The sequence below is a fragment of the Sinosporangium siamense genome (assembly GCF_016863435.1).
In the GTDB taxonomy this organism is placed as follows: Bacteria; Actinomycetota; Actinomycetes; order Streptosporangiales; family Streptosporangiaceae; genus Sinosporangium; species Sinosporangium siamense.
This window is the reverse complement of record NZ_BOOW01000015.1, coordinates 56,609-114,279: the sequence shown is the minus strand read 5'-3', so window position 1 is coordinate 114,279 and position 57,671 is coordinate 56,609. Positions and strand designations below refer to the sequence as shown.

At 70.0% G+C, this 57,671-nt stretch carries 51 protein-coding genes and 1 pseudogene (1 of these 52 cut by a window edge); 27 read left to right on the top strand and 25 right to left on the bottom strand.

Annotated elements, in window-relative coordinates; all coding sequences use genetic code 11:
• Positions 1–194: the 5' end (the start) of a TetR/AcrR family transcriptional regulator gene (locus tag Ssi02_RS12700; protein WP_204025139.1), read on the bottom strand. 394 nt of this gene lie to the left of the window's left edge; only the first 194 of its 588 coding nucleotides appear in the window; its start codon is at positions 192–194; its stop codon lies off the left edge, out of view.
• Between the two features lie 124 nt (positions 195–318).
• On the opposite strand from Ssi02_RS12700, the gene Ssi02_RS12695 reads away from it, so the two are divergent.
• On the top strand, positions 319–882 hold the full coding sequence (locus Ssi02_RS12695) for a TetR/AcrR family transcriptional regulator (protein ID WP_204025137.1): 564 nt from the start codon (positions 319–321) through the stop codon (positions 880–882).
• 50 nt (positions 883–932) lie between these two features.
• Positions 933–2,489, top strand: coding sequence for an MFS transporter (locus tag Ssi02_RS12690; protein ID WP_239128854.1), 1,557 nt, complete (start codon positions 933–935; stop codon positions 2,487–2,489).
• Between the two features lie 386 nt (positions 2,490–2,875).
• Here the strand turns inward: Ssi02_RS12690 and Ssi02_RS12685 are convergent, their stop codons facing one another.
• The 5 genes from Ssi02_RS12685 to Ssi02_RS12665 form a co-directional block, all read right to left on the bottom strand.
• Entirely contained in the window at positions 2,876–4,486 is a 1,611-nt protein-coding gene (locus tag Ssi02_RS12685) for a monocarboxylic acid transporter (protein ID WP_204025135.1), read from the bottom strand.
• Positions 4,483–4,716 (bottom strand): DUF485 domain-containing protein, encoded by a 234-nt coding sequence (locus Ssi02_RS12680; RefSeq protein ID WP_373870129.1) that lies wholly within the window; start codon positions 4,714–4,716, stop codon positions 4,483–4,485. The genes Ssi02_RS12685 and Ssi02_RS12680 overlap by 4 nt, the downstream gene beginning before the upstream one ends.
• 539 nt (positions 4,717–5,255) lie before the next feature.
• Complete coding sequence (locus tag Ssi02_RS12675; RefSeq protein WP_373870128.1) at positions 5,256–6,764, bottom strand: sodium/solute symporter; 1,509 nt, start codon at positions 6,762–6,764, stop codon at positions 5,256–5,258.
• Positions 6,761–7,135, bottom strand: a complete 375-nt coding sequence (locus Ssi02_RS12670) for a hypothetical protein (RefSeq protein ID WP_204025131.1) — start codon at positions 7,133–7,135, stop codon at positions 6,761–6,763. Before Ssi02_RS12670 ends, Ssi02_RS12675 begins: the two co-directional genes overlap by 4 nt.
• Positions 7,132–7,884 (bottom strand): LytR/AlgR family response regulator transcription factor, encoded by a 753-nt coding sequence (locus Ssi02_RS12665; RefSeq protein ID WP_204025129.1) that lies wholly within the window; start codon positions 7,882–7,884, stop codon positions 7,132–7,134. The genes Ssi02_RS12670 and Ssi02_RS12665 overlap by 4 nt, the downstream gene beginning before the upstream one ends.
• Before the next feature lie 232 nt (positions 7,885–8,116).
• On the opposite strand from Ssi02_RS12665, the gene Ssi02_RS12660 reads away from it, so the two are divergent.
• The 7 genes from Ssi02_RS12660 (at position 8,117) to Ssi02_RS12630 (ending at position 15,082) form a co-directional block, all read left to right on the top strand.
• Complete coding sequence (locus Ssi02_RS12660) at positions 8,117–8,788, top strand: RNA polymerase sigma factor (RefSeq protein ID WP_204025127.1); 672 nt, start codon at positions 8,117–8,119, stop codon at positions 8,786–8,788.
• A gap of 44 nt (positions 8,789–8,832) precedes the next feature.
• Positions 8,833–9,144 carry an anti-sigma factor family protein gene (locus tag Ssi02_RS12655; RefSeq protein WP_204025125.1) on the top strand — a complete coding sequence of 104 codons (312 nt, stop codon included), beginning with the start codon at positions 8,833–8,835 and terminating at the stop codon, positions 9,142–9,144.
• Between the two features lie 154 nt (positions 9,145–9,298).
• Entirely contained in the window at positions 9,299–10,582 is a 1,284-nt protein-coding gene (egtA, locus tag Ssi02_RS12650) for an ergothioneine biosynthesis glutamate--cysteine ligase EgtA (protein WP_204025123.1), read from the top strand.
• On the top strand, positions 10,579–11,895 hold the full coding sequence (gene egtB, locus Ssi02_RS12645) for an ergothioneine biosynthesis protein EgtB (RefSeq protein WP_204025122.1): 1,317 nt from the start codon (positions 10,579–10,581) through the stop codon (positions 11,893–11,895). Before egtA ends, egtB begins: the two co-directional genes overlap by 4 nt.
• Positions 11,896–12,603 (top strand): ergothioneine biosynthesis protein EgtC, encoded by a 708-nt coding sequence (gene egtC / locus Ssi02_RS12640; protein ID WP_204025121.1) that lies wholly within the window; start codon positions 11,896–11,898, stop codon positions 12,601–12,603.
• Between the two features lie 101 nt (positions 12,604–12,704).
• Positions 12,705–13,625, top strand: coding sequence for an L-histidine N(alpha)-methyltransferase (gene egtD, locus Ssi02_RS12635; RefSeq protein WP_204025181.1), 921 nt, complete (start codon positions 12,705–12,707; stop codon positions 13,623–13,625).
• Entirely contained in the window at positions 13,622–15,082 is a 1,461-nt protein-coding gene (locus Ssi02_RS12630; protein ID WP_239128853.1) for an aminotransferase class V-fold PLP-dependent enzyme, read from the top strand. The genes egtD and Ssi02_RS12630 overlap by 4 nt, the downstream gene beginning before the upstream one ends.
• Positions 15,083–15,229: 147 nt before the next feature.
• Here Ssi02_RS12630 and Ssi02_RS12625 read toward each other — a convergent pair whose 3' ends face one another.
• From Ssi02_RS12625 to Ssi02_RS12575, 11 genes are all read right to left on the bottom strand, one after another.
• Complete coding sequence (locus Ssi02_RS12625; RefSeq protein WP_204025120.1) at positions 15,230–16,018, bottom strand: SDR family NAD(P)-dependent oxidoreductase; 789 nt, start codon at positions 16,016–16,018, stop codon at positions 15,230–15,232.
• Positions 16,019–16,037: 19 nt separating this feature from the next.
• Positions 16,038–16,976, bottom strand: coding sequence for a carbohydrate ABC transporter permease (locus Ssi02_RS12620; protein ID WP_204025119.1), 939 nt, complete (start codon positions 16,974–16,976; stop codon positions 16,038–16,040).
• Complete coding sequence (locus tag Ssi02_RS12615) at positions 16,960–17,838, bottom strand: carbohydrate ABC transporter permease (RefSeq protein WP_204025118.1); 879 nt, start codon at positions 17,836–17,838, stop codon at positions 16,960–16,962. The genes Ssi02_RS12620 and Ssi02_RS12615 overlap by 17 nt, the downstream gene beginning before the upstream one ends.
• Before the next feature lie 71 nt (positions 17,839–17,909).
• On the bottom strand, positions 17,910–19,268 hold the full coding sequence (locus Ssi02_RS12610; protein WP_204025117.1) for an ABC transporter substrate-binding protein: 1,359 nt from the start codon (positions 19,266–19,268) through the stop codon (positions 17,910–17,912).
• Positions 19,269–19,341: 73 nt separating this feature from the next.
• The gene (locus tag Ssi02_RS12605; RefSeq protein WP_204025115.1) at positions 19,342–20,328 is read right to left on the bottom strand and encodes a dihydrodipicolinate synthase family protein; all 987 of its coding nucleotides are present in this window, start codon (positions 20,326–20,328) and stop codon (positions 19,342–19,344) included.
• 102 nt (positions 20,329–20,430) lie between these two features.
• Positions 20,431–21,174, bottom strand: a complete 744-nt coding sequence (locus tag Ssi02_RS12600; protein ID WP_204025114.1) for an amidohydrolase family protein — start codon at positions 21,172–21,174, stop codon at positions 20,431–20,433.
• Entirely contained in the window at positions 21,164–22,051 is an 888-nt protein-coding gene (locus Ssi02_RS12595; protein WP_204025113.1) for an amidohydrolase family protein, read from the bottom strand. The genes Ssi02_RS12600 and Ssi02_RS12595 overlap by 11 nt, the downstream gene beginning before the upstream one ends.
• Positions 22,048–23,154, bottom strand: a complete 1,107-nt coding sequence (locus tag Ssi02_RS12590) for a mandelate racemase/muconate lactonizing enzyme family protein (RefSeq protein ID WP_204025112.1) — start codon at positions 23,152–23,154, stop codon at positions 22,048–22,050. The genes Ssi02_RS12595 and Ssi02_RS12590 overlap by 4 nt, the downstream gene beginning before the upstream one ends.
• A complete protein-coding gene (locus tag Ssi02_RS12585) occupies positions 23,151–23,912 on the bottom strand; it encodes an amidohydrolase family protein (protein WP_204025111.1) in 762 nt (253 codons plus the stop codon). The genes Ssi02_RS12590 and Ssi02_RS12585 overlap by 4 nt, the downstream gene beginning before the upstream one ends.
• A complete protein-coding gene (locus Ssi02_RS12580; protein WP_204025110.1) occupies positions 23,909–24,643 on the bottom strand; it encodes a creatininase family protein in 735 nt (244 codons plus the stop codon). Before Ssi02_RS12580 ends, Ssi02_RS12585 begins: the two co-directional genes overlap by 4 nt.
• A 46-nt stretch (positions 24,644–24,689) precedes the next feature.
• A complete protein-coding gene (locus Ssi02_RS12575; RefSeq protein ID WP_204025109.1) occupies positions 24,690–25,511 on the bottom strand; it encodes an IclR family transcriptional regulator in 822 nt (273 codons plus the stop codon).
• A gap of 127 nt (positions 25,512–25,638) precedes the next feature.
• On the opposite strand from Ssi02_RS12575, the gene Ssi02_RS12570 reads away from it, so the two are divergent.
• The 3 genes from Ssi02_RS12570 (at position 25,639) to Ssi02_RS12560 (ending at position 30,019) form a co-directional block, all read left to right on the top strand.
• Positions 25,639–26,412: a bifunctional 4-hydroxy-2-oxoglutarate aldolase/2-dehydro-3-deoxy-phosphogluconate aldolase gene (locus Ssi02_RS12570; protein ID WP_204025108.1), complete on the top strand. Its 774-nt coding sequence runs from the start codon at positions 25,639–25,641 to the stop codon at positions 26,410–26,412.
• On the top strand, positions 26,405–27,352 hold the full coding sequence (locus tag Ssi02_RS12565; protein WP_204025106.1) for a sugar kinase: 948 nt from the start codon (positions 26,405–26,407) through the stop codon (positions 27,350–27,352). The genes Ssi02_RS12570 and Ssi02_RS12565 overlap by 8 nt, the downstream gene beginning before the upstream one ends.
• A 237-nt stretch (positions 27,353–27,589) precedes the next feature.
• Positions 27,590–30,019 (top strand): hypothetical protein, encoded by a 2,430-nt coding sequence (locus tag Ssi02_RS12560; RefSeq protein ID WP_204025104.1) that lies wholly within the window; start codon positions 27,590–27,592, stop codon positions 30,017–30,019.
• Here the strand turns inward: Ssi02_RS12560 and Ssi02_RS12555 are convergent.
• Positions 29,973–31,246 (bottom strand): annotated as a pseudogene (locus Ssi02_RS12555) (RNA-guided endonuclease InsQ/TnpB family protein). The gene Ssi02_RS12560 and the pseudogene Ssi02_RS12555 sit on opposite strands and share 47 nt — an antisense overlap.
• Positions 31,247–31,395: 149 nt before the next feature.
• On the opposite strand from Ssi02_RS12555, the gene Ssi02_RS12550 reads away from it, so the two are divergent.
• Positions 31,396–33,231, top strand: a complete 1,836-nt coding sequence (locus Ssi02_RS12550) for an FG-GAP repeat domain-containing protein (RefSeq protein ID WP_204025100.1) — start codon at positions 31,396–31,398, stop codon at positions 33,229–33,231.
• Positions 33,232–33,342: 111 nt separating this feature from the next.
• A complete protein-coding gene (locus tag Ssi02_RS12545; RefSeq protein WP_204025098.1) occupies positions 33,343–33,747 on the top strand; it encodes a RidA family protein in 405 nt (134 codons plus the stop codon).
• A 151-nt stretch (positions 33,748–33,898) separates the two neighbouring features.
• Here Ssi02_RS12545 and Ssi02_RS12540 read toward each other — a convergent pair whose 3' ends face one another.
• The gene (locus Ssi02_RS12540; protein ID WP_204025097.1) at positions 33,899–35,338 is read right to left on the bottom strand and encodes a hypothetical protein; all 1,440 of its coding nucleotides are present in this window, start codon (positions 35,336–35,338) and stop codon (positions 33,899–33,901) included.
• Between the two features lie 309 nt (positions 35,339–35,647).
• Here Ssi02_RS12540 and Ssi02_RS12535 point away from each other — a divergent pair, with 309 nt between their 5' ends.
• The 8 genes from Ssi02_RS12535 (at position 35,648) to Ssi02_RS12500 (ending at position 43,374) form a co-directional block, all read left to right on the top strand.
• Positions 35,648–37,222, top strand: a complete 1,575-nt coding sequence (locus Ssi02_RS12535; protein ID WP_204025095.1) for a gamma-glutamyltransferase — start codon at positions 35,648–35,650, stop codon at positions 37,220–37,222.
• Positions 37,215–37,706 carry a Rid family hydrolase gene (locus Ssi02_RS12530; protein WP_204025093.1) on the top strand — a complete coding sequence of 164 codons (492 nt, stop codon included), beginning with the start codon at positions 37,215–37,217 and terminating at the stop codon, positions 37,704–37,706. Before Ssi02_RS12535 ends, Ssi02_RS12530 begins: the two co-directional genes overlap by 8 nt.
• Positions 37,703–39,160: an aldehyde dehydrogenase family protein gene (locus tag Ssi02_RS12525; protein WP_204025092.1), complete on the top strand. Its 1,458-nt coding sequence runs from the start codon at positions 37,703–37,705 to the stop codon at positions 39,158–39,160. The genes Ssi02_RS12530 and Ssi02_RS12525 overlap by 4 nt, the downstream gene beginning before the upstream one ends.
• 120 nt (positions 39,161–39,280) lie before the next feature.
• Positions 39,281–40,000 (top strand): iron-containing redox enzyme family protein, encoded by a 720-nt coding sequence (locus tag Ssi02_RS12520; protein WP_204025091.1) that lies wholly within the window; start codon positions 39,281–39,283, stop codon positions 39,998–40,000.
• Between the two features lie 97 nt (positions 40,001–40,097).
• Positions 40,098–40,418 (top strand): Rieske (2Fe-2S) protein, encoded by a 321-nt coding sequence (locus tag Ssi02_RS12515; RefSeq protein ID WP_204025090.1) that lies wholly within the window; start codon positions 40,098–40,100, stop codon positions 40,416–40,418.
• Positions 40,418–41,638 carry an NAD(P)/FAD-dependent oxidoreductase gene (locus tag Ssi02_RS12510; RefSeq protein WP_204025085.1) on the top strand — a complete coding sequence of 407 codons (1,221 nt, stop codon included), beginning with the start codon at positions 40,418–40,420 and terminating at the stop codon, positions 41,636–41,638. The genes Ssi02_RS12515 and Ssi02_RS12510 overlap by 1 nt, the downstream gene beginning before the upstream one ends.
• A gap of 9 nt (positions 41,639–41,647) precedes the next feature.
• Positions 41,648–42,013 carry a Rieske (2Fe-2S) protein gene (locus Ssi02_RS12505; RefSeq protein ID WP_204025082.1) on the top strand — a complete coding sequence of 122 codons (366 nt, stop codon included), beginning with the start codon at positions 41,648–41,650 and terminating at the stop codon, positions 42,011–42,013.
• A 38-nt stretch (positions 42,014–42,051) separates the two neighbouring features.
• Positions 42,052–43,374 (top strand): MFS transporter, encoded by a 1,323-nt coding sequence (locus Ssi02_RS12500; RefSeq protein ID WP_204025072.1) that lies wholly within the window; start codon positions 42,052–42,054, stop codon positions 43,372–43,374.
• Positions 43,375–43,384: 10 nt separating this feature from the next.
• On the opposite strand, the gene Ssi02_RS12495 is transcribed toward Ssi02_RS12500, so the two are convergent.
• A complete protein-coding gene (locus tag Ssi02_RS12495) occupies positions 43,385–44,983 on the bottom strand; it encodes a PucR family transcriptional regulator (protein WP_204025070.1) in 1,599 nt (532 codons plus the stop codon).
• A gap of 454 nt (positions 44,984–45,437) precedes the next feature.
• On the opposite strand from Ssi02_RS12495, the gene Ssi02_RS12490 reads away from it, so the two are divergent.
• The 3 genes from Ssi02_RS12490 (at position 45,438) to Ssi02_RS12480 (ending at position 47,607) form a co-directional block, all read left to right on the top strand.
• Entirely contained in the window at positions 45,438–45,887 is a 450-nt protein-coding gene (locus Ssi02_RS12490; protein ID WP_204025068.1) for a GlcG/HbpS family heme-binding protein, read from the top strand.
• 81 nt (positions 45,888–45,968) lie between these two features.
• Positions 45,969–46,709 (top strand): YoaK family protein, encoded by a 741-nt coding sequence (locus Ssi02_RS12485; RefSeq protein WP_204025067.1) that lies wholly within the window; start codon positions 45,969–45,971, stop codon positions 46,707–46,709.
• A 19-nt stretch (positions 46,710–46,728) separates the two neighbouring features.
• Positions 46,729–47,607, top strand: coding sequence for an alpha/beta fold hydrolase (locus Ssi02_RS12480; RefSeq protein WP_204025066.1), 879 nt, complete (start codon positions 46,729–46,731; stop codon positions 47,605–47,607).
• Positions 47,608–47,704: 97 nt separating this feature from the next.
• Here Ssi02_RS12480 and Ssi02_RS12475 read toward each other — a convergent pair whose 3' ends face one another.
• From Ssi02_RS12475 to Ssi02_RS12455, 5 genes are all read right to left on the bottom strand, one after another.
• The gene (locus Ssi02_RS12475) at positions 47,705–48,109 is read right to left on the bottom strand and encodes a VOC family protein (protein WP_204025065.1); all 405 of its coding nucleotides are present in this window, start codon (positions 48,107–48,109) and stop codon (positions 47,705–47,707) included.
• Between the two features lie 74 nt (positions 48,110–48,183).
• Positions 48,184–48,591: an ester cyclase gene (locus tag Ssi02_RS12470; RefSeq protein ID WP_204025057.1), complete on the bottom strand. Its 408-nt coding sequence runs from the start codon at positions 48,589–48,591 to the stop codon at positions 48,184–48,186.
• 164 nt (positions 48,592–48,755) lie between these two features.
• Complete coding sequence (locus tag Ssi02_RS12465; RefSeq protein ID WP_239128852.1) at positions 48,756–49,952, bottom strand: histidine kinase; 1,197 nt, start codon at positions 49,950–49,952, stop codon at positions 48,756–48,758.
• A gap of 151 nt (positions 49,953–50,103) precedes the next feature.
• Positions 50,104–51,045, bottom strand: coding sequence for a diacylglycerol/lipid kinase family protein (locus Ssi02_RS12460; RefSeq protein WP_239128851.1), 942 nt, complete (start codon positions 51,043–51,045; stop codon positions 50,104–50,106).
• A 138-nt stretch (positions 51,046–51,183) separates the two neighbouring features.
• Positions 51,184–53,967 (bottom strand): immune inhibitor A domain-containing protein, encoded by a 2,784-nt coding sequence (locus Ssi02_RS12455; RefSeq protein WP_239128850.1) that lies wholly within the window; start codon positions 53,965–53,967, stop codon positions 51,184–51,186.
• 296 nt (positions 53,968–54,263) lie between these two features.
• Between Ssi02_RS12455 and Ssi02_RS12450 the strand changes: the two genes are divergently transcribed.
• Together Ssi02_RS12450 and Ssi02_RS12445 are read left to right on the top strand one after the other, a co-directional pair.
• Positions 54,264–55,631, top strand: a complete 1,368-nt coding sequence (locus Ssi02_RS12450) for an FAD-binding oxidoreductase (RefSeq protein WP_239128849.1) — start codon at positions 54,264–54,266, stop codon at positions 55,629–55,631.
• 63 nt (positions 55,632–55,694) lie between these two features.
• A complete protein-coding gene (locus tag Ssi02_RS12445) occupies positions 55,695–57,440 on the top strand; it encodes a serine/threonine-protein kinase (protein WP_239128848.1) in 1,746 nt (581 codons plus the stop codon).
• Positions 57,441–57,671: the final 231 nt, after the last annotated feature.

The window sequence follows — 57,671 nt, the reverse complement described above, 5'->3', positions numbered from 1 at the left end:
TCGATCTTCTTTGGAAAGTAATGGAAGAGCAGTCCCTTCGGCACTCCCGCGACCTTGGCGATCTCCGCAGTGGGAGTCGCGTCGTATCCCCCGCCGGCGAACAGTTCCTCGGCCGCGTCGAGAATGCGCGTCCGCGCCCCCGACGGTGCCGCTTCCCCGTTGCCGGCCCAACGAACGCTTCCGCGATCCTTCACGACCATGACCATAACGGTTCGGACACGGTCGATCCATGGCGCTGAGGGAGCAACTTTCAACCCGCGAATAGCATGTACCGTCTAGTTTGCGACAAAGTTGTTTCATACGAGATAAGGATGAATCGTGGCGATCAGTCGGGAGCAGATCATCAGCAGGGCGATCTGCCAGTTGAACGCCGCCCCCGCCTCGTCGATGAGCGAGCTCGCCACGGCCATCGGGATCAGCAGAGCAACCCTGCACCGCCACTTCGCCACACGCGAGGAGCTCATCCTCACCCTCGGCCACCGTTCCCTCGCCAACTGGGCGCGCGCCCTGCAGACCGCGGGCATCGCCGAGGCGGCGGAGGGCGGCGACCCCGAGCGCATCGGGGCCGCTCTGCACCACCTGATCGAAGAGCTCGTGGCCGACGCCGAGGACTACGGCTTCGCCCTGACCGACCACCAGATGGAGCGCATACCCGAGCTCGTCGAGCGCGTCGAGGCCCTCTCCGGGATCGAGGAGGGCTTCTACGCGGCCGCGCAGCGGGCCGGGGTGCTCCGCGCCGACATGCCCGTCCGGTGGATCGGCTGCGCCATGTTCGGCCTGCTGATAGCGGTCCGGGACACGCTGCGCCGCGGCGACATCGCGCGCAACGACGCCGTGCGGCTCGTCAGGGAGAGCTTCCTCGCCGGTCACGCCCAGCGCTGACGTCACTTGTCGCTTAAGTCACACCTGCACTGAACCACGGGGGAAAATCCTTGGCCGTCCATTCCACCCGAAGACCGGAACGCTCCACGCCCGCCCCCCACCCCAAACGCTGGGCGGCGCTCGCGGTCCTGTCGTCGAGTCTCCTGCTCATCGTGATGGACATCACGATCCTCAACGTCGCCCTGCCCGCCCTCAGCGCCGACCTGCGCCCCACCTCCGTCGAACTGCTCTGGATCCTGGACGCCTACTCCCTGGTCCTGTCCGGCCTGCTGGTGACCGCCAGCGCGCTCGGCGACCGGTGGGGCCGCAAGAAGGCGCTGCTCTTGGGCTTCGCCGTATTCGGCCTGGTGTCGGCCGGAGTGCTCCTCGCCACCACGTCGGCGCACGTCGTCCTGCTGCGGGCCCTGCTCGGCATCGGCGGCGCGCTGATCATGCCGTCGACGTTGTCGATGATCCGCGTCCTGTTCACCGACCCGCGCGAACGGGCCACCGCGCTCGGCGTGTGGGCCACCATGGCCTCCCTCGGCGGCGCGCTCGGGCCGGTGCTCGGTGGCCTGCTGCTTGAGTACTTCTCCTGGCAGTCGGCCTTCCTCATCAATGTGCCGATCATGCTGATCGCCATCGCCGCCGGTCTGATTTTGCTCCCCGAGTCCAGGAACCCCTCCCCCGGCCGCTGGGATGCCCTTGGCACGGTCCTGTCCATCGTCGGCATGACCGCGCTCGTCTACGCGATCAAGCAGTTCGGCAAGCACGGCGTCACCGACCCCGTCGCGCTCGTCTGCCTCGCCGCCGCCGCGGGCACGCTCGGGTGGTTTGTCGTGCGCAGTCTCAGGCGGCCCGACCCGCTGCTGGAGTTCCGCCTCTTCAAGGGCAAGGCGTTCTCCGCGGGAACCCTCACCGCGCTCACCACCAGCATCTCGATGGCCGCGATCATGTTGCTGCTCGCGCAGTGGATGCAGCTCGTGGGCGGCTACGGGCCTCTGGAGACGGGCATCCGGCTGCTGCCCATCGCCATCAGCTCCGGCATCGTCTCCCCGCTCGCGCCGCGCCTGGCCGAGATCTTCGGGGCGCGCACGGTGCTCGCCGGTGGGCTGGCGACCACGGGGCTCGGATACTTCATGTTCTACGCCTGGCCGTCGCCCGTCGGCTACGCCACCGTCGCCGTCGCCCTGCTGCTGATCGGGGCCGGGATGGGGTCGCTGGCCGTCGCCTCCGCCGTCATCATGGCGGGCGCCCCGCCGGAGAAGGCCGGCAGCGCCGCGGCGATCGAGGAGACGAGCTACGAGCTCGGCGCCACCTTCGGTATCGCCGTACTCGGCAGCGTCGCGGCCGTGATGTATCGCGCGGAACTCCCCCGGGCCGACCTCATCGCCCAGGGCCTGCCAGGCCCCGCCGCCGACGCGGCCCGCGAATCCCTCGCCGGGGCCCTGGAGGCCGTCAAGTCCCTCGGCGCCTCCGCCGCCCCGATCGTCCGCGAGGTCCAGGCCGCCTTCACCTCGTCCCTGGCCCTCTTCGGCGCCGTCGGCGGCGCCTTGATGCTCGCCGCCACCGTCGCCGTCTGGCTCCTCACCCCCCGCGACCTCGACCTGTCCGACAGCCACCACTAACCCCTCGTACGGCAAAGCCGGAAAACATGACGGTGGCCCGGCCGCGCTGAGAGCACCGTACGGCGCGGCCGGCCACGTCGTTCTCCAAAGCCGGTCATTCCCGATTGCCGAGGTGGGTCAGCGATCGGTCCGCGGCTCGATGGCCGTACAGCCGGGCGGCGGCGTTGCGGAGCCGGTCGAGGGCGTAGGGGTCGATCGGGTCCAGCGTGACGAGCCCCCCAAAGCATGCCCCGAAGCACGACAGTGGCCCGGCTGCGGCGAGAGCACCGTTCAGCGCAGCCGGGCCTTCCAGGTCCGCCCCGACGGTCCCTGGGGCAGAAAGTTTTGTCAGGAACCGCGCGGCCGGACGGCCGCGCGGCTGGTCTGGTGGGTGGAGTGGGCCGGTCTTAGTGGGTGCTGGCCTTTTCGGCGCCGACACCCGTGAGGGAGCGGACTTCCATCTCGGCGTATTTGCTCTCGTCGCTCTCGCGGCTGAGGACGGTGCCCAGCCAGCCTGCGAGGAAGCCGAGCGGGATCGACACGATGCCGGGGTTCTGCAGGGGGAACCAGGCGAAGTCGGCGTTGGGGAAGAGGGCGGTGGGGGTGCCGGAGACCACCGGGGAGAAGATCACGAGGATCACGGCGGACAGCAGACCACCGTAGATCGCCGAGACGGCCCCGGAGGTGTTGAACCGCTTCCAGAACAGGCTGTAGAGGATGGCCGGCAGGTTGCCCGACGCGGCCACGGCGAAGGCCAGCGCGACGAGGAACGCCACGTTGAGCTTCTGAGCGAATATGCCGAGCACGATCGCGACGGCGCCGATGACGAAGGCCGAGATGCGGGCGACCGTGATCTCCTGCTTCTCGGTGGCCTTGCCACGCTTGATCACGTGTGCGTAGAGGTCGTGCGCGAAGCTGGAGGACGAGGCCAGCGTGAGGCCCGCGACCACGGCCAGGATCGTGGCGAAGGCCACGGCGGCGATGATCGCGAGGAGGAGCGTGCCGCCGAAGTCGCCGAAGAGCTCTTGGCCGACGACCTTGGCGAGCTGGGGTGCCGCGGTGTTGCCGGCGGCGTTCTGTTCGGCGATGGCCTTGCTGCCCACGAGTGCGGCGGCGCCGAAGCCGAGCACGAGGGTCAGCAGGTAGAAGGTGCCGATGATGCCGATGCCCCACATAACCGACTTGCGGGCGTCCTTGGCCGTGGGAACGGTGTAGAAGCGGATCAAAATGTGGGGAAGCCCGGCGGTGCCGAGCACGAGGGCCAGGCCGAGGCTGATCAGGTCGATCTTGCCCGCGAGGCCCTGCGCCTCGGTGCCGTATTTGAGGCCCGCGTTGAGGAACACGTCGCCCTTGCCGCTCTGGGAGGCGGCCTGGCCGAGAAGGGCGGAGAGGTTGAACCCGAACTTGCCGAGGACCAGCAGGGTCACGAGGGTCGCGCCGCCCATGAGCAGGACGGCCTTGACGATCTGCACCCAGGTGGTGCCCTTCATGCCCCCGACGACCACGTAAATGATCATCAGTAGGCCGACCCCGACGATGGTGAGCGCCTTACCCCCCTCGGAGGTGACGCCGAGCAGGAGACCCACCAAAGCGCCCGCCCCCACCATCTGGGCGAGCAGATAAAAAATGCTGACCGTGATCGTCGAGACCCCGGCGGCCGTGCGGACCGGCCGAGGGCTCATCCGGAAGGCGAGAACGTCGGCCATTGTGTATTTCCCGGAGTTGCGCATCAGCTCGGCGACGAGCAGCAGCGCGACCAGCCAGGCCACGAGGAAGCCGATCGAGTAAAGAAAGCCGTCATATCCCGACAGCGCGATGATGCCGGCGATGCCGAGGAACGACGCCGCGGACATATAGTCGCCGCCGATGGCCATGCCGTTTTGCACACCCGTGAACGACCGCCCGCCGGCGTAGTAGTCGGCGGCGTCCTTGGTGTTGCGGCTGGCCCAGAACGTGATGGCGAGGGTGCCCACCACGAAAAGCAGGAAGAGAATCGTGGACAGCAGTTCCTGGCTCATCGCGCCTCCTTCTCCTCCACCTCGTGCCGGAGCTTGTCGGCCAGCGGGTCGAGCTTGCGCTCCGCGTGGCGCGAGTAGGCCCAGGCGATCAGGAAGGTGGAGACGAACTGCAGCACGCCGAAGACCAGTGCCACGTTGATGTTGCCGAGGAGCTTGACGCCCATGAAGTCACGGGCGAAACCAGACAGCACGACATAGAGGAGATACCACCCGAGGAAGGCTGCGGTCATCGGGAAAGCCCACGATCGGAACCGTCGCTTCAGCTCTTGGAACTCTCCACTCCGCTGCACCTGTTCATAGACCGATATGTCGTGCTGCCTGGTGGTCACTGAATGACCCTCCCCTTGCGAGTGTGATGCCGATCACGCTCAACGTAAGAGGCGACCGTAGCGGTTTTGGAGAGGGGCGCGCGGGTGCATCGGCGAGTCGGCACGAGGCGGCGACCAGTTGGCCCCACCTTGCGGTGAAAGGTTCCCTAGCAGCGGTGAACGGTCACCCTGCCTCGCTCCCACTTACCGCCCCGCATCCGGAAAAATCATCAAAAACACCAGCTCATCACGTTTCAAACCCGCCCCCGTCAAGCCTCCGCCGGAAGACCGGCCTGTACGGCGGAACCCCACGCAGACGCGAGCCGGGGGCGGCCTCGCCACGCGAGACGATCACAGACACGGGCCGGGCGCGAGACGATCCCACGGTAGGGCGGAGCCCCCCTGATGGCGGCGACCAGGACATCGGGTAGGGCCGGGCCGAGGCGGCGAGGATCGGGACGTCACGTGCGGCGGGGCCGCCAGTCGCCGCGGTCCACGTCGAGGTTCTCGGGTGTGTGCAGCCGCACCATGATCCGCGCCACGCCGGACGGCACCCGATGCGGGGTCAGCAGCGAGACGACGATCATCACCACGAACGCGATCGGCACGCTCCACGCGGCCGGCTGGGCGAGGAGTGCGCCGAGCAGGCCGTCGTGCGGGCCGCCCACGATCGTGGCGATCACCGCGAGGCTCGCCAGGCCGCCGCCGCTCACCAGGCCCGCCATGGCGCCGGCGTCGGTGAGCCGCCGCCACCAGATGCCGAGCACCAGCAGGGGGCAGAACGACGAGGCCGCCACGGCGAAGGCCAGGCCGACCACGTCGGCCACCGGCAGCGCCCGGGCGGCGAGCGCGAGGCCGAGCGGCATGAGCACCGCGAGGACGGCGGCCACCCGGAACGACCGCACGCCCCCTTGGAGGAGGTCCTGGCCGATCACCCCGGCGACCGACACGGTCAGCCCCGAGCAGGTGGACAGGAACGCGGCGAAGGCCCCGGCGGTCACGAGCGCGGTGAGCAGTTCGCCGAGGGTGCCGCCGAGCAGGCGGCCCGGCAGGGTCAGCACGACCGCGTCGCTGCGCCCCTCGGCCAGCAGGTCGGTCGCGTATATACGGCCGAGGGCGCCGTAGATCGCGGGGAGCAGGTAGAACGACCCCAGCAGGGCCAGCACGACGAGAGTGGTGCGGCGGGCGGCGCGCCCGTCGGGGTTGGTGTAGAAGCGGACCAGCACGTGCGGCAGGCCCATGGTGCCGAGGAAGGTCGCGAGGATCAGCGAGTAGGTCGAGTAGATGTCGTAGTCGCGGTCGCCCGCCAGCGGCATCGCCCAGGTGGAGAGGTCCTGCGCGGTCAGCCCCGGCGCGCCGTCGCGGCGCCAGGCGATGAGCAGGAAGATCACGGGCGCGGCCAGCGCGGTCAGCTTCAGCCAGTATTGGAACGCCTGGACGAAGGTGATCGACCGCATGCCGCCCGACAGCACGTTGACGACCACGACGAAGGCCACGAGCAGCGACCCGGCCCACACAGGCGCCCCGGTGACGGTGCGCAGCACGAGCCCGGCGCTCTGAAACTGCGGCATCAGGTAGAGCCAGCCGATCAGCACCACCAGCACCCCGGCGGCGCGCCGGACGACCATCGACTCCAGGCGGGCCTCGGCGAAGTCGGGCAGGGTGTAGGCCCCGGAGCGGCGCAGCGGCGCCGAGATCAGCACCAGGAGCACCAGATAGCCGCCGGTCCAGCCGACCGGCAACCACAACATGTCGGCGCCGTAGGCGAGGATCAGCCCGGCGATGCCGAGGAACGACGCGGCCGACAGGTATTCGCCGCCGATGGCCGAGGCGTTCCAGAGGGGCGAGACCGTGCGGGAGGCCACGTAGAAGTCGGACGTGGTGCGCGACACGCGCAACCCGAAGACCCCGATGAGGAGCGTGGCCGACACCACCGCGACCACGGCGCCCATCTGGAGGGCGGCGTTCACTCGCGCTCCAGCAGCTCGGCGAACCGCGCCTCGTTGCGCTCGGCCTGCCGTACATAGAGTACGGCGCCGCCCACGAACGCGGGATAGATCAGCCCGGCGAGCACCACCCAGGGCAGCGGCACGCCGAGCACGGCGACCTGCGAGAAGCCGGGCAGGAGCACGAAGATCAGCGGCAGCCCGAGGACCACGCAGCCAAGCACGGTGCACACGAACAACGCCAGGCGGAGCTGCGCGCGCACCAGCGACCGCATGTAGACCTCACCGAGGCCGGTCTGCTCGTCGATCTCGCGGGTGGCGGGATAGCGGGGCGGACGGGCGGCCGAGGTCCTGGGGCTGGTGACGACCACCCGGCGCGGCCGGTCCGCCTTCAATCGGCCCTTCCCTTGCGGGCCCGGCGCACAAGCAGGTCGCGCAGCTCACGCGTGTGGCGGCGGCTGACCGGGATCTCGGCGCCGCGGACGCGCACGGTGCAGCGGCCGGAGTCGAGGTGGAGCTCCTCGATGTGCTTGACGGCGACGAGGTGGCTGCGGTGCACCCGCACGAACCCGGCCGCCGCCCACCGCTCCTCCAGCGTGTTGAGCGAGATGCGGACGAGGTGGCTGGCGCCGTGGGTGTGCAGGCGGGCGTAGTCGCCCTGGGCCTCGACGTAGACCACGTCGGAGCTGGAGACGAATCTCGTCACGCCGCCGAGTTCGACGGGGATGGTGTCGGGTTCGGCGCGGACGGGTTCGGGGGCGTCGGCCGCCACGCAGACCCGGCGGACCGCCTCGGCCAGGCGTTCGGCCCGGACGGGCTTGAGGAGGTAGTCCTCGGCCTTGATCTCGAAGGCGTCGACGGCGTGTTCCTCGTAGGCGGTGACGAAGACGACCTTGGGCGGGCTCGCGAACTGGGAGAGCAGTCTGCCGAGCACGACGCCGTCGAGCCCCCGCATCCGGATGTCGAGGAAAACCGCGTCCACCGGCCGGCCCTGGGCGATGGCGCGGTCCAGCAGGCGCAGCGCCGCCGCGCCGTCGCGGGCGGTGGCCACCTCGGCGATCCGGGGGTCGGCCCGCAGCAGGTAGGCCAGATCTTCCAGCGCGGGGAGTTCGTCGTCCACGGCCAGGACTCGCAGGCCGGTCACGGTCCACCTCTCAACACTTACAGATTTTCCTAGAGCGTGATGAAACCGACACCAGAAGTCAACGGCTGAATATGCTCCGTGAGCAGCCCGTCATCTTCCTGATACCGAGGGAACCAGCAGTGTTCCACGGTGTTTACCCCGGTCTATGCATAATTACGAGATCTAGCGGACCGAAACCGACAAAGCATGACGATGTGGACATGTGTCGGGGCTGGCGGGGAAGCTATCTACCGTGGGGATTATCGCGGCTGGTGGGCTGCCTCCGGACGACGTCGTGGTCGCGGGACTCCGCTCCGGCGACGAGGAGTTGTTCGCGAGGCTGCTCGACGAGTGGTCGCCCGGCATGCTGCGCGTCGCCGGGTCCTACCTGTCCACCCGCGCCTCCGCCGAGGAGGTCGTCCAGGAGACCTGGCTCGCGGTGATCGCGGGCATCGACGGGTTCGAAGGGCGGTCCTCGGTGAAGACCTGGATCTACCGGATCCTCGCCAACACCGCCAAGAAACGGCAGGCGCGCGAAAGCCGTACCATCCCCTGGAGCAGCGCCTTCGACGGAGCCCCCGAGCACGACGGGGCGCCGGCGGCCGACCGGCCCGACAGGCGTTTCCACGGGGCGGGCGGGCCGAGCCCCGGCGCCTGGCGCGAGCCCCCGGCCCGCTGGCCGACGCCCGAGGGTGAGGCGCTGGCCGCCGAGACGCGCGACCGGCTCGCGGCGGCATTGGCCGAGCTGCCGCCCCGGCAGCGCACCGTGATCACCCTTCGCGATGTCGAGGGGTGCACATCGGAGGAGGTGTGCGAGATCCTGGCCATCTCGGCCGCCAATCAGCGGGTCCTCCTTCACCGGGCCCGCGCGTCGGTGCGGGGCCGGCTTTCCGACTACTTTCAGGTGGCCGCCCGGCCGAGCTAGCGCACATACGATTCGATCCGCGAGAGGGTGAGGCGATCACAACTGTGAAGCGGTTCAGGTGCGAAGAGGTGGTGGAACTCGCCACCGCCTATATGGACGATGCGCTGGAAGAATCCGCGCGCGGCGACCTCACGGCCCATCTGGCCGGCTGTGGGGGCTGCGAGCGTTATGTCGGCCAGCTTCGCGCCACGGCGGGCCTGCTCGGCCGCCTGCGCAACCCCCAGCGGCACGCGGCAAACGGCTCCGCCGAGGCCCCACCCGAAGCATTGCCTGAGGAGCTGCCCGCCGAGGCGCGTGAGCGGCTGCTGGCGGCCTTCCGCGAGCGGCGCACCGCCGATCCGCGAAGTCCCCTGTAACGCCGGGCCGCCCGGCCGGTCTGTATAGAGCAGACACCATCCGCTCCGGCAGCCGCCGGCGAAGCGGGGCGCGGCCGATCCTCGAAGTCGCCTGTAACGCGTGGCCGTCTCACGGGTCTGTAGACCCGAGGACACCCGCGCGAAAGGGGATCGAATGGTCGGGCTGGCGGCCGAGGACACGCCGATCATGGACGTCTCGGCGGTGGATGACTTCGCGCGTTCATGCTTCCCCGTCCTGACCTCAGGCGGCGACCGCGTCGGAGCCGAACTGGAGTTCCTGGTCTTCGACCGTACGGCTCCCGCCCGCCCGGTGCCGGTCGCCAGGGTCGCCGAGGCGCTGCCCGCCCTGCCCGGCGGCAGCCGGATCACCTTCGAACCCGGCGGCCAGCTCGAACTCTCCGGCCCCGCCGGCGACCTGACCGCCGCGATCGGCGCCCTCGCCGCCGACGTCGCGGTCGTCCGGGCCGCCCTGCTGGCGGACGGCCTGCTGCTCGCCGGAGTCGGCCTCGACCCGGTGCGCCGGGCCGCCAGGCAGGTGCACGAACCGCGCTACGACGCGATGGCGGCCTTCCTCGGCCTGCCGTACGGCGCGCTCATGATGTGCTCCACCGCCTCCATCCAGGTCAACCTGGATCTCGGCGAGCATCCGGCACGGCGGTGGGAACGCGCCCACACCCTCGGCCCCGTGCTGACCGCGGCCTTCGCCAACTCGCCGCTCATGGCGGGCCGCCGCTGCATGTGGATGTCGGGCCGCCAGGCCGTGTGGGAGAACCTCGACCGCTCCAGGACCGCCCCCGTGCCCGCCGCCGCCGACCCCGCGGGGGCGTGGCGCGACTACCTGCTCGACGCCCGCCTCATGCTGGTACGGCATGGCCCGGATGGCTACCGCCCCGTCCACGACGGCTCGACCTTCCGCGACTGGCTGACCGGCCCGGCGACCGTCCCCCGCCCCACCCTCGACGACCTCGCCTACCACGCCACCACCCTGTTCCCGCCGGTCCGGCCGCGCGGGTGGCTGGAGATCCGCTATCTCGACGCCCAGCACCCCGACCTGTGGCCGGTGTGCGTGGCCGTCACCCACGCGCTGATCGTTGACGACACGGCGGCCGACACCGCTCTCGCGGGCGCCGAGCCTTACCTCTCGGCGCCGCCGCCCGGCACCTCGCGGTGGCGGCACGCCGCACGGCACGGCCTCGCCGACACGGCCCTGCGCGGCGCGGCGGAGGCGTGTTTCGACGCGGCGCTTGCGGCCCTTCCCCGGCTCGGCGCGGGGAAGGGCCTCGTCGAGCGGGTGGCCGAGTTCGCCGACCGGTATGTGACACCGGGCCTGTCCCCCGCGGCCGACCTCATGGCCTGCGGTCCCGAGAACCTGATCGAACGGCTGAGCGGACCGGGCGGGCACCCGCCGTCCCTGCGACGCGAGGAAGGGCAGTCTTGAACGACTTCGCAGCCACCTTCAAGGAACGAATCGCAACCGACCTGGCCGCCGTGCGGGGCCGGTCGCTCGCGTATACCGACGCCGAGGACGACCTGCTGCTGCGTCAGCACTCGCCGCTGATGTCGCCCCTGATCTGGGACCTCGCGCACATCGGCAACTACGAGGAGTTGTGGGTGCTGCGCGAGGCCGGCGGCATCACCCCGCTGCGGCCAGAGATCGACGACCTCTACGACGCCTTCAAGCAGCCGCGCAAGAGCCGCCCCACCCTCCCCCTGCTCGGCCCGGCCGAGACCCGCAAATACATCTCCGGGGTGCGGGGCCGCACCCTGGACGTGCTCGACGCGATCGACCTGTCGGGCCCCGAGCCCCTGCACCGGGCCGGGTTCGTCTTCGGCCTGGTGATCCAGCACGAGCACCAGCACGACGAGACCATGCTCGCCACCCTCCAGCTGTCCGGGCAGCCGGGCCTCGTGCGCGACAGCCCCCTGCCGCCCGGCCGGCCCGCGTTCGGGGCCGACGAGGTGTTCGTGCCTGCCGGGCCGTTCCTCATGGGCACCGACACCGAGCCGTGGGCCTACGACAACGAGCGGCGCGCCCACCGTGTCGACCTGCCCGCCTACTACATCGACCGGTTCCCCGTCGACAACCGCTCCTACATCCACTTCATCGAGGACGGCGGCTACGACGACCCGCGCTGGTGGGCCCCCGGCGGTTGGCGGTGGCGCACCGAGTCCAGCGTCCACGCCCCGCTGTTCTGGACCCGCGAGGGCGCAACCTGGTGGCGCTCGCGTTTCGGCCGCCCCGAACCGGTCCCCATGGACGAACCCGTCCAGCACGTCTGCTGGTACGAAGCCGACGCCTACGCCCGCTGGGCCGGCAAGCGGCTCCCCACCGAGGCCGAATGGGAGAAGGCCTGCGGATGGGACCCCGACGCCGAACGCGCCCGCAAATATCCCTGGGGCGACGAACCCCCCACCCCCGACCGGGCCAACCTCGGCCACCGCGCCGCCAGACCCGCCCCCGTCGGCGCCTACCCGGCGGGAGCCGGGGCCTACGGCGCCGAGCAGATGATCGGCGAGGTCTGGGAGTGGACGTCGTCGTGTTTCCTGCCCTACCCGGGGTTCCGCGCCTTTCCCTACCGGGAGTACAGCGAGGTGTTCTTCGGCGGGGACCACCGGGTGCTGCGCGGCGGCTCCTGGGCCGCCGACCCCGCCGCGGTCCGCACGACGTTCCGCAACTGGGACTACCCCATCAGGAGGCAGATCTTCTCCGGTTTCCGCTGCGCCCGCACCGCACCCGCCGGGCAGGCGTAGATGTGCCGCCACGCCGCCTGGCTCGGCGCCCCCGCGAGCCTCGCCTCACTCATCTTCGACCCCGGCAACGGCCTGCTCCAGCAGTCCTACTCCCCCCGCCTCCAGCGCCACGGCATGATCAACGCCGACGGCTTCGGCATGGGCTGGTACGGCGAAGCCGACCACAGCCCCGTCCGCTATCGCAGAACGGTGCCCATCTGGACCGACGCCAACCTGCCCGGCCTCGCCCGCGCCGCCCGCTCGCACTGCCTGCTGGCCGCCGTGCGGTCCGCCACCGCCGGCATGCCCGTCGAGGAGACCGCCACCGCGCCCTTCACCGACGGCACCCACCTGCTCAGCCACAACGGGCGGGTCGACCCCGGCGCCGTCAGGGACCTCGCCGACGGGGCCGAGAGCACCTGCGACTCCGCCTGGCTCGCCGCCGCCGTATTCCTGCGGCTGCGCGCCGGGCTGCCCCTCGGCGACGCCCTCGCCGGCGTCGTCACCACAGCCGCCGCCAAGGACCCCGAGGCCAGGCTCAACCTGCTCGCCGCCGACGGCGCCTCGCTCGCCGCCACCGCGTGCGGCGACACGCTCTTCCTCCACCGAGGCGACCACGGCGTGCTGGTGGCCAGCGAGCCGCTCGACGACCGGCCCGGCTGGCACGCCGTGCCCGACCGGAGCCTCGTGCTCGTCACGCGAGGAGGCACGCAGGTTCTGCCGCTCTAACCCAACGATCTGAAGGAGGCACCGTGCCCGTCAGCCACCCGGCCAGCCCGGCCCACCCGTCCGTCGGCTTCGTCGACCACCTCGAACGCAGCAACCCCCGGCTGGACCTCGAACACGACGTCCGCGCCGGACTGACCGCCACGCCGAAGTGGCTGCCGCCCAAGTGGTTCTACGACGCCGTGGGGAGCGACCTGTTCACGCGCATCACCCGGCTCGACGAGTATTACCCGACCCGGCGGGAACTGGCCATCATGCGGGAACGGGCCGGCGACATCGCAGCGGCGAGCGGCGCCGACACCCTGGTGGAGCTCGGCTCGGGCACCAGCGAGAAGACCGTCCTGCTGCTCGACGCCATGGCGGCGGGCGACAGCCTGCGCGCCTACACGGCGGTCGACGTCGACGCCACCACCCTGCTGAAGGCGGCGGGCCGGCTCGCCGCCCGCTATCCCGGCGTCGCCGTACGCGCCGTGCGGGCCGACTTCGAGCGGCACCTCGCCCTGCTGCCGCGCGACGGCCGGCGCATGGTGGCGTTCCTCGGCGGCACCATCGGCAACCTCGAACCGGCGGCCCGCCGCGCCTTCCTCAAGAGCCTCCACGACACGCTGCGGCCAGGGGACACGTTCCTGCTCGGGGCCGACCTCGTGAAGGACCGGGCCCGGCTCGTCGCGGCCTACGACGACGCCTCCGGGGTCACCGCGGCCTTCAACCGCAACGTGCTCCACGTGGTCAACCGGGAACTCGGCGCCGACTTCGATCCCGCGCTGTTCGAGCACGTCGCGCTCTTCGACGAGGACAACGAGTGGATCGAGATGCGGCTGCGCGCCACCCGCGACATGCGGGTGCGCATTCCCGCACTCGGCCTCACCGTGTCCTTGGCGGACGGGGAGGAGATCCGCACCGAGATCAGTTCGAAGTTCCGGCGCGAGGGGCTGAAGGAGGAACTCGGAGACGCGGGCTTCGCCGTACAGCGCTTCTACACCGACCCGGCGGGCGACTTCAGCCTGACGCTGGCGGCGGTGTGAACGGGCCTCCCCACACCGGGGCGGGCCCGGGGAGCGGCATCGGGAAGAGCGCCGCCTCGGCGGACACGGGCGCGGCAGGCGTCTCGGCGTGTGGCCCGACGGCCTCCGCGGCCCGCCCGGAGGCGGGTCCGGCCGTCGCCACGCCAGGCATCCCGGCGAGCGGCAAGGCTTCCCGGTCGGCCGAGCCGGTTTGTACGGCTGCCGCCGGCGAGAGCGTCGCGGAGGCGTGGCGGCGGGCGCGGAGTGCCGGGCCCGGGGGGCATCTCGACGCGGCCGGGTGCAATGTGCCGAGTGACCGGGTGGTCAACACGATGGCCGCCCATCTCCGGCTGGAACGCGAGGTGGGCGGCTATGCCGCCGCACCCGACCAGACCGTGCCCAAGGCGGGCCTGGCAGCGCTGGTCGGCGCACGGGCCCAGGACGTCGCCTACGTGGAGAGCGGCACCGCGGCCACGGCGGCGCTGCTCGGCGGCTGGGCGTTGCCCGCAGGGGCGCGGATCGGGGTGACGCGGGCGGAATACGGCGCGACGGTGGCGCTGCTGTGCCGCCTGGCGGTGCGGCACCGCTGGCGGCTGGTCGACATCCCTCTGGACGGGGACTCTCGGGTCGATCTTGCCGGTCTGCGGTCGATCCTCGTGTCCGGCCTCGACTTGCTCGTGCTCTCCCATATCTCCTCGCACCGGGGCGTCGTGCAACCGGCGCAGGCCGTGGGCGCCCTCTGCCGGGCGGCGGGGGTGCCGCTGGTGGTGGACGTGTGCCAGTCCCTCGGTCATGTGGAGACCCGCGGCATCGGCGCGACGGCCTATATCGGCACGTCCCGCAAATGGCTCGCCGGGCCTCGGGGGGTGGGGTTCCTGATCCTGCCCGGCGCGAGCCGCGACTTCGGCGGCCGGCGCGGCAGGCGGGGCGAGCGAGGTCACGCGGGACTCGGCACGAACGGCGACCGCGGCGAGCCAAGTGCCGCGGTCCTCGGCGCGAGCGGCGATTTCGACCGCATATCCGACTTCGATGGCCCGCCCGACGTCCCGGACACGATCCCCTGCCCACACGCGTTGTGCCCGGCGGATCGGTTCGAGAGCTACGAGGGCGCGATCGCGGCGCGGGTCGGCTTCGGCTCCGCCGTACTCGAACACCACGCGCTGGGTCCGGAAGCCGTCCACGCGTGCCTGGCGGCGGCCGGGGCGGCGGCGCGCGGGATCCTGGACGGCGCGGGCGGCTGGCGCGTCGCCGAACCGCTCGGCGAGCCCTCCGCCATCGTCACCCTGCGCCCGCCGCCTGGGACGGATCCGGAGGAGACGCAGGCCAGAGCGGCGGAGGCGGCACTGCTCATAGGGCTCGTGCCGACGAGTCGCGCCCCCTCCGACATGACCGGGCCCCTGCTGCGTGTGTCGCCTTCGCCCGGCACCCGCCTGGAAACCCTCCGGGAACTCGCCGATGTTCTCCGCCGCCGATGTTGAGCGCCGCCACGAGACGGCGGGCCGCACGAGGCGCCGCTGACCGGGACGGAACCGTCCGCACCGAGCACGGGAGCAGCCCAGCCGTCCGGCCCGCCGGACGACCGGAGCCGGACCGTCCACGCCGGGCACGGCGGCCGGGGCTCCGGGTCAGCGGTCGACGACCGCCACGCCGATGTCACGGGCCATGGGCAGGTTGCCGGCCAGGAGGCCGCCGTCGACGGGCAGGTCGGCGCCGTTGATCCACGAGGCGCGGTCGCCGGCGAGGAAGGCGACGGCCTCGGCGACGTCGTCCTCGGTGCCGACGCGTCCCATCGGATACCACGCGACGGCCTTGTCCAGGGCGTCCGCGTGGGTCGTGAGCCGGGCCCGCCAGGCGGGGGTGGCGATGGTGCCGGGTGACACGGAGTTGACGCGCACGCCGTAGCGGCCGTACTGCACGGCCAGGCCGCGGGTGAGGTTGAGCAGCCCGGCCTTGGCCGCGCTGTAGGTGTCGTTGCCGAAGTAGCGGTGGCCGTTGACCGAGGCCACGTTGACGACGGCGCCCCGGCCGGCCTCCCGCATGCCGGGCAGCACGGCCTGGCAGAGGCGGATCGCACCGCCGAGCACCACGTCGATGTCGGCCGCCCAGACCGGTTCTGGGAGGGACTCGAACTCGACGTTGCTGCAGACGGCGGCGTTGTTGACCAGGATGTCCAGGTGGCCGTGGCGCGCGGTGAGCGAGCCGGCCACCTCGCGCACGGAGTTGTCCGAGCGGATGTCGAGGTGCATGGCCACGGCGCCGTCGATGCCCGCCGCGGTCTCGCGTGCCGCGTCGAGGTCGACGTCGGTGACGATCACCGTCGCGCCGTCCCGGTGCAGGGCGCGGGCGATGGCCGCGCCGATGGTTCCGCCCGCGCCGGTGATCAGCGCGTGACGGGGGGATGTCGCCGCCGACATGGTGTCTCCTTCGACCTCGTCAACCTTTGAGCGCGCCTGCTGTGAGGCCCTTGGTGATCTGCTTTTGCAGTAGTGCGAATCCCAGCAGCACCGGAGTGACGGTGATCATCATTCCGGCGAACATCGTGGACCAGTTTGTACCGTAATCAGCGGCCTGCCCGAGCTGGAAGAGCCCAAGCGGCAGCGGCATCTTCTCCGGGGAGTGGATGAGCAGCAGCGCGTAGAAGAACTCGTTCCAGTTCTGCAGGAAGCTGATGATGGCGACCGACGCCAGCCCCGGCCCGAGAAGGGGGAGGATCACCGAGACGAACGTGCGGGCCGGGCCCGCGCCGTCGACCGCCGCCGCCTCCTCCAGTTCGTAGGGCAGGGTCTTCATGAAGCCGACGAGGACGAAGACGTTGAACGGCAGGTTGTAGGTGGCGTAGACGAGGATCAGCCCGAGCTGGCTGTCGAGCAGGCCGAGATCGCGCATGATGAGGTACAGCGGGGCGAAGGTCACCATCCACGGGATCATGAGCCCCATCAGGAAGACGCCGAGGAGCGCGCCGCTGAACCTGAAGGCGATCCGGGCCAGCGGATAGGCCGCGAAGACCGCCAGCACGACGCCGATCAGGGTGGAGGCGACGCTGATGAGCACGCTGTTGCCGAAGAACATGCCGATGTGGGCACGATCCCAGGCGTTGACGTAGTTGTCCCAGCGCCAGGTCTCGGCGATCTGCCACGGGGGTGTGGAGATGAACTCGCCGTTGGTCTTCATGGACACGTTGAAGACCCAGGCATAGGCGCTGATCGACGACACCGCGACCGCGCCGAGCAGCAGATAGAAGAACAGGTGATACGGCCGGAAGGGCGCGCGGGGCCGACGCGAGTCGCGAGCCTTCTTCGGCGGGCGCGGGGGCGCGGGAGGCGGGGGGACGTCCGGTACGGCGGGCGCTTTCATGTCAGTACTGGAGGTCATCGCGCTTCATCACCTTGTTGAGGAGCTTGGCCACCGCCAGCATGATCACCACGAGCACGACGCCGGCTGCCGCGGCGTAGCCGAAGTCGGCGCGTTCGAAGGCGGCGCGGTACATGAGGGTGCCGACGGTGTCGGTCGAGCCGAAGGGGCCGCCGCCGGTCAGGATGTAGACGAAGGCGAAGGTCTGCAGGCTCTGCACCACCCACAGGACGACCAGCACACGCAGCAGGTCCCGCATCATCGGCATCATGACGCTCCAGAACACCCGCCACTCCCCCGCCCCGTCGATCCGCGCGGCCGCCAGGACGTCCTCGGGCAGGCGTTCGAAGCCCGCGCACAGCAGCACGATCCAGATCCCGATGCCATGCCATACCGAGACGAACGTGACCGCGGCGAGTGCGGTGGCGGGGTCGCCCAGCCAGGTCTTGGCCAGGGCGCCGAGCCCCATGGACTCCAGGGCGGGATTGATCAGCCCGAGAGTCGGGTGGTAGAGGAACTTCCACAGCAGCGAGACGACCGCCACCGACAGCACCACGGGGGCGAACAGCACGAACCTGAAGAACCGTTCGCCGTGGATCCGCTGCGAGAGCGCCCAGGCGACGGCGACGGCGGGCGGGAACAGCATGCCGCTGCCGATGAGGGTGATCAGGAACGTGTTCTTGAGGGAGTTGTAGAAGTCGGGGTCCCCCGAGAGCAGACGATATTGCTCAAGCCCGACGAACCTCATGGTTCCCGTGCGTGAGAACTCGTTCAGCGACAAGTCCACCGTCTTGATCAGGGGGTAGAGGAAGAAGACCGCCAGCAGCACGAGCGCCGGTGCGAGGAAGGGGACGATGATGCGTCGCTGGGCCGCCTTGTACATGTGACCTCCCGGGGTCTGCCCCCGCCACGGGCTACTCGGAGGCAGCCCGTGGCGGGTGGGGATGACGGGGTTCAGCCGCCGTGAACCCGGCGCAGCCCTTTGTCGAGGTTTTCGAGGGTCTGCTGGGCGTCTTGCTTGCCGAACATCAACTTGGCGATCTCGGGGTAGACGACGTCCTTGGCCTTGGACTGCATCAGGCCGTAGTAGGCGGCCTGCAGCCGGTCGGCCTTGGCCACGACGTCGGCGATGCCGGGCAGACCCGGAGGGCTCGACACCCCCTTGACCGCGGAGACCTCCCCGACCTCGGTCGCTCTGCGGGTCTGGGTCTCCACGCTGACGACGCGGCGCACCCACTCCAGCGACAGCGGGATGTTCTCGCTCTTGGCGGAGACGGACATGAGCTGCGCGGCGGCGAGCATGCTCGCCTGGTCGCCGGTGCCGCCGGTGACGGTGGGGAACTGCAGGACGCCGAGCTTGAAGTCCTTGGGGATCACGTCGGCCATCTCGCTGACGAGCCAGCTGCCCATGAGGATCATGCCGGCCTTGCCCTGGAAGAACTGAGCCTGGGCCGCGGTGAAGTCGGTGCCTTCGAAGCCCTTGAGGAACCCTTTTTTGTCGCGGAGGTCCTGGAGCATTTGCAGCCCTTTAAGGAAGCCCGGGTCCTCGGTGATGGACCCCTTGCCGTCGGTCAGGACTTCGCGGGCTTTGCCGTACCCGACGGTGCGCATCCAGATGTTGTCACTCCACATGCCCATGTAGGGCTCGAACAGGCCGGTGACCGCGATCGGGTCCACTCCTGCCGCCTTGAGCCCGTCGGCGGCCTTCAGCAGGTCGTCCCACGTCGCGGGCGGCGTGATGCCGTGCTTCTCGAACAGGGCGGCGTTGTAGAACAGCACCTGCAGGGAGAGTTCGGAGGGCACCCCGTAGACCTTGCCGGTCTTCGGGTGCTGCATGAACTGCATGACCGCGGGGCTGAACTGCTCCAGCCAGGGCTTTCCTGTGGTGGTGTCGACCTGGTCCAGGTAGGGCTTGAGGTCGAGCAGGGCGCCGTCGTCGGCCCAGTCCAGCAGGGCCGGGTTGGTGCCGTCGAACATGGTGTAGTCGACGTCGAGGGCGTCGCCCGCGCGCCACCTCTGCTCCAGGGCGGGCCGCGTCTTGGTGTTGGCGAAGGTCTGCTTCACCTCGGTGCCGGGGTAGTCCTTCTCCATCGCGGCGGCGATGTCCTCGAGGAACTTCAGGGAGGGGGTGCCGACGGCGGGCAGCACGCCGACCTCGATGGGGCCGCCCTTGATGTCCTGACGCCAGTTCTTGGCGTCGGGCGCCTTCTGCGCGGCCTGTCCACCGGTGCCGCCGCTGCCGCCACCGCACGCGGCCAGCGCGAGGCAGGAGACGGCAGCTAAGCCGACCATTAACTTTTGTACAGCTTTCACCACAGAACCTCCATTGCTAGTGATATCTGGCTTTATGTCGCTATTTCTAGATCCCGGCGGAAAGAGGGAGCCGCTACCCCGACAGGTCCGGCAGCAGGTCCGCGAATTCCTGGAGGAAGACCTCGATGCGGCGCAGTTCCTCGGCGTCGAGCACATGGGCGGGCCCGCGGCAGTGCGCGCTGCCGATGAGCCCCCGCCGGAACGAGATCTGCTTCTCCGCCGCGATGATCAACTCCGTGTCGAGCATCCAGTACGAGATGTACGGCAGGAGCCTCCGATGCAGCTCCTCGCCCCCCGCCTCGTCCCCGGACGTGAGCCTGCGCCAGATCTCGACGTAGATCTCGGTGAACGAGCACCCTGGCTGGCTGCCGACCGCCCCGCGGCGCCAGGCGTCGGGCAGCTGCACGCCCGCATAGCCCTCCAGCGAGATCACCGGCGGGTCCAGAGCGGCCAGTTCGCCGATGAGCCGCCCCGGCGGACTGGACTCCACCTTGACCAGCCGCAGGTTGGGGTGGCTGCGAACCAGGCCGGCGATCGTCGCGGCGTCGAGGCTGGCGCCGGTCTCGGCGGGCGCGTATTGCAGCACGACCGGGGTGGGCGCGACCGCGGCCAGCACCGCCGACACGTGCTCGATCTGGGCCCGGCGCGAGGGGTTGAGGAAGTGCGGCGCCAGCAGGTTGATCAGATCGGCCCCGGCCGCCACCACCTCGCGGGCGCGGGCCACAGCCAGCCGGGTGGTGTGGTCCTGGACGGCGACGATGGCGGCGAAGCCCTCCCGGCCGGCGGTGCGCCGCAGCAGGACGCCGGTCAGCTCGCGGCGCTCCTCCTCGGTGAGCTTGTAATACTCCGACGCGAACCCGGGGAACATCACGCTGGTGACGCCCGTTCCGAGCACGTAGTCGACGACCCGGCCGAACCCCTCGACGTCGACGTCCCCGTCGTCGGTGAACGGCACCTCAAGCACGGGCGAAATGCCGCGAACCAGGTCCGAGGCGTCGCCGTGACCGCCGTGGCCGTCAAGGGGAGCCGCCACGGGGGAGGCACTCGTCTGGATGATCATTCGCCCTCCGTAATCCTTAATATTCGAGATATCGAAAACGTTTTCCGCTACATGGCCGAGAAACGGCCCGTCTTCCGCAGAACCCGCGGAAGACGGGAGACGTCACGTGTGCGCGGCTCCGAGCAGACGCGCCATCGTGCCGCCGAGCACGTCGCGCCGCGCCTCGCCGCCGATCGGCCAGTCGAGCACCCGGCGCAGCTCGGCGCCGGGAACGGTGTAGGGGGCGTCGGTGGAGAAGACCAGCCGCGAGGGGCCGATCTCCGGGTCGCCGCCGAGTTCGTTGAGCACGGTGTCCCACGGCGCGTAGCAGGTGTCGCCGTACAGGTTCGGCGCGTAACGCAGCGCGGGCGCCGCGTCGATCCAGAAGTCCGTGGCGCCGCTGCGGCCCATCACGAACGGCGTCTCCGGCCGGCGCCTGGCCAGGCTGGCCAGCGGCATCGGCAGCGCGTTCGGCGGAGTGCCGGTGCGGACGTAGACGGGCCACCCCTCGCCGGCGGCGAAGTCGAGGAGCGGGTCGAGCAGGCCGTCGAGCAGATCGAAGCCCTGCAAGACGCTGTCGACGTTGAGGGCGCGGGCACCGCCGTCCCTGGCGCGCTTGAGCTCGTCCACGGCGGCCTTTCCGCGCCACGGGTTGGCGACCGCGTAGGGGATCAGCCGGCCCGGCGCCGCCGCCGCTGCCGCCGCCACAAGTTCGTTGCCGGCGCGGTTGTCGTAGGCGATGCAGCGCTCGTCGGGGGCGACCAGCGCCATGTGGACGCCCAGTGTGTCCATCGTGGCGATCAGCCGGTCGGCGGTGAGGGAGACCTCGCGTCCGCGCCCCAGCCGCACATGCGCGTCAACGATCACGGGATCCCCCTGCGGTCAAGCCGAGTGCGGTGAGCGCGTCGGCGTGGATGATCTGCTCGACGAGTTCGGCCGGCACCCGCGGCAGTGCCGTGCCCGCGAGGATGTCGTTGACGCCGCGCAGGCCCGCCATCGCCTCGCCGGTGTTGGCGATCGGGAAGTCCGAGCCGAGCAGCAGCTTGTGGGTGCAGCCCCATTCGACCGCGGCGAGCAGCGACTCGTAGCACACCCAGGGCCGCAGGTAGATCGAGGACACGTCGGCGTAGACGTGGGGATGCTTGCGTATCGTCGCCACCGTCTCCTTGCCCCACGGGTGGCCCATGTGGGCCATGACGATGCGCAGTTCGGGGAAACGCAGCGCGACCTCGTCGGTGACCAGCGGATAGGTGTAGCGCAGCGGGGCCGCGCGGATGGGCGAGGCCCCCTGGTGGAACACGATGGGCAGGGCGTTGCGCTCGCAGTAGGCGTAGAACGCCAGCGCGGCCTCGCCCAGGGGGTCGAAGTTCTGATAGTTCGGGCCCAGTTTGACGCCGACGAGCCCCATCTCGCGGCACCGCTCGGCCTCCTCCAGGCAGCCGGGCGACGTGGGATCGACCGACATGAACCCAATACGGCGGGCGGGGTCGGCGGCCGCGAACTCGGCGGTGGCGTCGTTGGTGCGCTCCGGCGGGTGCGGGATGCCGGTTGCGGCGGCCGGGTCGGCCACCGCGATGTTGAACACGATCACCACGTCGGCGGCGGACATGGCGCCGTCGAAGTCGGCCCAGGAGTTGGTGGTGACGACGTCGCGGTCGGTGCGCCAGGAGGTGAAGACGCGTCTCTCCTCCGGCGGCACGGCGTCGCGGTGGGTGGGGGTGTGCGCGTGCACGTCGACGATCATCGGAATTCCCTCATCAGATCCTCGCGCGGACGGACGCCGAGCCCCGGCGCGTCGCGCAGCGCGACCCTCCGGCCGTCGCTGTCCAGCGGTTCGGCGAGGATGTCCTCGGTGTAGTAGTGCGCGCCGATGATGTCGGAGGGGAACTCCGCCGACAGTGACGGCAGCGCGCAGGCGACGTGGAGTTGCGCGGCGGCGCCGATGCCGAGCTCGCCGTTGGAGCCGATGAGGGCGTCGAGCCCGAAGGCCGCGGCGAGCCGCCCCATGGCGACGGCGCGGCCTGGGCCGCCGCTCTTACCCACATAGAGGCTGACGCAGTCGGCGGCCTCCGCGCGTATCAGCGCGGCGAGGTCCGCCGTGCCGAACACCGACTCGTCTGCGATCACCGGAAGGCCGCGTCCGCGCAGCTCACGCATGCCGGAGAGGTCCTCAGGGGCGACCGGCTGCTCGACGAAGGCGACATCCTGCGCGGCCAGCGCGGGGATGGCCCGCGCCGCCTGGCTGCGGGTCCAGCCTCCGTTGGCGTCGGCGCCGAGAAAGGCCGCAGGGCCGGCGAGTTCGCGGGCCCGCGCCACGCGGGCGGCGTCGCCGGCGACGCCGAGCCCGACTTTGACCTTGAAGGAGCGGAAGCCGGCCTCGGTCGCCGCGCGGAACGCCGCGTCCAGCACCGGCCCGTCGCCGGAGAGGGACAGCTTGATCGGGACCTCGTCGCGGTAGGGGCCGCCGAGCGCCACGGCGAGCGGGACGCCGAGGGTGCGCGCGAAGGCGTCCCACAGGGCGGTCGCCACACCGGCCTTGGTGAAGGGGTTGGCGGCGAGGACCCGGTCCATGAGGAGTTCCAGGCCGCCGACCGGGGCGAGCGGCCTGCCGATCAGGGCGGAGGCGAGGACGGTGCGGATGAAGTGCGCGGCGCTGGCGCCGTCCTCGCCGCTCCACAGCGGCGTGCCGCTCACCTCGCCGAAGCCCTCGACGCCGGTGCTGGTGACGACGCGGACCAGGAGGAAGTCCGATCTGGCGTGCGCGCCTCTGGCGCCGCTGACCGAAAGGTCAGGGTGCGCCTTGAGGCTGACCGCCGCGGTGTGGATCGCGGCCACCGTCGCCTTCATCGCGCCGCCCCCAAAAGCGCCCGGGGGTTGTCGACCAGCATCGCCTGGCGCTGCCGGTCGGTGATCCCCCATCCGTCGATCTCGGCGACCCTGGCCACCGCGTAGTCCTGGCTCGTGCGGTCGGAAAGACCGGCGTCGGTGCCGAACAGCACCTTGTGCGAGGGCGCTTTGGCGAGGATCTCGCGGGCCGCGTAGGGCGGTGTGCCGCAGATGCAGAGGTAGAGGTTCGGGGTCTCGACGGTGAGGGCGAGCGATTCGCGCCAGGTGTCGTGGAGGCCCCCGTGCCCCAGGACGACCGGGAGGGAGGGGTGGCGGCGGGCGAGCGCCGCGATCTGGCCTGCCGTGGAGTAGGGCGGGGTCCCGTCGTGGCTGAGCAGGATTCCGCCGCGCTGGGCGAGCACGTCGCAGACGGGGTCAAGGGCGCGCTCGTGCATGCTGAACCCCTGAAGCCACGGATGCAGTTTGAGCCCGCGCAGCTTGAGCGTGCCGAGCATGCGGTCGACCTCGGCGGCGGCGCCGGCGTCACGGGGATGCACCGTTCCAAAACCGGCGAGCCGATCGGGATGGTGCGCGACGAAGGCCGCGAGGTCGTCGTTGGCCTTCGGGGTGGCGTTGAAGAGGCCGTCGTGGCTGAGGACCAGCGCCTGCTCGATGCCCGTCGAGTCCATGAAGGCGATGAACTCCTCGGCCCCGAACCGCGCGCCGCCGAGCCAGCCTGCATCGTTCCAGGCGGGGGCGTGGGTATGGAAGTCGATCACAGCGCACCCGCGAGCTCTGCCAGGCGGTCCGCCGTGCGGCCGATCAGATCCGCGAGGCGCCGCTTGCCGTCCTCGTTCCGCGCGAGGTCGGGCCGGTCGGTGTAACCGTCGATGCCGCGCCACACCTCGGCCGAGTGCAGATCGGCCCCTTCGACCGCCGGGAGGTGAGGGGTCTCGTGCCTGGGCTCACGCGGCCCGACCAGGTCGGGACGCACGGCGAGCACCATCGAGGTCTCGAACTCGCCGGCATGCCCGGGCACCGGGGGCTCGCCGCCGGTGCCGGCGAGCCGCCAGTAGTCCATGTGCGCGACCGACACCCCGAAGCGGGTGGCGCCGGCGGCGGCCGCGGCGTGGCAGACGCCGGTGTTGCCGCCGTGCCCGTTGAGCAGGACCACCCGCCGCCCGCCCTGGGCCGCGATCGAGCGGAGCAGGTCGCAGATCAGGGCCAGCAGCGTCTCGGGCGACAGGGAGAGCGTGCCGCCGTAGGGCAGATGGTGGTCGGAGGCGCCGAGGCAGACGGCGGGGGCGACGATCAGCGGCCGGGCCGCGCGTCCGGCGGCCGAGTCGGCGGCGCCGCCCGCGATCGTGTCGGCGATGAGGGTGTCGGTCGAGGTGGGGAGGTGGGGTCCGTGCTGCTCGGTCGCACCGAGGGGGATGATGACGACGGCGTCCGGCAGATGTCGTTTTATAAGATCGCGATCCGATTCGGACCAGCGCAAAGCCACCGGCACGATGACATCCTTCGATATATCGAATTTATTTCCGATAGACCGAATCTTAAGGGCCGACTAGCTCCGATGGCAATGACTCCGCCCGGTATCCGAGCCGCCGCGAGATCACAGCCCCCAGGCGGACCACTCCGGCGGCGGCCACGGCGCGCTTGTCCCCCGCGAAGTCACGGGCGAAGCCGGTCACCCCGACGGCCCCCGCGACCCTGCCTCCGGCGTCGAAGAACGGGGCCGCCGCGCACGAGATCTCCGCCTGCTCCTCTTCCTCCTCGATGGCGTAGCCGTCGGCGCGCACCTCGGAAAGCAACGCCTTGAACGCCTCCGGCCCGGCCTCCCTGGCCCGCGGCCCCTGTCCTTGGCGGAGATGGGGCAGCAGGACCGCCAGCTCGTCCTCCGGCAGGTGCGCGGAGATGGCCCGGCCGAGAGCGGTCAGGTCGAACGGGGCGACCTTGCCCGGGTAGGTGTCGAACTGGATGAAGCCGGGAGTGGCGGCCTTCGCCACGTAGACCACCGACGCGCCGTCCAGGACGCCGATGTGCACGGGCATGCCGATCTCCTCGCCGAGCGCGCGCATCTCGGCGGTCGCAATCTGCGAAAGGTCCACCTTGCGGACCAGTTGACTGGCCAGGCTGTAGAGACGCAGAGTGGGACGCCAGAAATGGCTGCGCCCGACGATGCGCCGGGTGGCATATCCGCGGTGCTCCAGCGTGTAGACGATGCTCGCGCAGGTGGCCAGCGGGATGCGGGTGATCTTGGCCAGCGCCGTCAGGGTGAGGTCGTCTTCGGCCATCACCAGCCGCTCCAGGACGGTGAGCGTGCGGTCCACCCCTGTGGAGGCGGGACGCTCCGCCTGATTGCCGCCATCGGACATGACGGAGTCCTGCCTTTCGGTCGCCGTGTGCGGGATCCCCGTGGCGCGGCCCTCCAGGGCCCTCACTGCGAGGTCGGATATTCTCGGATTCCGAGAATAGTTTCATAATATCGAAACGTGGGCCTCTGTGAGAGCTGAACCAAAGAATCCGCAGCCGACCCTCTCCGGTGTCGTGGCCATCATCCGCCTGCGCGACCGGGAACCCGTGGACGCCATCGCATCCGCCCTGCTGGAGGGCGGTGTGACCCTTATGGAAGTCACGCTGCCCACCCCGGGCGCCCTCGCCGCCGTCACCCGCTGGAACACCCACCCGGGCGTCGTCGCCGGAGCCGGCACCGTGCGCACCGCCGCGGACGCCGAGGCCGCGATCGACGCCGGCGCCCGCTTCCTGGTGACCCCGACGACGGTCCCCGCCGTACTCGGCCTCGCCCGCGCCGCCGGCGTCCCCGTGGCGTGCGGCGCGCTCACCCCGACCGAGATCGACCTGGCCGCGGGGTACGGCGCAGCCGCGGTCAAGGTCTTCCCCGTGGCCGCCCTGGGCGGCCCGGGCTACATCCGCGCCGTCCGCGAACCGCTCGACGACGTGCCCCTGCTGCCCACCGGCGGCGTGCGCCTCGCGGACGTCCCCGCCTACGCCGGCGCGGGATGCGCCGGCGTGGGCGTGGGCGGGGCCCTCGTCTCCGCCGAGCTCGCCGCCGGTCGCCGATGGGCGGATCTCACCGAACGAGCACGCGCCTTCACCGCAGCCTGGCATGGGGAACGCGGACGGGACGACGCCCAGCACGAGGAACGGGAGCGGAACGAAGGCCGACACGGGGAACGCGGGCGGGACGAAGCCCGGCACGCAGAACGCGGACGGGACGATGCCTGGCACGGAGAGCGGAGGCGCGGCGATGTCTGAGGTCGTGACACTCGGCGAGGCCATGGCCTGCCTGCGCGCAGACGGGCCCATCAACCTCGGCGGCGGCGCACACATCAGCGTGGCGGGCGCGGAGGCCAACGTCGCCATCGGCCTCGCCCGCCTCGGACACGGCGTGTCCTTCGCCGGCGCCGTCGGCCCCGACCGGCTGGGGGACCTGGTGCGCCGCACGCTGCGCGCCGAAGGCGTCGCCGTCGGCGCGCTGCGAACCGACCCCGCCCCCACCGGCATCGTCGTCTTCGAGCAGCGCATGACGGGCGTGACGCGGGTGGACTACCACCGGCGCGCCTCGGCGGGCGGCACACTGTCGGCGGGCGACGTGGAGAGCGCCTTCGCGCTCCACCCGTCTCCGCCACGTGTCCTGCACGTCACCGGGGTGACCCCGGCGCTCGGCCCCGGCCCGGCGCAAGCCGTACAGGCCGCCGTGCGCCTGGCCCGGAGCGCCGGCGCGCGTGTCTGCCTCGACGTGAACCACCGCGCCAGGCTCTGGTCCGAGAGCACGGCCCGCCGTACGCTGACCGCTCTCGCCGTCCAGGCGGACATCGTCGTCGCCTCGGAGGAGGAACTTCCCCTCACCGGCGCGGGTGGCGGCGAGGCCGAGCTGGTGGCGGGGCTGCTCGCCGCAGGGGTGAGCGAGGTCGTGGTCAAGCGCGGGGCGGCGGGCGCGAGCGTGGTCACCACGCGGGAGACGCTGCACCTGCCCGCCAGGCCCGTGACCGCGGTCGACCCGATTGGCGCGGGGGACGCCTTCGTCGCCGGCTATCTCTCCGGGGTGCTTGACGGGCTGCCCGCCGCCGCGCGGCTCGCGCGGGGCGTCACCACGGGGGCGTTCGCGGTGGCCTGCCACGGCGACTGGGAGGGGCTGCCCACCCGCTCCGAACTGGACATGCTCGATCTGCCCGACGGTTCGGCGGTGCGCTGACGCCGCGCCGGCGGGGCGCGGCGCCGCCGGCGCGGGGCGTCACTTTCCGTGGCGCCACCTCTTGCCTTTCCCGCATGACGATGCCAAAGTTCCCAATATCGCGATATTTCGGATACATCTTCGAAATATCGAAGCCTTCTTCCTCTCCCCCGTCGTCACGTCCGGCACCGCGCACCGCCGTGCCGTTCGAGGAGGCTGTCCCGAGTGAATCAACCTTCCAGGCGCCGAATGCTCTTCATGACCGGCGGAGCCGCCGCCGGAGGAGCCCTGGCCACCGCCGTCAACTTCACCGCGCCGGCGAGCGCGCAGGCCGACACGTTCGTGCCGACGCCGCTCGCCGCGACCGACCCGGAACCCAATGTAGAACGCTCCAAAAACTGGTGGCTCCCCCAGCGCAATGTGTGGACGCCGATCGGGTGGAAGGGGCACCTGTTCCGCTTCAACGTCGTCTACAACGGCGCCCTCATCTGCGATCCGGCCTGGGTAATGGCCGCCAAGCCCAACACCGAGCCCTACCGGGGCAAGAACTTCCAGACGACGGTCGTGATGCCGCAGCGGGGCGGCGGCTTCCGCGACTTCCCCGATTCGGTCCGGGAGGTGTGGGACGACGACCTCGGCTACTGGCAGCAGGGCTGGCAGGAGGACAGCGACGTGCCCGTCCTGTGGACCGAGCACCGGCGCCACGAGGGACTCGTCATCAAGCAGTCGGTGTTCGCCCATGTGCCCGGCGGGGGCCCGGTCGAGACGGCGGTCGAGCCGATCTACTCCTGGACCCGCTTCGAGGTCGTCTACGCCGACCCGCTCATCGCGCCCAAGGACTTCGTCTTCCAGCTCTGGCTCAGCGGCTCCTACATGAAACCCGCCGGCCCCTACCAGCAGGAAAACGGGGTGCCGCTCACCATATTTCCCGACACGGCGCCCATCGCGGGCGGGCTGACGATGCAACGTGTCTGGAACCCGAGCGGGAAGCCCCTCACGGTGCCGATCACCGACTCCGAGGGCAAGGCCAAGGTCATCGTGATCACAGCCGACAAGGGCTCGATCGCCATGACGGAGAACCCCAAACGGAAAGGGGTCTACGACCTGCGGCTCGGCCTGCCGGTGACCGTGGGAGCCCACGTCGACGTGCTGATCCCGATGCTGCCGCAGTCCGTCGACGACGCCAAGGCCGAGGCCGCGCTGGGCCGCGACGGCGCACTCGCCCAGTGCAAGGGGCACTGGCAGGAGCAGGGCACCACCCTCGCCACCGTCGAAACCCCCGAGAACTATGTCAACCAGGTCGTACGACGAGGCCCGCAACTCGCCCAGATCGTCGCCGAGAAGAGCCCCGACACCGGACTGTTCACCTTCCTGTCCGGCTCCTACGCCTACGACGTGCTGTGGAGCACGCCCACCTCCATGGTCAGCCACATGTTCATGGACCGGCTCGGCTACCACGACGTCGTCGAAAAGCACATCGAGATCTACAAGGCCACCCAGGGAACCCGCGTCCCGCCCGGAGCCGTCTTCGCCGGCGGCTCCTACCCGGGATATCTGTCCACCCCGAAAACGCTCCAGGCCATCGACTGGATGAGCGACCACGGCGCCATCCTGGAGATCCTGTCCGTGCACGCCCTGCTGACCGACCGCCGCGAGTTCATCGACAAATGGCTCGACGTCATCGTGAAGGCCTGCGACTTCGTCGTCCAGGCCTGCGCGCTCACCAACCACAGCGGCGTCAAAGGGCTGATGCCGCCCGGCCACTCCACCGACGAGGGCGTCGAAACCCAGGGCTTCATCAGCCAGTGCTTCACCTACAAGGGCTTCGCCTCGGCGGTCGAACTGCTGCAACGCCTCAAACACCCCCGCGCGGCGGAGTTCGCGACGTTCGCCGAGACCTTCCGTACAACGTTCGCGCAAGCCGTACGCGACCTGGCCGACAGATCGAAGAAGTGGAAGGACGCCGAAGGCAAGGAGTGGCCGGTCTTCCGGCCGCAGTTCGCCGGTGAGGGAGTCTGGGACGCCTTCACCATGCTGGACACCGGCGCGCTGATGTCGGTGTGGGCCGGTCTCCTCCCGGCCTCCGACCCGATGATGAAGTCGTTCGTGGAGTTCTTCCGGGTGGGCCCCAACCACCGGATCTACGACCCCGTGCACCACAACGCGCTCTACCCCGCCGTCCTCGACCACGAGCAGTCCTCCGCCGAGCCCTGCTACAGCTGGAACATGTTCCACAACTGGCAGCTGGGGGACCGGGCGCATTTCATCGAGGGGCTGTACGGCCTGCTCACCGGCGGGCTGTCCCAGGACACCTACATTTCAAGCGAGCACCGCAACGCGATCTACGGCAACCTCTTCTCCTATCCCATCATCGTCTGGTCGCTCCTTCACGCGGTCGTCGACGACAGCCTCACCCCCGACCAGCTCTACCTCCTGCGGCTCTGCCCCCTGGAGTGGCTGTCGGCCGACAAGCAAACCCGCTTCGAGAAGATCCCCACCAAGTTCGGCCCGGTGACGCTGCGCATGTCGCTGGACCGCCGCCGCGACACCCTCAAAGTGGAGTTCAGCGGCGACTGGCACCACAAGCCCAAGCAGACGGTGGTCGAGAGCCCGCCGCTGCCCGGGCTCAAATGGATCATCGTCAACGGAAACAGGTACCGCGCCGGCCGAAGGATCGTGCTTCGTTGACATCCTCCCCTCCCTCGTGGAACGGGATTCCCATGGTCGCCCGTGAGAGTTCCTGCTTCGCCGCCGGCTGCCCGCCCGAGAGGACTCCCGTTGAGGTCTTACACCAGCTCCACAGGCGTTTCAGCTCTCCGCCAGCCCGGCGGCGAGTACGTTCCTAGCAGCGTTGACATCCCGGTCGTGGACCGCGCCGCAGGCGCACTTCCACGTGCGGACGTTCAGCGGCAACCTGTCTTGCAGCGCTCCGCAGGCCGAGCACAGCCTGCTGGACGGGAACCAGCGGTCCACCACAGCAAGCCGCCTGCCGTACCAGGCGGCCTTGTACTCCAGCATCATCCGCAGATCCCGCCACCCGGCGTCCGAAATGGCGCGGGCCAGGGAGCGGTTGCGGACCATGTTGCAGACGGCCAGGTCCTCCACGGCGATCACTTGATTCTCGTGAACAAGCGGTGTGGAGACCTTGTGCAACAGATCGCGGCGCCGGTCGGCGATCCGGGCATACACCCTGGCTACCTTCACCCGGGCCTTGGCCCGGTTCGCGGAACCTCCGGCCTTGCGGGCAAGCGCCCGCTGAGCCTTGGCCAGCCTGCGCCGGTCGGCCCGTTCATGCCGGGGGTTGACGATCTTCTCACCCGTGGAGAGCGTGACCAGCGCCGCGATGCCCGCGTCCACCCCCACCCGGGCGTCGACGGAGGGCAGCGGCACGATCCTCTCCTCCACCAGGATCGACACGAACCAGCGCCCGGCCGCGTCCCTCGACACCGTGACCGTGGACGGCTCCGCGCCCTCCGGCAGTGGGCGCGACCACACGATGTCCAGCGGCGCGTCCATCTTCGCCAGGGTCAGCCTGCCGTCGCGCCAGCGGAACGCCGAGTGGGTGTACTCCGCCGACGCACGAGACTTCTTCCGCGACTTGAACACTGGGTACTTGGCGCGTTTGGCGAAGAAGTTCACGAACGCCGCTTGCAGGTGGCGCAGCGCCTGCTGGAGCGGGACCGAGGACACCTCGAACAGGAAGTCGTACTCCCCGCCGCGCTTCCACGCGGTCAGGAGGGCCGACGACTCCGCATAGGAGATGCGGCGTCCTTCGAGGGTGTAGGCGCGGGTGCGCTCCTCCAGGGCCTCGTTGTAGACGAGGCGGACGCAGCCGAACGTCCGGGCGAGCTCTCCAGCCTGCCCGGGGGTCGGATAGAAGCGATATTTGTAGGCTCGCTTCACGGTCTGCGCCACGCCTCGCACTCTATCGCGCGATCATGCAGGGATCGCTCGTTTGTTCGATACGGCGATTCGCCCGCCGACGAGTCGCCTGCCTCTTCCCTGCTCCGCAGGAGTCCGATTCCTCCCCCGCCCGAAGGCGGGGGTTTCCTCGGAGGTATCAGATGACACCCCCCCTCCGCATCGTCACGGCGGCCGCCGTGGCTCTCGCCGTACTCGCCACCGCGCTCCCGGCCGCGCACGCGGCGGCCGGCCCGCCCGGGGACCACCACCGCGTCACCAGGCCAGGCAAGCCCGTCAAGCTCAAGGGCAAGAAGAAGACGTGGGACGTGAGCGCCATCAGGTCCAAGGAGCGTCCCGCCGCTCCGGCCGCCGCCGCTCGCAGCGCCGCGCTTCCGCCCGACGTCAACGGCGATGGGCGCGCCGACCTGGTCGCCCAGCTCTCCGGCGCCGACGCGGGATCGCTGCGCGTCCACGCCAACAACGGCGCGACCACCTCCAACCCGTGGGAGGCGGCCTTCACCGCCACCTCCTCCCAGTGGGGATTCGCCGACCTCGTGCTCCTCGCCGACGTCACCGGCGACGGCCGCGCCGACGTCATCGCACGTGACCCGGCGGTGTCCAGCGGCACCCTGTGGCTCTATCCGCACGACGGCTCGAACGCGGCCAACCCCTGGCCCAGCCGCATCGCCGCCGGAACCGGCTGGAACTCCCTCGACAAGGTCGCGGTGGCCGACGTCACCGGCGACGGCAAGCCCGACCTGGTCGCGCGCAACCCCTCGGTGGGCGGCGGCACCCTCTACGTCTATCCCGGCAACGGCGCCACGGCCGCCAACCCCTGGACACGCTCGCCGATCTGGTCGGGCAGCGGATGGAACCTCGCCCAGACCCTCTCGGTGGGCGACGTCACCGGCGACAACCGCCCCGAGATCGTGGCGCGCAACGGCGAAGGGGCCGTCCTCGTCTACCCCCACAACGGAGCGACCTCGACCAACTTCTGGACCTCGATCGTCTTCGGCAGCACCGGCGGCTGGAACACCTCCGACCGGCTGAGCATGGCCGACGTCACCGGCGACGGCCGCCCCGACCTCATCGCCCGCGACACCTCCGGCTCCCTGTGGGTCCACCCCTGGCAGAGCGGTACGGCGGGAGCCATGTGGTCGCCGACGGCACGCTTCGCGGCGGGCACCGGCTTCAACTACGCGTTCGACGTCATGACCGGCGACGTCAACGGCGACGGCAAGCTCGAACTCGTCACCCAGGTCGCCCGTAACAGCGAACTGTGGCTCTTCCCCCACGACGGCTCGGCCACCGGCAACCCCTGGCCCGCCAGGACCGCCGCCGGCACCGACTGGGGCTCCGCCTCCCAGGTCTACCTCGGCGACGTCAACGGCGACCGCCGCCAGGACCTGATCGCGCTCGACAGGCGCATCGACGGCGGCACCCTGTGGATCTACATCAACAACGGCTCCACCACCGGCTCGCCCTGGAGCACACGTTACTTCGGCGGCAACGGCTGGAACATCTTCAACTCCCTGCTGCTGGGCGACGTCACCGGCGACGGACGCGCCGACGTCGTCGGACGCTCCCCGAACGGCGACATGTTCGCCTACCCGGGCAACGGATCCGCCACCGCCTTCCCCTGGGACACGCGCGCCTGGGTCGGCAGCAACTGGCAGACCGCCACCCGGCTCGCGCTCGGCGACATCGACCGCGACGGCATCGCCGACCTTGTCGACCTGGAGAACGACGGATCGCTCTGGGTCTTCCCGACCGGCGCCTCCACCGACCCGATCAGGATCCCCGGCACCTGGACCGGCACCCGCACACTCAACCTCGGACACGTGACCGGCGGCACCGGACCCGACCTCGTCGTCGGCGACGCCTCCGGCAACGTGTCCATCTACCCCAACACCGGCGCGACCTCCGGGAACCCGTGGAGCTCCACCCCACGCCCCGGCGGCAGCGGCTACCAGGACGCCGCCTCCCTCGTGCTCTGACACCGGCCTCTCACCGGATGTTCGAAACGGCGAAACGCCTGCCCCTGTCCTGCTCCACAGGGGTCCGATTCCTCCCCCGCCTGAAGGTGGGGGTCTCCTCGGAGGTATCTGATGAGCGACCATAAAAAGCGGGGCGTGCACACCGATCAGGCCCCGCCCCCGCGGGGGGCCTATTCGCAGGCGGTCGTCGCAGGAGACCTCGTCTACACCGCCGGCTTCGGCCCGGTCGACCCGGTCACCCGCACCGTCGTCGGCGGCGACGTCGCCGAACAGACCCGCCAGACACTGCGCAACGTCGCCGCCGCACTCCACGCCGCGGGCACCGGCCTCCAGGACGTCGTCAAGGTGACCGCGCACCTCGCCGACGTCGACAACGACTGGGACGGCTTCGACACCGCCTACCGCGAGTTCTTCGACGAACCCCGGCCGGCCCGCACCACCGCCGGCTCCAACCTCGGCGGCATCCTCGTCGAGATCGACGTCGTCGCCGTCAAGGGCAGCGGCTCCGGCGCCTGACCCGCCGTCAACCGAGATCGGTCCCACGTTCCCCGCCCACGGCCACGGCCGGGGAACGTGAGACCGGCCGGTGAGACCCGCCCCGGCCTCGCCGTACCTCGCCCAGGGCACGGGCGGGGAAGGCCGAGGCCGGGGCCGGGCCTGCCATGGCTCAAAAGATGATGGTGCCGACAATCGTCGAGACGATCAGCCCGATCACGACGGGGATGAAGGACAATCGGGCGAGGTCAAGCACGGAGACGCGGGCGATGGCCGCCACGGCGAGCAGCGACGACCAGGCGATCAGCGTCCCGCCACCGACCCACACCGAGCCCATCTGCCCTACCGCGGCCAGCAGAGCGGGGTCGGTGTCGACCGCGAGTCCCAGCGACCCCGCCACCGAACCGGTCAGCGGCAGACCCACGAACCCCGCCCCGTCGATGCCCGCCAGCATGCCGATGATCAGCAGCGTGAACGCGGCGAAGAACGGTGTCTGCGGAATGATGTCCTGGCTGCGCTCGGCGAGGTCGAAGAGGAAACGAGGTGCCTGGCTCCCCTCTTCGAGACCGAAGATGCGCCCCGCCAGCTCCGGATTGCCGATGAAGAAGAAGCCGGCGATGGGGACGACGGCGCCCATGGCCTTTACCGAGAACAGGAGTCCGTCGACGAAATGCTTCGCGGAGGATTCGAGACCGCCGAGTCTGTCCGCCCCGACCGAGGCCGCTATCAACAGGAGCAACGCCAGGCCGCCGATCAAGGCGGACGCGCTGCCACCGATGGCCTCGGGCACCAGATCGGTGAACTTTCCGAGGAGCATATATCCCATCAACAGCGCGAACGCCACCGGGACGACGACCGCGAACACCTTCGAGGTGGTGGTCCGCTGAGGCGCGGTTTGTATCGTTCCATTTGATTCTTCGTCCTCGGAAATCGTCTGCGCGCGCTTCTCCCACTGGGTGAAGTTCTCCGCACTGGGCGCGGTGAAGGTCTTGCGCAGGAGGAAGTAGCCGATCACCAGTGCGAGCACTCCGGTGACGAGGGACAGCACCAGTGCGCGGTCGGCCACGGCGGTGGTGCTCACCCCCGCCGCCTTGGCCGAAAGACCGGGAGCCACCTGGATGACATAGTCACTGGACAGGGCCATGCCTTGACCCGCGATCGACATGCCGAACGCGGCGGCCATCGGGGACAGGCCGGCACGGATCGCGACGGGCAGCAGGACCCCGCCGACGAGCGCGGCGGCGGGAGTAGGCCAGAAGAAGAGTCCGATCACGTACGTCGCGAGCGCGATCACCCAGAAGGCGCTGCCGCCGTTGCGCATGACCGGATGGAGCGGCTCCACCATGCGCCGGTCGGCTCCCATGGATTGCAAGGCGCCCAGCAGACCGGTCATCAGCGCGATGATGAGGAAAATATTGAAAAGCTCGCTGGCCGCGGCGAGGCTGGCGTTGAACATCGACTGCATACCGGCGATCGGACTTCCGGTGTACACCCAGGTGGTCACCAGCGTGGCGGCTATTGCTGGTATGACGACATTCTTCCGCGCGATCATCACGGCGATGATGAGTATGATTCCGGCTAAGTAGACCCAATGGGCAGCGCCTAGAGCCATGGCACCTTCCTTTTTTGCACGGCACATGTGCCGGCCGTAGTCGGATGCACAGACTTTTGTCCGCTCCACCACAGGACCACAACGGGCAAGATGCACAATCTGCCTGGAGCGCCTTGTGCACTCTACCGAAAGCGTCCGGCGCCGCCCGCATAAAACATTTCCACTCCGCTCCGGGCGTGTGCAGGCTGCCCATATACAGCCGCCGCTTCTCTAGCACTTCGCCCATATAAAGGCGATGGCGGCGCACGCAGAATGGTCGCCGTGTGTATATCGCGCAATGATTGGCAGCGTCCTCCCACAGGGCCCACCATGGGCGGCGCGATGGTGGCCTCCAGCCATCCCGGCGTAAGTCTCGCCGGTGCCCGGGTTCTGGACAGCGGCGGCAACGCGGTGGACGCCGCGCTCGCCATGGCGGCGATGTCGTGGGTGGCGCTGCCCGGCCAGTGCGGGGTGGGCGGCGACGCGTTCGCCTTGCTGCGGAGGCCGGACGGGACGGTCGTCTCCTTCGGCGGCAGCGGCTTCGGGCCCGACGGGGGTTGGCCCGGCTTCTATCGAGATCGTGGACTGGCCGCCATTCCTCTTGAGGGAGCACTGGCGGTCGCCGTGCCCGGCGCCGTGGCCGCCCTGGCGGAACTGCACAAGGCCGCGGCGACCCGTGACCTGGAGGAGTTGTGGGCACCCGCGATCGCAGCCGCCGCGCGTGGCCTGCCCTGCACCGTCAAGACCCACCTCGACATCGTCGAACACGAGACGGCGCTGGCGAAGGACGCCGGCGCGGCCGCCGTCTTCCTGCCGCGGGGACGCCCCCTACGCGCCGGCGAACCCCTCGTGCAGGCGGAACTCGCCGCGACTCTGCGCCGCCTCGCCGGGGCGCCGGGCGCCTTCTACACCGGCGCACTCGCCGAGCGTGCCGTCGCCGCCTTGACGGCGGGCGGAGCCCCGTTCTCGGGCGAGGAGTGGGCCGCCGGCGGGTCCGCCCTGATCGGCCCATCGGTCACGGTCCGCTATCAGGGGCTGACAGTGCATCAGACACCGCTGCCGACACCGGGGTGGATGGTGCTGCAACAGGCCGGTCTGTGCGACGGTGAGCTGTCGAGGCTGCCGTGGCTTTCCGCCGAGGCGGTCCACTGGGCGGCCGGTGCTGCGCGCATCGCTTTCGCGGATCGGCTGGCCGCATGCGCCTCAGGCAACGACCGCTGGCAGGAGTTGCTGACACCGGCCTCGCTCGCCTCACGGCGCCGTCGCATCGACCGGGGCGAGGTCACCGGGCTCGCCCCCTCACCGGTGCCCTTCGACGGCGACACCACCTCGGTGGTGGCGGTGGACGCCACCGGTCAGGCCGTCACCTTGATTCACTCGCTGGCCTTCACCTTCGGTGCCCGCGCCTCGGTGCCGGAGACCGGTGTCCTGCTCAACAACCGGCTTGGCCGCGGCGCCTACCTTCGCGACGGCCACCCCAATGAGGTGGCTCCGCGGCGGCGCCCGCTGCACACCCTGAACGCCTGGATCGTCACCGACGAGGCGGGCCGGTTGCGTCACGTGGGGAACACGCCCGGCGGCGACGGGCAAGTCCAATGGAACATGCAGCTGCTCTCACATTTGATCGATCACGGCGCCAACCCGGCCGAAGCCGTGGGCGCCCCGAGGTTCACCGTCTTCCCCGGCAGCGACGCCGACGTCCTGGCCCGTGCCCCCGAACTCCGATGCGAGAGCCGGTTGGGCGGCGCGGCCCTGGAACGGCTCCGAGAGCTCGGGCACGACGTGGTGACCCAAGGTGCCTGGGCGGCGGGCGGCAGCGCGCTGGTCATCTCGGCCGGCGAGGAGCCTGGCGTGCTGCTCGGTGCGGCGGACCCCAGACAGGACGGAGTGGCGCTCGGTGTTTGAGACGAATACAGATCCGGCACTCCCCCGAGTGCCTCAACCGCAGGGTGACTACGTACCCGCGTCATGTCAGCCGCGCGTCCCCTGCTCCGCTCTCGTCTTCACCGCCGGTATGACGCCCCGGCGAGACGGCGTACTCACGGTGACGGGCCTGGTGGGCGCGGAGGTGAGTGTCGCCGCAGCGGCGCAGGCCGCCGGCCTGGCGGCAAGAAACGCGTTGTCGGCGGCGGCCGGCGCGGCAGGAGGGGTGAAGCACCTTCGTGCGCTCCTGCGGCTGAGCGTCTTCATCGCCTGCGCCGAGGGATTCACCGACCTGTCGAAGGTCGCCGACGGTGCGTCGGCCGCGCTGGCGGCCGCGCTTCCCGAGCTGGGCGCCCCGGCGCGCACCGCGATCGGCGTTCGCGCTCTGCCCGGCGGGGCGCCGGTGGAAGTGGAGCTGACCGCGGCCTACGGCCGGCACGCAAGTGACAAGGAGAACCCGGTATGACGCGGCGTCGTGGACTCAATTTCATCGGAGGGCGGTGGGTCCCCGCCCAGTCGGGAGAGACCTTCACCCGGCGCAACCCGGCCGACGACGACGATGTGATCGGGGACTTCCCGCTGTCGTCCGCCGCCGATGTCCACGCGGCGGTGAGGGCGGTCGGCGAGGGCGCGTCCGAGTGGTCGAGCACTTCCGCCGAGAATCGGGCCCGAGTTCTCGAGAAGGCCGCCGATCTCCTCGAAGAGCGTGCCGCGGAACTGACCGAGGAACTGGTGCGGGAAGAGGGAAAAACGCTGCCCGAGGCGTCCGTCGAGGTCAGGCGCACTCCGATGAACCTGCGGTTCTACGCCGCCGAGGGGCTGCGGATCTCCGGGCGGAGCTATCCCGCCGAGGGCGGCGGGCTGGTCTACACGTGGCCAGAACCTGTGGGTGTGGTGGGGGCCGTGACCCCATGGAATTTTCCGATCAACATCCCCTCCCGCAAGCTCGGGCCCGCGCTCGCCGCCGGCAACGGCGTCGTGTTCAAACCCTCGCCCGTCACGCCTCTCCTGGCGCAGCGGCTGGTGGAGGCGCTTGTGGCCGCGGGAGTTCCGCCGCGTGCGCTGGCCCTGGTCCAGGGCGGAGGCGACGCGGGAGCGGCGGTCGCGGCGGATCCGCGTGTCGCCGCGGTGACCTTCACCGGCTCCACACCGGCCGGCCAGGCCGTGCACGCCGCTGTCGGGCCGTCGCGCCGAGTTCAACTTGAAATGGGCGGCAAGAATCCGGTGGTGGTCCTTCCCGACGCGGATCTGGAGCAGGCCGCGAGGATTATCGTCAAAGGCGCTTTCGGTTTGAGCGGGCAGGCGTGCACGGGCACGAGCAGGGTGATAGCGGTCAATGCCGTTTACGAGCCGCTTCTTGAGCGTGTCACCGTGCTCACCGAAGCCCTCACGGTGGGGAACGGGCTCGGACAAGGCGTCGATATGGGCCCCCTCGCCGCCGACTTCCAAATGCGGAAGTTCCTCGATTATGTACACATCGGTCGTGAAGAGGGGGCGCGACTGGTGACCGGGGGTGAACGTCTCGGCGACCCGGAACTGAAGTCCGGTCTCTTCGTCCGCCCCACGATATTCGCCGGTCTCACTCCCGGGATGCGCCTGGGCAGGGAAGAGGTCTTCGGCCCGCTTCTCGGCTTTCAGCGCGCCGCGGACTTCGACGAGGCGCTCGACATGGCCAACAGCACCGACTACGGCCTGTCCTCCGCGATCGTCACACGCGATCTGGGACGTGCCCTGGCCTTCGCCCGCCGCAGCCAGTCCGGGCTGGTGAAAATCAATCAGCCCACCACTGGCATGGCCGTGAACGTGCCCTTCGGCGGACTTAAGGAATCCAGCACGCAAACGTTTAAAGAGCAGGCGGGGGACTCCATGATGCTCTTTTACACACAAGAGAAGAGCGTCTACGTCTCTCCGCCGGACTGATTCACAATTCCGTGTGGAGTGCACACGGGACCGGTGAATCCTTGTGCCGGATGACCGTACGAAACGATCCCCGAAATTCGTAGTCTTCAAGCACTACGTGCGTTAGGGAAGGAGCCGATGATGTCGGAGCCGGAGCTCTTGTCGAGGCAGGATTTCCGTCAGGCGCTGCAAGACGCCATCAAGGGCCGTCAGGCCAAGGACGCCTCTTTCAGCAAGGCGTGGGCGGAGGGCAGGCTCAAGCGTGAGCACTTCGCCCGGTGGGCGGAGAACCACTACCACTACGTCGGGCCGTTCGCCGACTACCTGTCCTACGTCTACGCCAACACGCCGGATCAGTACACCGGCGCCAAGGACTTCACCCTGCAGAACATGTATGAGGAGGAACTCGCCGACATCAGGCACACCGATCTTCTCATCCGGTTCGCCGAGGCCTGCGGAACCACCCGTGAGCGGGTCGAGGACCCGTCGAACATGAACCCGATCACGCGCGGTCTGCAGTCCTGGTGCTACGCCGTCGCGATGCGCGAACACTTCGTGGTGGCCACGGCCGCGCTCGTGGTGGGGCTCGAATCGCAGGTTCCGGCCATCTACCGCAAGCAGATCGTGCCGCTGCGCGAGGTCTACGGCTTCACCGAGGACGAGATCGAGTTCTTCGACCTGCACATCACCTCCGACGAGGTGCACGGGGAGCGTGGCTACCAGATCGTGCTGGACCACGCCACGACGCCCGAGCTACAGCAGCGCAGCCTGCAGATGTGCCGCTACGGCGCTGAAATGCGCTACTCGTACACCGAGGGGCTCTACAACCACTATGTCAAGTCGGACCTCGTCGGCGCATAGCGCACTCACCGGTGCCGGGCCGCGGGCCCGGCGCCGGTGAACCGGACACCATCCGCATGAGACACCGCGAGACCGAGGTAAGACGTTGGGAAGCTGGGTGGAAGTCGCATCCCTTGAGGAGCTGGCGCGGCGCAAACGCAAGCTCGTCGTGGTCGGTACACAGCAGATCGGCCTGTTCCTGATCGGCGGCACGGTATACGCCGTGAGCGATGTCTGCGTGCACAAGCAGCGCTCGCTGACCAAGGGCACGGTGCTGAACGGTCAGATCATCTGTCCCGGCCACCAATGGGCCTTCGATCCTCAAACCGGCCGCGCGGCGGACCGTGAGGAGTGTCAGCCCACCTACGACGTGCGAATCGAACAGGGTGCGGTTTTCGTGAACCCCAGCCCTCGCGCGCTTACCTCCGAGGAGCGGTGATGACCGAATCGGTGATCATAGTCGGTGCGGGCCAGACCGCCGCGGTCGCGGCACGCACGCTGAGACGGCGCGGTCTCGGCGGCCGGATCACGGTGGTCGGCGAAGAAGCCGTGCGCCCCTACCAACGTCCTCCGCTGTCCAAGGATTACCTCTCAGGGCGGGAGGGCGAGGACGGCCTGTGGCTGCTCACCGAGGATTGGTGTGACCGCAACGAGGTCGGCCTGCGCCTGGGCGCGCACGTGCGCAAAGTGCATCGGGGGTCACGGTCGGTGGAGCTGGCCGACGGGACCCTCCTGGAGGCCGACGCGCTGCTGGTGGCCACCGGCACCCGGCCCCGCAGACTGCCCGGCGTCGAGGGTGAGCGTGTGCGCTATCTCCGCACACTTGCCGACGCCAACCGGCTGGGCGCCGATCTCCGGCCAGGTGCTCACGTGCTCGTGATAGGCGCCGGATTCATCGGCGCCGAGGTGGCGTCCACCGCCCGCGAACTGGGTGCGTCCGTCACAGTGCTTGAGCGCGCCGATCATCCGCTGGGGCATGTCCTCGGCCGCCGTATGGGCGAGGTGTGCGCCGCCCTGCAACGCGAACACGGCGTCGATCTCCGCACCGGCGAGACGGTCGAGAAGTACATGGAGACGGCGGACGCCGCGGTCGTCACGACCACGGCCGGCCGCGCGATAGAAGCCGACGTGGTCGTGATCGCTGTGGGTGTGGTGCCCAACGTGGAGCCCCTCATCGGCTCGGGAGTGGAGCTGAACAACGGCGTCGTCGTCGACGAACACTGCCGGACAGGCGTGGCGGGCGTCTTCGCGGCGGGAGACGTGGCCCGCCACTACCACCCGCTCTTCGAGCGGCACCTGCGCGTGGAGCATTTCGACAACGCGAACGGTCAGGGCATGGCCGCCGCCAAAAACATCCTTGGTGAGCGCATCGCCTACACGGCTCCGCACTGGTTCTGGTCCGACCAGTTCGGCCGCAACCTCCAGCACGTCGGACACGGGCACGGATGCGATGAGATCGTCGTCCGCGGGCAGGCCGACAGCTTCGACTTCACCGCCTTCTATCTGCACAACGGCGTCCTGCGAGCCGCGTTCGCGGTCGACAGGGGCGGCGACATCGCCGTGGCCAGACAGATGATCTCCGCCCGTGCCATGCCCGACCCCGCAGGACTCCGCGACGAGAACGTCGACCTCGCCGACCTGTCGGCAGCCACTCACTAGGAGACTCTGATGGATTACCAGCGTGTCGCTCGATCGGGTCAGGTGCCCGAGGGCGTCGTACGCCGATTCTTCGTCGACGAGATCGAGCTCGCGGTGGCCCGCTGGGAGGGCCACGTCCACATCATGTCGAACTACTGCACCCACCTCGACTGCCTGCTGTCCTCGGGCCTGGCGACCGCGGACGGCCTCCTGTGCTCATGTCACGGCAGCGTGTTCGACTACGACTCCGGTGAGCCGATCACTCCCCCGGCGACCAAACCCATTCGGGTCTATCCGTCGAAGGAGGAGAACGGCGAGATCTTCGTACAGCTGCCGGAGGACGCCGCCTCCTCCCACATCCCCCGTCGCGGGCGTGCCCCGGAGGTGACCGGCTGAAGGCTCCGCGGCCGGACCACTGGAGACGGGCGGCACTGGTGCCGCTCCTGCTGGCCACCTTCACCGCCACGCTGGCCAGTAACATCGTCAACGTTCCGATGCCCCTGCTCATCGGCGACCTGGACGTGTCGCTCGCGGCGGGATCACTGGTCATCACGGCATTCACGTTGCCCTTCGCGGTGCTACTGCCGATCGCGGGATGGCTGGGTGACCGCGTAGGGCACCGCCGGCTCTTCTGCCTCGCACTACTCGTTCTGGGAGCCGGCTCGGCCGCCGCCGCCGCGGCGCCCGCCTTGCCGCTCCTGGTCGCCTGCAGAGTCGTGCAGGGTGTGGCCACGGCGGCGATCCTGCCCACGGTCATGGCCTTGATCAGCGAGGGCGCCGACGGGCCTCGCCGTGGCCGGGCGCTGGCGGCGTGGGCCGCGGCGAACGGCCTCGGCCAGGCGGCCAGTCCCGCCCTCGGCGGCGTCCTCGCGGCCTGGTTCGGCTGGCGGGCGGTGTTCTGGCCCGTCGCACTCCTGTCCCTCGCCGGGCTGGTGCTCGCCTTCGCGCTCCTGCCGAAGAGCCGGCCGCGTGCGATTCCGCTGGAATGGGCCGGGGCGACACTCCTCACGCTTACCTCGTTTCTCGCACTCGGCACCATGTCGGCGGCCGCCGCGGTGGGAACACGATCACCTGCCGTGTGGGCGGGGGCGTTCCTCGCAGTGCTGACACTCGTGGTGTTCGTGGTGGTCGAACGCCGCCACGCCGAGCCGTTCCTCCCCCCGCGCCTCGTCGTGGAGTCCCGCTACCTACGCTCATGTCTGGCCGTCTCAGCTCAGATGTTCTGCCTGGGTGCGACCCTGCTGGCGATGCCGCTCTACCTGATAGGCGAGCACGGCGTCAGCGCCCAGGCGACGGGGGCGATGATGCTGGGCGTTCCCCTGGCCATGGTGGTGCTCGCCCCTGTCGCGGGCGTCACGCTGGAGCGTGCGGGCGCCAGATTCGCACTTCGCCTGGGGCTGGTGATCCTGATCGCCGGTCAGGTCCTCTCCGCCGTCGTCCTCAGCACCGCGGAGCCTCACCTGCCCCTGCTCATGGGCGCACTCGTGACCGTCGGCGCCGGCATCGCCTTCGTGCAGACCCCGGCGGCGATAGGCGCGACGCGCTCACGCGCCGGCCGGCTCGGGGCCGGACTCGGCCTGTTCAACCTGACGAGATTCGGCGGGGCGGTGCTGGGTACGGCATGGGCCGCCGGCGTGATCGATCGAGCACCCGCGTTCGGCCTTGTTTTCCTCGCGGGCGCCGCTGTGGCGGTCGCCGGGCTGCTGGGCTCGTTCGCCGGCCCCGATCCGGCGGCGGACGGCGAGCAAACCGTCTAGCTCCCCCGGATCACGGATGGTCGTCACCCGGCGGAGCGAGTTCGTCGGACATGGTGCCCGTCACCGAGGCCAGGATGTCGATGTGGTGGGCGAGCCACACCATGAACTGAGTGTCGGCCAGCCGGATGTCCATGCGGAGTGCGCGCGAAGCCCGCTCCAGCTTGTACAACATCGTGTTGCGATGGAGATTCAGGCTGCGCGCCGCGGCGTTCAGATTGCCCGACGCCTTGATGTAGGCGAGCACGATCTGTTCCAGGTCACCGGTCTGGCTGCGCACCCGGCGGAGCGCTCCCAGCGTCTCGCGCGCGAACGCCCTCCCCTCGTCGCTCGCGGCCACGTCTTTGATCGCGGCGAAGATGCGGAGGTCGCCGTAGCCGCAGACCGGCGCCGCCCCCGTGCGGCGGGCGAGCCCCATGGCCACCTGCGCCTCGTAGTAGCCCGCCGCGACTCCTTGCGCGCCATGCCCGGACTGGCCATAGGTGATGCGCAGATCCTCTCCGGTCTTGCCGCGCAGTGCCCGGTGAAGCTGGTGGGCATATTGCGCGACGGCAGGCTGCTCCCGCAGCGAGTCCCGCAGCTCCGCCGGCGACTTCGGGAGCCGCAGGATGACCACGATGGAGGTGCCGACCGGCGCGGCGAGTGTCCTGCGCTCATCCGGAGGTTCGATCGCGTGAATGATCCGCATCATGGCTGACATGTAGCCCGGATCACGGCGCCCCACGGTCAGCGCGGCCGCGGTGACCACGTACACCGCGTAGGACCGATCGACGTCGAACCTGTGGTGGCGGGCCCGGGCCTGCAGTTCGTATTGATCGGCGAAGCGCCTGTGGATCAGGCAGTCGACGAAGTCGCCCCGGGCGCGTTCCTCCGCGACCTCGATGGAATGTAAGCGGAGCATCTCAGAGCCGGTCAGCGTCGCCCCATGCTCTGCTATCACGCGCTGGTGAGCCAGGTCGTGATCGTCGAGTGGCCCTGACGGCTCGATGAGGAGCAGCCACCCGTAGAGCTCTCCGCCGAACACGATCGCGGCGCCCAGCGCACGGACCGGCCGCTCTGCGCCGTCTGCGGCGAACTCCCGCGCCGGCTGCTCGGAGACGAGCTCCAGCTCGAACGGTCCGGTGCCGGCCCACGACCCGCCGCGGAGCGACGCGAGGTTCTCGGTGAGCAACCGCCCGGCCTCGGCCGCCTTCTTCGCGGAGCCGAACCCCGAGGCGGCCAGGAGCTCACCACTCGCGGCGACCACCATGACCGGGCAGTGCGACAGGCCGGTGATGGCCCTCGCCATCGCGGGAATGCCCGATCCCCGGGCCAGCACCTCCGCCAGAGCCCGGTGCACGTGATCGCCGTATTGAAGAACGTGCGACGTCTGGGCCAGCGTCTTCCCCGCCACCAGCCGGCTGACCGTCCGGTAGTCGGCTTCCGGGCGGAGCTCGATGATCGGCACCCCCGCCTTGCCCGCCGCCCGCGCCGCGACGGTGAGGTCTGGCGCCGCCTCGCCCGGAGGCGGCCAGACGAGCAATGCCGAGGCATGGAGCCTGGCGAGATCTTTGATAAGCGTCTCTGTTTGGGCGGGAGAGGTGAATGCCGTGGCCGGTGCGTGAACGGCCACACCTGAGAGGTCGGAAGAGAAATGAAGCTCGGAGAGCGGAAGACACCATGTGACCATTCGGTCAAGCTCAGCGCGGCCAGCCACCACGCGACCGTGTAGCAGCGGTTCGGTAAGCAGAACTCGGATGGTTACGCCTGCGTCGTCGTTTGGGGCCACACCTAGAGGATCATGTGCCATCTGCCCAAATCCCATCATGATCGTTCGGTAGATTGTACATTGCCCCAGCTGAGCATCCACGCGGACACTGGGTGACGGTCACCTGAAGCTTTCGCCGGCCCTCGGCACCCAAGCTTCCACATCGGCCACACTTTATTTTCCGGACGCCGTTTCAGCAATACATCGGGATCGGTTCCTTAAAAAGGGAAACACAGCATCGGCCCGACAATCTTTCTATTGCCGGCCACCCACCGCAATAGGCCTGGTGAATCCACATTAATTCCTTCAGGGAGGCGAAATGTATTCCATATATCGGCTGACGCTGGAAGACGCCTTGATCATGCTCGAGGCCGCTGCGCAGGAGGCCGGTCGCATCGGCGTGAAGCAAACGATATGCATCGCCGACGACGGCGCTCACCCCATCGCGCTGCACCGGATGACAGGCGCTCGGCTCACCGGGGTCGACATCGCGATCGCCAAGGCGTTCACCGCCGCGGGCCACCAGCGTGACACCCACAAGTTCAACGAACCGCCGGACGGACCCGCCCTGCCGGGCAACGAGGCCTTCGGCATCAGTCACATGCACCCGGGCAAGTTCGCCGTTTTCGTTGGCGGATTTCCCATCGTGCACGAGGGCCAGGTGATCGGTGCCGTGGGCGTGAGCGGCGGCAACGGCGAACAGGACAAAGCTGTCGGTGCGGCGGCCCTGGCCGCCTTCCGCGAGAAAGTGGTGCCGGCATCAGCGTGAGGCACCGGCATGACACGCGCCGCCGGAACTCGGTGCTCACCGGCGGCACCGCACCCTGTTCACGCGGTCTTGGAGTGACCGGTGACGGCGGAGGTTGAGAATCGCCCGCCTCCGGGCAGCGTGGCGGTCAGGCGGGCCCGGCTGCGGGCCGGTCTGCTCGTGGCTCTGACATTCGGGGCCGGCGCGACCGACATCGTCGGCTTTCTCGGTCTAAATCAAGTGTTCACCGCCAATATGACGGGCAACATCGTGCTCCTGGGGCTGGCCGCGAGCCAGGCGCAGTGGTTCGAGTTCGCCCTGTGCGCCGCCGCCACGCTGGCGTTCGCCGCCGGGCTTCTCGGCGGCTTTCTGGCCATCGGGCAGAGCGACCTGCAGGGAATGTGGCCGTCCCGCGTGACAGCGGCCCTCGGTGCCGACCTCGTGCTGCAGGCGGCGTTCTGGGTCGGGTGGGCGCTCAACGACGCTCAGCCACGTGGATACATGATCTTGATTCTCGTGGTCCTGTCGTCGGCGGCGATGGGTGTGCAGACGGCGGCGGCACGCCGGCTCGCCGTCGCGGGTGTCACCACCACCTTCGTCACCGGCACGATGACCTCGGTCATGGCCGGTCTCGCCGCGAAACACGGCGAAGCCACACTGCTGCGCACCGTGGTCATCGTGAGTTTGGCGGCCGGCGCCGCCGTCGCGGGGGCGCTGTTCGCCGTCGCCCCGCTCGGCGCCGCACTGATCGGGCCGCTCAGTGTCGCCGTCGTCATTGGCATGGCACGCCTCGCCCGACTGCATCGCGCTCCAGACCTGGCGGAGTCAGCCATATCTCATTGAGAACCGCAAGAAGGACCACGTGCTGCAACACGTTCACTGCACTGACGCCGAACTGTACGTCGAGATCACCGGGACAGGCCGTCCCGTGGTGCTCGTGCACGGATCATGGGACGACCACCGGTCCTGGGACCGGGTAGTGCCGCTCCTGAGCCCTCACTGTCAGGTCGTCGGCTACGACAGGCGCGGCCACAGCAAGAGCACCCGCCCTCCCGGACAGGGGAGCATTCGTGAGGATGCCCGGGACCTGGCCTGCCTGATCTCCGAACTGGCACTCGACCGGCCTCTTGTCGTGGGGCATTCGTACGGTTCGTGCGTGGCGCTGCTGTTCGGTGCCGGACATCCCGAGCTCACGAGCGGGCTCGTCATCCATGAACCACCGCTGTTCGCCCTCCTGACCGCGGACGAATCCACCCGGCACCTCGCCACGACGGCGTCAGCCGAGATGAAGATCGCGGCGGAACTGCTGTCGCAGGGGTTCCTCGCCGAGGGTGCACACCACTTTGTGGAAAAGGTCGGCTTCGGCCCGGGAACCTGGACGGGCCTCTTCACTGAGGAGATGCGCCGCACATGTGTCGCGAACGCCGACACCTGGCTCGACCAATATCGTGACCCCGACCGGCTGGCCATCCGGCCCGAGATCCTCACCGGCTTCCCCCACCCCATCCTGATCACCTACGGCGACGCGGGCCCCCCGGCCTACAAGCCCGTGGTCGACCTGCTCACCGCCGAGCTTCCTCAGGCGCAAGGGCGGCTCATCCCGGGAGCCGGACACGCTCCGCACCTGAGTCACCCCGCGCGGCTGGCCGAGGTGATCGTTTCGGCTCTCGGCGCGACCGCTTCGCCGTACACCGGGAACGGCCTCACGTTCCCCGCCAGGAAGCCCGGGGAGGGGACGTGAGGCCGGCCTCCGGCTTCGCCGTACCTCGCCCAGGGGCATCCGGGATCGCATGCAGGAGGCGAGCGCCGCCCGGACGAGGCCGGCGTCACCCGGGGCGTCAGTGGTGGGTGGTGCTGGTGACCTCGCCCTTCCAGTCGACGAGCTGCACGATGACGCCGTTGGGGTCGCGCACCTGGAAGGCGCGCTCGCCCCACGGCTCGGGGGTGAGGGGCATGGTGATGGTGACTCCTTCCGCTTCGAGGCGGGCGAGCTCGCCTTCGAGGTCGTCGACCTCGAAGGCGAGGATGAGGCCTCGGGCGTGATCGTCACGCTGGTCGGCGGGGAGGGAGGAGAGGCCCCGGCGGAGGAACACGACGTTCATCCCGGAGTCCTCCCGCGACAACGAGGCGAAGCCCGCGGGGTCGGCGGCCTGCTCCGTGAAGCCGAAGTGCTTCGTGAGGAACGCGCTGGAGGCCGCGACATCCTCGACGTTGAGAGAGACGGCGGACGCGGAGATGCGCAAGGGAACTCCTTTGTATGGTGCAACCAACTCCGTACACAGTACATTATACAGCGTACAGAGTAAAGCGGTTCCCCTCAGACCATCTCGGGCCGGTGGCCGAGCTGGGTCAGCAGGTCCATCTGGTCGTAGTACTCGCGCAGGCTCACGATGACCCCGTCCTCGACCGTGCCCACGTAGCAGATCCGCAGCCGCAGGGCCCGGCCCGTAGGCGGGATGACGGCGCCCGCCACCAGGTAGGGGCCGGTGTGGGTGGCCGTGACCGACACCTCGCAGACCGCCGTGTCTCCCCTCGTCGCCTCCGCGGACGCCTCCTCCGCCGCGAGAGCGTCGGGAAACGCCTCCCAGAACAGGGCGACGTAGGAGCTGAACTCCTCATGGCCCTGGGCGACCCCCTCAGGGCTGGTGACCACCACCGCGGGACTGAGCGCGCTCATGACCTTGTCCATGTCCTTGGCGCGGAACCCGCCGATCATTCTGTCCATGGCTTCGCGTGCCTGGCCCATCGTCTTCCCCCGATGACTTCACGGGACCGCCGACACCCCCGTGACGGCCCCTGAAGGTGCGATCGCACAGACCTTCACCCCCTAAACCTCATCAAAGCACCTCCCGCGCGGGCACCTTCCAGACGGGCGCAGGACCACAGGTCTCAGCGGGCGGAGGCGTTGGGGTGGTACTTCGGGAGGCGGATGTTGACCTTGGTGCCGGCGCCGAGCGCGGTCTCCACGACCAGGCCGTATTCGTGGCCGTAGACCTGGCGCAGGCGTTCGTCGACGTTGGCGAGGCCGACGCCGCCCTGCTCCGAGCGCTCGGCGACGTCGCCGGCGAGGATGCGCTTGAGCCGCTCGGGGTCCATGCCGAGGCCGTCGTCCTCGACGCTGATGCGGCACTCGGCGCCGGCGTCCTCGGCCAGGATGGTGACGCGGCCGCTGCGGGCCTCGGTTTCCAGGCCGTGGCGTACGGCGTTTTCGACCAGCGGCTGGAGGCACAGGAAGGGTACGGCGACGCCGAGCACCTCGGGGGCGATCCGCAAGGTGACCTGGAGGTGATCGCCGAAGCGGGCCCGCTCCAGGGTGAGGTAGTGGTCGATGGAGCGCAGTTCCTCGGCGAGGGTCGTGAAGTCGCCGTGTTTGCCGAAGGAATAGCGGGTGAAGTCGGCGAACTCCAGGAGGAGCTCGCGGGCCCGCTCGGGGTCGGTGCGGGTGAAGGAGGCGATGGTGGTGAGGGAGTTGTAGATGAAGTGCGGGGAGATCTGGGCGCGCAGGGCGCGCACCTCGGCCTCGATGAGCAGGGTGCGCGACCGATCGAGCTCGGCGAGTTCGAGCTGGGAGCTGACCCAGCCCGCGACCTCCTCGGCGGCGCGCACGAGCCCGGCGGAGGCGTGGGTGCCGTAGGCCGCGAGGGTGCCGACGATGCGGCCGTCGGTGGTGAGGGGCACGACGACGGCGAAGATGATGGGGCAGCCCGGCCGGCCGCAGGAGACGGCGCCGGGGCCCACGACCTGGGTGCGGCCGTGTTCCAGGGTGTGTTTGACGTGGTCGAACACCTGGCGGGCGTGGTGGTCGCCGACACCGTCGTAGACGAGGAGGCGTTCGTCGTCGGTGATCGCGAGCGCGGGTGAGCCGAGCAGGTGGCGCAGGTGTTTGACGGCCTTCTCGGCGCCGGTCTGCGACAACCCGGCGCGCAGCGGCGGCGCGGCAAGGGAGGCGGTGTGCAGGGTTTCGAAGGTGGCGCGCTCGGCGGGTCCGCCGCCGAGCTCACGCCGCCCGTGCCACATGCGCCACAGCACCAGGGCGGGGATCAATATGAGGGCGGCGGCCAGGAGAACGGCGGCAAGCGGCTCCACGAGCCGCGAGCATACCCGCCCGACGCCTTTACAAAGTAGATCTCATTCGGGCAGGCTCGGCGAAACCGGACAATCGGACAGGGGACAAATCAAGGGCCGGCCTGGCTCCGCCGTACGAAACCCTTACTGCTCGCGTGTCCACCCATGTCGATCATGTGTCCACGAAGTCTGAAGGCACCATGACCCGCAGCCCGTTGGCCTCGGCGCGCAGGGTGACCGGGGTGCGCACGAGCACCTCGCCGTCGACCTCGGCCGCCATGCCGGACGGCACGGTGTCCAGCACCATCTCCCGCCCCACCACGAACGGCCCGCCGGCGAGACTGCGCCAGCGGCCCGTGGTCGCCCGCACCATGGTCTCCAGCAGCAGCCGGAGCCGCTTGCCCGACCCGAGCTGATAGGCCACCAGCTTGCGGTCGTCGATGCTGATGTCCTTGGCGATCTGCCACCCGCCCTGGAAACGCCCGTTGGCGATGTTGAGCTGGTGGGTGAGCAGCTCGTGGCGGCGGCCGTCGACCGTGAGCACCACCCGGAAGGGACGGTGGCCCGGCAGCACCGTGAAGGCGGTCAGCGGGTAGGCCGCGCGGCCGAGCAGCCGCTTCAGCCACGGCCGCACCCGGGCGGCGACCTCGGCGGACACGCCCACGCTTGAGAGGTTGGCGAAGGTGAAGTCACCCGCGAGGCCGAGGTCGACGTCGGCCACCTTGCCGTCGCTGAACACGCGCACGGCGCCGGCCACGTCGAGCGGGAGGGCGAGGCTGCGGGCGAAGTTGTTGGTGGTGCCGAGGGGGATCACGCCGAGGGCCACGTCGCGGTGGGCGACATATTTGACCGCGGTGGACAGGGTGCCGTCGCCCCCGCCGACGATGAGCAGATCGGGTTCGAGGGCGAGGGCGGCGTCCAGGGCCTTGCGCAGCCGCGTGGTGTCGGTCACGGCGAACGTGCCGATCGGACGGAAGCCTGCGTCTCTGAGCTGTGCGGCCACCTCGGGGAATCTTCTGCGGCCCCGCCGGGAGTGTGTGTTCACCACGAGCGCCACCCGGCGCTCCCTGAGGATCGCCTTGGTGTGGTCGGCTTTGCTGCGCAGTTCGGTCACGCTGCTCCCGTCTATGGCTGCCTCGTCCCGCCGTCGGCCGTGGGTGGCTCACATCGTATGGCCACCGCGGGACCGCCCAACGGCGGGCGGCCACCCCGGGAACGCCGGGGTGACCGCGGGAACAGCCGAAAGCAGGGCTTACCTGGGCTGCGGCGTGACGTACACGACAGCGCCGAGGTTGCCGGGCAGCGGCTTGATCAGCTTGAACTTGACGCCGAGGGCGCGGCCTTCGTCGCCGGGGTTGCCGGTGCCGAGCTTGTGGCCGTGGCCCATGTCGGTGCCGTAGTGGCCCGTGGCGGGAGTGCCGTCCACGTTGACGACCCGGGTGCTGTACGGAGTGTCCCCCTTGGCGGGGATCACCGCCGAGGCGTCGAAGTCGCGGTAGCCGACCTGGCCGTCGCGCACCTCCATACCCGGCACCCAGCCCTTGGCGTCGGTGAACTCCCGGACACCGGGGAGCCTGGGCAGGTCGGTGCAGTATTCGCTGAACGGCTCGTTCGGCGCCTCCAGGCACTCGCGGAAGGCATGGGTACGGCCGAAGCCGAACGCGGCGTTGGAGCTCTGCACCCGCCCGCCGATGTTCTTGCGCAGGCTCGGGTCCTTGCCGGCCGCGACGCCGGCGCGGCGCAGCGGGTCGAAGTGGGAGTCGACGAGGAGCAGGTTGCCCTTGGCGCCGAGGCTCGGCGACGCCTCGAGGTTCCCGAGCACGTTGTTGTTGGTGTAGGTCGAGTCGCGGTACCAGACCAGCAGGCCGGGCGCGTTGTACTTCAGCTTCTCGACCTTCCACGCCCCGTCCCTGGAGTAGGACGTGTCGTAGGCGTGGGCGAGGCCCTTGTCGAAGCCGTCGAGGTTGCGCCACTCGGCGAGGTAGAGGCGCTGGATGGTGCGGGAGCCGTCGTTGACGCCCCAGCCCTCGCCGCTTGTGCCGGCGAAGGTGCCGCCGCTGGCGGTCCAGCCCGCCGCGCCGGACTCGACGTCGTCGCTCCACACGGTGGCGCCGCCGCTCGTGACGGAGAAGTCGTCGGCGTGCCATCCGCGCGGGGTGTAGGCCGCGTCGGTGGCGTAGCGCAGGCGCAGCTTGATTGTCTGACCGGCGTAGGGGGTGAGGTCGACGTAGTCGTGCCGCCAGCCGGGGGTGGTGCCGGTCAGGCCGTACTTCTTGTCGCCGTAGTCCTTGAGGCGCTTGTTGGGGTCGGCGTAGTCGTCGCCCGTGGACACCGGGGCGCCGGCCTGGTCGAAGACCTTCTGCTCCCGCCAGGTCGCGCCGCCGTCGGTGGACACCTCGATGAAGCCGTAGTCCCAGTCGGCCTCGATGTCGTAGTTGTTCCACAGCCAGAAACGTGCGTCGGGCCCGGCCGGCACGGCGATGTCCCTGGCCAGCTTGACGTCGGCCCACTCCTGGTCGAGGTTGGACCACCAGGTCTTGGTGCCGCTGTGCGGCTGGACCATGCGCACCGGCTCGGTCGCGAGGTTGACGCGCACGCCGTCCTCGGTCCTCTTCGGGGTGCGCGAGGTCTGCCCGACGAGCACCGGGCGGGCCCGGTCACCGGGGTTGAAGACCTTCGGATCGGCCCAGCCGAGCACCCACTTGCCCCACAGGCCCATGTGGACCGGCATCGACTGGAAGATCGGGCCGCTGTGGGAGCCGCTGGACATCAGGTCCCAGAAGTCCACGGCGGACTCCGCCGTACCCGAGGTGTCGTAGAGGTCGGGCAGGCCGAGGTCGTGGCCGTATTCGTGGGCGAAGACGCCGACGCCGGAGTCCTCGGGCTGCACGATGTAGTTGGAGATCTTCAGGTTGGTGCCAGGCACCGTGTAGCCGCCGGTCACGGCGCTGGAGTGGGCCCAGACGGCGTAGGTGCCCTCGGCGCCGCCGCCGGCGGACTTGTCCTTGCCGGAGTGCACCAGCACGAGGTGGTCGATGACACCGTCGGGCTCGGCGCGGTTGCCGTCCTGGTCGGCGTCGGAGGTGTCCTCGACGTCGTAGTCCGCCCACGGGAAGTCGGGCCGCTGGGCGGCGAGCACGTCGACGGCGTCGATCGCGAGCTGGGCGGCGCCGCGCGGGTTGCTCGGGTGGCCGCTCATGTCCTGCGGGATGTTGCCGCACTTGCCGGCGCCGTACCACGCCTCGGAGTGGGGGACCTTGAGCCAGCCGACGGCCTCGCCGGTGACGGAGTAGGCGCCCTTGGACATCTCCTCGTACATCGCCTTCATCGTGTAGCCGGAGATGTCGATGCCGGGCTTGCCGTCGCGGCCGCGCAGGTCGGTGCGGACCCGGGTGGTGATGCCCTTGTCGCTGTAGAGCATGTCGTTGAAGTGCTTGGGGCTGAAGTCCGGCACCCACATCGAGTTGTTGTCCGGACGGGGGGCGTTCGCCGGGTTGGGGATGCGGTTGTGCAGGGGGCCGTTCTTGACCGTGCCGGCGGGCTCGGTCACGCAGTCTCCGGCCGCGGCGTCGACGCTCCTCGGACGGCTGAAGCCGGAGAAGTCGTCGTTCGCCTGGTCGTTGAACTCGACGAGGAGTGTCAGCAGCTTGGCCGTCTGCCGGCGCGGGGTCTGCTTGAAGATGAAGTCGGCCGGGTTGCTCCCGGTCCTCAGCGCCCGCTGCTCGTGCGAGGCGAGCACCCGGGCGGTCGCCGGGTTGCCGCTCGCGAACTTGCGGTCGGCGATCTCCGCCCGGGACAGGCCCTGCGCCTTGGCGTTCTTGCCCGGCGCCGCGGGCTCCTTGACCTCGCGCTCGACCTGGGGCGGCACGTAGTTGATGTAGTAGTCCGCCGCGGCGGGGCGGTAGTCGGCCCGGCCGGAGTCCGTGCCGAGGCCGGCGCCGGCTTCGGGCCCGGCGAAGGCGAGGCCCGTGGTGGCGAGTCCCACTATGGGCAATACGGCGAGAAGGCGCCGCCGTACACCTCGTGCTCTTGACACGAAACTGCCTCCTTCACCCGGTTTCAGCGGGTGACATCGTTGACGCGTCATTTGAGGCGCGTTCGGATGGAAGTGACGCAAACGTCGTGAGATCCGAACCGGGACGTTAGAGGACGGAGTAAAGCTCAAGTAAAGAGAGATGTGGGATGTTGTAAAAACGTAATATTTCTCTGTAAAGGTTGCGCAGTCAGGAAAATCGGGTAGCCCGGCGGCAGAGCGGTTGACCGGCCGGAGCCGCAGGAAGGCCCGCAGGACATCCCCAGGCGGCGCGTGGCCAGGCCGTAAAGTTCGGGGGTGTGACAGCGACTTCCCTCGACGCTCTGCAGCGTCTCCTGCCTGAAGGCATGGTCGTCACCGACCCGGACGTGACCGATTCCTACGCCCGCGACCGCACGTTCTGCGCCCCCGGCACCGCGCTCGGCGTCGTGCTGGCGAGGTCCAGAGAAGACGTGGTGACCACCCTGCGCTGGGCGAGCGAGCACCGGGTGCCCGTTGTGCCGCGCGGCGCCGGCACCGGCCTGGCGGGCGGCGCGACGGCGGTCGAGGGCGGCGTGGTGTTGTCCCTCCACAAGATGACGGCCATCCGCGAGCTCTCCCCCGCAGACGAGATCGCGGTCGTCGAGCCCGGCGTGATCACCGCCGACCTCGACCGCGCCGCCAGGGAACACGGGCTGATGTACGCGCCGGATCCGTCGTCCTACGAGATCTCCACGATCGGCGGCAACCTCGCCACCAACGCCGGCGGGCTGCGCTGCGTGAAATACGGCGTGACCAGGGACTCCACGCTCGGCCTCGAAGTGGTGCTGGCCGACGGGCGGGTGCTGGAGACCGGCCGGCGCACCGTGAAGGGCGTGACGGGCTACGACCTGACCGGCCTGTTCGTCGGCTCCGAGGGCACGCTCGGCGTGATCACCGCGGCGACGGTGCGGCTGCGCCGCGCCCCCCTCGTGCCCCCGGCGACCGTCGCCGCGGAGTTCCCCACGCTGGTGTCGGCGGCCGAGGCCGTGGCCGCCGTCATAGCCGCCGGTTGCCAGCCGTCCCTGCTTGAGCTTTTGGACCGTGCCACGCTCAAGGCCATCGACGACTGGCGCAACATCGGCCTCGACCCCGACACCGCGGCCATGCTGATCGCTCAGTCCGACGCCTCCGACGGGCAGGCGGCGGCCGAGCGGATGGCGGCGCTGTTCGAGGAGAAGGGAGCCTCGTTCGTGGCGGTGTCCTCGACGCCGGAGGAGGCCGAGGAGCTGATCGGCGTACGGCGGCTGGCCTACCAGGCCAAGGAGCGGCTCGGCGCGTGCCTCGTGGAGGACGTGTGCGTGCCTCGGTCGCGCCTGCCCGAGATGATCGCCGCGGTGGAGGCCACGGCGGCCAGGCACGAGGTGCCGATCTTTACGGTGGCCCACGCCGGCGACGGGAATCTGCACCCGGTGTTCGTGTTCGAGCACGGCCTGGCCGAGCCGCCGCCGCACGTGTGGGCGGCGGCCGACGAGGTGTTCCGGGCGGCGCTCGACCTCGGCGGCACACTGACGGGCGAGCACGGGGTGGGCCTGCTCAAGCGGCGCTGGCTCGATCTTGAAACGAGCCCTGTGGCCCGCGAGCTGCAGCATGGAATCAAGCAGGTTTTCGACCCGCTGGGCATTATGAACCCTGGTAAAGCAATCTGAAACTGAAACCGCTGGTAGCGTTCTGCCCCACATGAACCAATTTGGTCCTCACGGGGGGGCACCGTGACAGAGGCACAACCTCTGACGCAGGACGACCCGGTTAGGCTCGGCCCGTTCGAGCTGTCCGGGCGTCTTGGCGCGGGCGGGCAAGGGATCGTCTACCTCGGGCGGGGGCCCGAAGGCGACCTGGTGGCCGTCAAACTACTGCACGCCGGGCTGACATCGGATCAGGAGGCGCGCAGCCGCTTCCTGCAGGAGGCCGCCGTCGCCCAACGTGTCGCACGCTTTTGCACCGCTTCGGTGCTCTACGTCGACGTCGCGGGCGACCAGCCGTACATCGTCAGCGAATACGTCCAGGGACCGTCGCTGCGGCAGCTCGTCGACCGCGAGGGGCCGCGGCGGGGAGCCGCGCTGGAGCGCCTCGCCATCGCGACCGCGACGGCCCTCGGCGCCATCCACCGCGCCGGCATCCTGCACCGCGACTTCAAACCGGCCAACGTGCTGATGGGCCCTGAGGGGCCCGTCGTCATCGACTTCGGCATCGCCAGGGCGCTCGACGCGCCCGGCGCGACCGCGACCGGCATGGCGATGGGCACGCCGTCCTACCTCGCGCCAGAACAACTCGCCGGGGCACCCGTGTCGCCGGCCGCCGACGTGTTCGCGTGGGGCGTCACGATGGTGTTCGCCGCGAACGGCACCCCGGCCTTCGGCCAGGATTCGATCCCGGTCGTGATGAATCGCATCCTCAACCAGGAGCCCGACCTCGGGCGTCTGGAGGGGGCCCTGCGGGCGATCGTGGCCGCCTGCCTGTCCAAGGACCCCGCGCGCCGTCCCACCGCCGACGAGCTCGTGGCGCGCCTCACCGGCCAGCCCACCGCCCCCGTGAGCCCCCCGCCACAACCCGGGCACAAGACGGCGAAGAGCAGACGCGCCGCACCGGCCGGCCCCCCGGAGGCCGCCAAGCCGCGGCGGGACAGGCGCGGCGCACCGCGCACACGCGTGCGGTGGGAGGTGCTGCTGGGCGTGGGCGCCGCCGCGGTCGCCGTCGGGGCGCTGGCGGCGAGCGGACTGGTCTTCAACGGCGTGACGGCGCACCTCACCGGCACCTCCGCCATGGAGCCGCCCGAAACGTCGCAACCCGCGATCCCGCCGCCCGGCGGGGCCGCGAACGGCGCCGTGTCGTCCCTGGACCCCGCAAGACGCCCCTCCGCCTCGCCGTCGGCCAAGGTGAGCAAGACGCCCGTGGCGATCATCGCCGTGCCGGAGGAGGAGCAGCCGCCCGCTTCGAAGCCCAAGCCGTCGTGGCGTCCCAAGCCGACGCGCGCACCCTCGCCGACGGAGTCCTCCGGGCTCAGCCCCGAGGTCCCGATCCCCATCCCGACCGCGACGTCAAAACCGACGGCCTCCAAGCCGCCGCCCAAGCCCACTCCCACACCCCCTAAGCCGACACCGCCCAAGACCACGCCGTCCAAGGGCACACCCAACAAGTTCACGCCCGCGGGGGTGTGCGGGTCCGGCTACAAGGTCATCAACCAGCGGGCGCTCGCCGGGGGCGCGGCCACGATCTACCTGCTCTACCACGGCACGTCCAGGATGAACTGCGTGGTCACCATGGCCACCACGGTCAACGGGACCAAGGTCAAGATGTCCGCGACGCTCAAGGTGAAGTCCGGCGCGACCGGCCAGGACGCCGGCGCTTACGAGTCCTACGCGGGGCCGGTCCGGCTCGCCGCGGCGAAGACCTGCGTCATGTGGGGCGGCGCGTACGGCGCGGCCCAGTGGACCAGCGCCTGGAGCCACTGCGGCTGACCCGGCTCCGCCGTACGGCACCCTTCCCGGGCGCCTGAGCGGCGCGGACGGCACGCCGATGGAACACGGAGCGCACTTGCGGGGCTGTGCCGCGCCCTTCCCGGAGTCGCCGGTGGAACCCCTGGCCGGCGGCCCGGCTCCGGCGGCGGCCAGGACGGTTGGAACGTGACACACCGCCTCCTCCGTCACTGCTGGAAACAGCGCCCCGGCGGGATCCGGCGGGCGGCGGGC

Excerpts from the sequence above, each read along its gene's own strand:
- Ssi02_RS12560 (WP_204025104.1), top strand. The coding sequence starts at position 27,590 with ATGACCGGCGGAGCCGCCGCCGGAGGAGCCCTGGCCACCGCCGTCAAC.
- Ssi02_RS12525 (WP_204025092.1), top strand. The coding sequence starts at position 37,703 with ATGACGCGGCGTCGTGGACTCAATTTCATCGGAGGGCGGTGGGTCCCC.
- Ssi02_RS12575 (WP_204025109.1), bottom strand. The coding sequence starts at position 25,511 with ATGTCCGATGGCGGCAATCAGGCGGAGCGTCCCGCCTCCACAGGGGTG.
- Ssi02_RS12540 (WP_204025097.1), bottom strand. The coding sequence starts at position 35,338 with ATGGCTCTAGGCGCTGCCCATTGGGTCTACTTAGCCGGAATCATACTC.
- Ssi02_RS12615 (WP_204025118.1), bottom strand. The coding sequence starts at position 17,838 with ATGTACAAGGCGGCCCAGCGACGCATCATCGTCCCCTTCCTCGCACCG.
- Ssi02_RS12470 (WP_204025057.1), bottom strand. The coding sequence starts at position 48,591 with ATGGACAGAATGATCGGCGGGTTCCGCGCCAAGGACATGGACAAGGTC.
- Ssi02_RS12605 (WP_204025115.1), bottom strand. The coding sequence starts at position 20,328 with ATGATCATCCAGACGAGTGCCTCCCCCGTGGCGGCTCCCCTTGACGGC.
- Ssi02_RS12505 (WP_204025082.1), top strand. The coding sequence starts at position 41,648 with ATGGATTACCAGCGTGTCGCTCGATCGGGTCAGGTGCCCGAGGGCGTC.
- Ssi02_RS12625 (WP_204025120.1), bottom strand. The coding sequence starts at position 16,018 with ATGTCGGCGGCGACATCCCCCCGTCACGCGCTGATCACCGGCGCGGGC.
- egtA (WP_204025123.1), top strand. The coding sequence starts at position 9,299 with ATGGTCGGGCTGGCGGCCGAGGACACGCCGATCATGGACGTCTCGGCG.
- Ssi02_RS12680 (WP_373870129.1), bottom strand. The coding sequence starts at position 4,716 with ATGACCGCAGCCTTCCTCGGGTGGTATCTCCTCTATGTCGTGCTGTCT.
- egtC (WP_204025121.1), top strand. The coding sequence starts at position 11,896 with ATGTGCCGCCACGCCGCCTGGCTCGGCGCCCCCGCGAGCCTCGCCTCA.
- Ssi02_RS12535 (WP_204025095.1), top strand. The coding sequence starts at position 35,648 with ATGGGCGGCGCGATGGTGGCCTCCAGCCATCCCGGCGTAAGTCTCGCC.
- Ssi02_RS12595 (WP_204025113.1), bottom strand. The coding sequence starts at position 22,051 with ATGATCGTCGACGTGCACGCGCACACCCCCACCCACCGCGACGCCGTG.
- Ssi02_RS12620 (WP_204025119.1), bottom strand. The coding sequence starts at position 16,976 with ATGACCTCCAGTACTGACATGAAAGCGCCCGCCGTACCGGACGTCCCC.
- Ssi02_RS12490 (WP_204025068.1), top strand. The coding sequence starts at position 45,438 with ATGTATTCCATATATCGGCTGACGCTGGAAGACGCCTTGATCATGCTC.
- Ssi02_RS12590 (WP_204025112.1), bottom strand. The coding sequence starts at position 23,154 with ATGAAGGCGACGGTGGCCGCGATCCACACCGCGGCGGTCAGCCTCAAG.
- Ssi02_RS12520 (WP_204025091.1), top strand. The coding sequence starts at position 39,281 with ATGTCGGAGCCGGAGCTCTTGTCGAGGCAGGATTTCCGTCAGGCGCTG.
- Ssi02_RS12685 (WP_204025135.1), bottom strand. The coding sequence starts at position 4,486 with ATGAGCCAGGAACTGCTGTCCACGATTCTCTTCCTGCTTTTCGTGGTG.
- Ssi02_RS12565 (WP_204025106.1), top strand. The coding sequence starts at position 26,405 with ATGTCTGAGGTCGTGACACTCGGCGAGGCCATGGCCTGCCTGCGCGCA.
- Ssi02_RS12545 (WP_204025098.1), top strand. The coding sequence starts at position 33,343 with ATGAGCGACCATAAAAAGCGGGGCGTGCACACCGATCAGGCCCCGCCC.
- Ssi02_RS12510 (WP_204025085.1), top strand. The coding sequence starts at position 40,418 with ATGACCGAATCGGTGATCATAGTCGGTGCGGGCCAGACCGCCGCGGTC.
- Ssi02_RS12550 (WP_204025100.1), top strand. The coding sequence starts at position 31,396 with ATGACACCCCCCCTCCGCATCGTCACGGCGGCCGCCGTGGCTCTCGCC.